The organism is Phytobacter sp. V91 (genome assembly GCF_965644225.1).
Taxonomy (GTDB): domain Bacteria; phylum Pseudomonadota; class Gammaproteobacteria; order Enterobacterales; family Enterobacteriaceae; genus CBFFRJ01.
Genome location: NZ_CBFFRJ010000004.1, coordinates 1 through 54907, shown reverse-complemented (window position 1 = coordinate 54907; position 54907 = coordinate 1). Strand labels below are relative to the sequence as shown.

Sequence of the window (54907 nt, the reverse complement as noted above, 5' to 3'; positions counted from 1 at the left end):
AAACGCAGCGTCATCCCCGGCTGAACCTCAGCCAGCGGGACGCTTTTCTCCCCGTCTTCCGTTACCACGCGCGCGGTGGGGGGCGTTAAGTCGAGCAATTTTTCCAGCGCTTTTGAGGAGCGCTGGCGGGCGCGGGCTTCGAGCATATGGCCGAGGTTAATCAGACCGATGATCATGGCGCTGGCTTCGTAATAGAGATGACGGGCTTCCATTGGAAACCACTGCGGCCAGACGTTGACGCTCATCGAATAGAGCCAGGCCGCTCCGGTGCCCAGGGCCACCAGCGTATCCATGGTTGCGGTGCCGTTGGTCAGGCTTTTCCAGGCGCTGCGGTAGAAATGGCCGCCGGCCACAATCATGACGCCAAGGGTCAGCACGCCAATTATCAGCCACAGGCTGCGGTTATCAGCGGTGACCATCATATTGTCGCCCAGCATCCCCCACACCATTACCGGCACCCCGAGCAGCAGCGCAACGATGGCCTGCCAGCGAAAACGTGTCATGGTGGCAAGGGCGCTTTCCTGCTGACGCGCGCGGCGTTTTAGATCATCTTCAATCGCTTCCGCGCCGTAACCTGCATTCTCGACGGCGAGGACTAAATCAGCGGCGGAGGCGCTGCCCATAATCAGCGCAGAGCGCTCCGCGAGGTTAACCCGTGCCTGGGTGACGCCCGGTACCGCCTGTAAGGCTTTCTGCACCCGGGAGACGCAGCTGGCGCAGCTCATACCGTTGATTAAAAGCTGTTGGCTGTCATCAAGGTCATCGGCCACCGGAAGCTCAGGGGAGGCCGCTGTCAGTGCTTCCGACGGGATTGATGACTCTGTCAGCGGTTTAGTCTTTGGGTGGCTGACGCTCGCATCATACCCGGCTTGTTTGATGGTTTCTATCAGCGCTGCGGCATCGGCGCTGCCGGTGATCTGCGCATGAGTAATAGTGACTTCAGCCTGTTCGACATCGGCACGCTGCTCGAGACTCTCTTTAACCCGTTTGACGCAGTGCCCGCAGGAGAGCCCGTCGAGCTCCAGTTCTGTAATGTGAGACATAATTTATTTCCTGTATGATTGGTCGTATGAAGATTGACCTGATTAATCACCTGTGTTGACTGTGGAACAGGTTAAACCTTCCATCAAGGGGAAGGTCAAGGGGGGAAATGTGAATATCAGTATCGTGGCGCAAAAAACCGGGCTGACCACTAAAGCCATTCGCTTTTATGAAGATAAGGGGCTGGTGACTCCTCCGCTGCGCGGGGACAACGGCTATCGCAGCTACACGCAACAGCACATTTTTGAATTAACGTTATTACGCCAGGCGCGGCAGGTGGGATTCAATCTCGAAGAGTGTGGCGAGCTGGTGAACCTGTTTAACGATCCGGCGCGTCACAGTGCGGATGTCAAAGCGCGTACCCTGCAAAAAGTGGCAGAGATCGAGCGGCATATTGTTGAACTGGAGTCGATGCGCAAGCAACTGCTCTCGCTGGCGGACGCCTGCCCTGGCGATGACGGCGCAGATTGTCCGATCATTGAGAATCTCTCCGGTTGTTGTCACCAGAAAGCGAATGCCTGAGTGAATTAAGCATAATAGCGCGCGGCGAGCAGGAGCCACGCGCTTATCCATGACTATTGGACAGCAACGTAAAGCTTGATACGAAGCGTAATGCCTTCAACGGCAATGACTTCAACTTTAGATCCTGATGGAAAATCCTCATCAGCACTCACCGGCCAGGAGCTGTCGCCGACGCGGATATGTCCCCGTCCGTTGATCAGCGTTTCCTCAAGCGTGAAGCGGCGACCTACCAGCTGTTGTCCGCGCTGATTGAGGGCTGCATCGGCCGGTTTTTGCTGCCGCACCCGTTTTGACAGCCATAACCACCAGAGCCAGGCGGCGATAATCGTCAAAACGGCAAAGAGTACGCCCTGCCACTCCCAGCCAAAAGGAACGGCCCAGACCAGCAGGCCGGTGAGCACCGAGGCAATGCCGCTCCACAGCAGATAGCCATTGCCGCCGAGCATCTCGGCGGCCAGTAACAGACCTCCAAGACTCAGCCAGAAGATCCAGGCATGCTCAAAGAGCTGAGCAATCATGATTTTTTCCGTTCACTGGTGCTGTCTTTCACCAGCTCGGCAATCCCGGCGATCGAGCCCATCAGGCTGCTGGCATCCAGTGGCATCATCACCACTTTGCTGTTATTGGCTGAGCCAATCTGTTGCAGCGCTTCGGTGTATTTCTGCGCCACAAAGTAGTTAATCGCCTGAATATCCCCGGCGGCAATCGCCTGAGAAACCATTTGCGTCGCGCGAGCTTCGGCTTCTGCCGAACGTTCACGGGCTTCCGCTTCAAGGAAGGCGGACTGGCGCTCACCCTCGGCCTTGAGGATTTTTGACTGTTTTTCCCCTTCCGCTTTAACAATCTCCGCCTGACGGATCCCTTCGGCTTCCAGAATATAGGCGCGCTTGGTTCGCTCCGCTTTCATCTGGGCGTTCATGGCATCAATCAGCTCAGCCGGTGGGCGGACATCGCGGATTTCGATACGGGTTATCTTGATACCCCAGGGATTGGTTGCTTCATCGACGATATGCAACAGACGGGTGTTGATGTTGTCACGCTGGGAGAGCATTTCATCAAGCTCCATTGAGCCGAGCACCGTACGGATGTTGGTCATGGTCAGGTTAATGATCGCCTGTTCCAGGTTACTCACCTCATAGGCGGCTTTGGGCGCGTCAATTACCTGAATAAAGCAGACCGCATCAATGGAGACGTTGGCGTTATCTTTGGAGATAATTTCCTGAGAGGGGATGTCGAGAACCTGCTCCATCATATTGATCTTACGACCAATCCTGTCCATAAAGGGCACAACAAGGCTCAGGCCAGGCTGAAGTGAGCGGGTATAACGGCCAAAACGTTCAACCGTCCACTGATATCCTTGCGGGACGATTTTGACTCCCGCGCCGACAATCACCAGCGCCACAAAGATAAAAATAGGGATAACAATAAGCATCAAATAAACCTCCTGTTTAATTTGTACTCATTCTAAACAAATTTGGGGATCATAACAGCGCGATCCCCAAATTTAGCGGGCGGGATTAATAAAGCAGGGAGTAGAGCTGGCGACGATACTTAGCGGCCAGGGCATCACCGGTACCGAGAGCGGCAAGAATTTCCTGCAACATTTTGCGCGCCTGACCTTCTGCCGCCGTCAAATCTTTGCGCAGATGGCTGAATAACAGCTCCAGCGCTTCTTCATTACGCCCGACCTGATGCAGCTGCAAGGCCAGCTGCGTTGCCAGCTGTGCATCCGCCGGATTTTGCTCAACCTGCTGCTGTAACAGCTGAATTTCCGGGGTATCCGCGGCCTGTTTCAGTAGCTCGATTTGCGCGACCAGGCCCTGATAACGGGTGTCCTGATCCTGCAGCGGAATGGTTTTCAGCACCGCTTCCGCCTCGTCTGAGCGGTTGAGAGCAATCTGCGTCTCTGCCAGCAGCAGACCGTACTCGCTGTTTTGATTCGACAACTGCCAGGCATCTTTCAGCAGCGGCAGGGCATCGGCATGATTGCCTGCCTCAATCAGCTGCATAGCCTGCTGGGCTTTCAGCTCTTCTTCACGCGGAAGAACCTTATCCAGCAGCGCACGAATGGCTTCTTCCGGCTGCGGCCCCTGGAAACCATCGACCGGCTGGCCGTTCTGGAACAGGTAGACCGTTGGGATCGCCCGCAGACCAAACTGGGAGGCGAGCATCTGCTCGGCATCGCAGTCCACCCTCGCCAGAATAAACTGCCCGTTATAATGCGCGGCCAGGCTTTCAAGTATCGGGGTCAGTTGCAGACAGTGCTGGCTGCGCTCGGACCAGAAATAGAACAGCACCGGAATAGTGGCGGACTGCTCAAGCGTTGGGTGCAGGTTTGCTTCGTTAATGTTGACGATGTTCTGTACAGACATGGGGCATTCTCTGTTAAGTGTTTACGCATAGATGGGGACAGGCGGCGCGCCTTCAACTCACCCGTGTAAAATTTTATCCATTACGCGCGCGGGCAGCAGGCGTTTTAGCAGGCTGACGGCGTGGGTCACCAGGGTCACCGGGTAACGTAATTTCGGGTTCGGACTTTCAAAAGCATGGCGCACTTTGGCGACAACTGCCTCCGGCCCGAGGGTAAAACGTGCGGCAATGCCGGGGTTTTCCACCGCTTTGTCGCTGGTCTGGTTCACATTCTCGGTAAAGCGGGTGCGAATGGGGCCGGGTTCAATCAGGCTGACTTTGATACCGGAATGGCGCAGTTCCATGCGCAGTGCATCGGACCAGGCCTCCAGCGCATATTTACTGGCGGCATAGGCGCCGCGTCCAGGCGTGGAGATCAATCCCATCACCGAAGAGGTCATCACAATACGCCCTTCTCCGTGCGGGATCATCGCAGGCAGCAGGCGCATGGTCAGCTGATGCGCGCCAAAGAAGTTGGCGGAAAACTGCTGTTCCATCTGCTCGCGGCTGATGGTGGTCAGCGGACCATAGACGCCGAAGCCCGCGTTGTTAAAGATACCGTACAGCCGGTTTTCGCTCAGGGCGATCACTTCGTCGGCGGCATGCTCCACACTCTCTGGCGAGTCGAGATCCAGTAACACGCCGGTAAATCCCAGCTGATTCATCCGCGCCACATCGTCGCTTTTACGGCAGGCGGCCAGCACACGGAAGCCCTGACGCTTAAGCTCAAGCGCGCTTTCCAGACCAATTCCGCTGGAACATCCTGTAATTAAGACCGTTTTTTGCATAACTTTACCTGAAAGCATCCCTGATAAATCAGGAGTCGTGATTAACTAATGGAGCCAACCGGGTTGCCATCCAGTCAGCAATAAAGGGCTGGGCATCGCGATTGGGGTGAATACCGTCATCCTGCATCCATTGTGGTTTCAGATAGACCTCTTCCATAAAAAACGGTAACAAAGGAATATCAAACTCTTTGGCAAGTTTAGGATAAAGGGCGCTGAACGACTCAGTATAACGGCGACCGTAGTTGGCGGGCAGCCGTATTTGCATCAGCAAAGGCTGGGCATTTGCCGCTTTGACCGCCTGCAAAATGGTGCGCAGCGTCGCCTCCGTTTGTTGGGGGGCAAAGCCGCGCAAACCATCGTTACCGCCAAGCTCCACCAGCACCCAACGCGGCTGATGTTTTTTGAGCAGCGCGGGCAGACGTGCCAACCCTTGCTGCGAAGTGTCGCCGCTGATACTGGCGTTAATGACCGCCGGCTTCTGCTGCCATTTGTCATTGAGTAACGCCGGCCAGGCGGTACTGGCAGCCATACGATAGCCTGCGCTCAGGCTGTCTCCCAGAACCAGTAACGTGTCCGCTGCGACGGCGCGCACGCTGAATAAAAGTAGAAAAAGGAAGGCCAAATGCCAGCGGAAAACATTGTTGAAGTTCATCATCTTAAGAAGTCCGTCGGTCAGGGGGATCATGAACTTTCCATCCTTACCGGAGTTGAGCTTGTTGTCAAACGGGCGCAGACCATCGCGCTTATCGGGGAGTCTGGCTCCGGTAAGTCCACGTTGCTTGCGATCCTCGCCGGGCTTGACGACGGCAGCAGCGGTGAAGTCACGCTGCTCGGTCAGCCCCTGCACGCGATGGATGAAGAGGCTCGCGCAAGGCTCAGAGCGGAGAACGTGGGCTTTGTTTTCCAGTCCTTTATGTTAATTCCTACCCTCAATGCACTGGAAAACGTCGAGCTTCCGGCCCTTCTGCGTGGTGAAAACAGCGCGCAAAGCCGGGCCAGCGCCAAAGCGTTGCTCGAAGAGCTGGGGCTGGGTAAGCGTCTTGACCACCTTCCCGCGCAGCTTTCCGGCGGTGAACAGCAGCGCGTGGCGCTGGCCCGCGCCTTTAACGGCCAGCCAGCGCTGCTTTTTGCCGATGAACCTACGGGTAACCTTGACCGACAAACCGGTGACAGAATCGCCGATCTCCTCTTCTCCATGAACCAGCAATATGGCACCACCTTAATTCTGGTCACCCACGATCCTCAGCTTGCCGCCCGCTGCGACCGTCGTTTGCGGCTGGTGAACGGTGAACTGCGGGAGGAAGCATGATTGCGCGTTGGTTCTGGCGCGAGTGGCGATCGCCCTCGCTGCTGATTGTCTGGCTGGCACTGAGCCTGGCGGTGGCCTGTGTGCTGGCGCTCGGCAATATCAGCGATCGCATGGAAAAAGGCTTAAGCCAGCAGAGCCGGGAGTTTTTAGCTGGCGATCGGGCGTTACGTAGTTCCCGTGAAATCCCAGCCGCCTGGCTGGAGGAAGCCCGTAAAACCGGGCTTAAAGTCAGCGAGCAGATTTCGTTTTCCACCATGACCTTTGCGGGAGATACGCCGCAACTGGCTAACGTCAAAGCCGTTGACGATCTCTACCCGCTATACGGTGAGCTGCAAACCACGCCGCCGCAGGTGAAGCCTGAAGCCGGAACGGTACTGCTGGCCCCACGGCTGATGGCGCTTCTCAATCTGAAAACCGGTGACAACATTGAGGTGGGTGATGCCAGCTTACGTATCGCCGGAGAGGTGATTCAGGAGCCGGACTCCGGGTTTAATCCCTTTGAGATGGCTCCCCGTTTACTGATGAACACGGCGGATGTCGCTAAAACAGGGGCGGTGCAGCCGGGCAGTCGGGTGAGCTGGCGGATAAAGTTTGCCGGTACGCCAGCACAACTGGAAGCCTACGAAAAATGGCTGCTGCCGCAGCTGAAACCCGAACATCGCTGGTACGGACTGGAGCAGGACGAAGGGGCGCTCGGCAAATCTTTGCAGCGCTCGCAGCAGTTCCTGTTGCTTTCAGCCCTGCTGACCATGCTGCTGGCGGTTGCCGCAGTGGCGGTGGCGATGGGCCATTACTGCCGTAGCCGCTACGACCTGGTCGCGGTGCTTAAAACCCTGGGCGCGGGCAGGGCGCAACTGCGCAAGCTGATTGTCGGCCAGTGGTTGATGGTGCTGGCGCTGTCGGCGCTGACCGGCGGCGTGATTGGCCTCGGTTTTGAACGTGTGCTGATGCTGTTGCTCAAACCGGTGCTACCGGTGGCGCTGCCGGCGGCCAGCGGCTGGCCATGGCTGTGGTCGATTGGCGCGATGTGTATTATCTCGCTGCTGGTCGGGCTGCGTCCCTATCGCCTGTTGCTGGCAACGCAACCGCTGCGGGTGCTGCGTCGCGATGCGGTGGCCGACGTCTGGCCGCTCAAGTTTTACCTGCCCGTTATTTGTAGCGTGGCGGTGTTGCTCCTTGCCTGGTTGATGGGCGCAAGTATGCTGCTGTGGTCAGTACTGGCGGGTGCCGTGGTGCTGGCGCTGGTTTGCGGCGTGGTGGGCTGGCTGCTGCTGCGCGTCATGAAAAAGCTGACGCTCAGGGCACTGCCGTTACGCCTGGCGGTTAACCGGTTACTGCGTCAGCCGTGGTCGACGCTGAGCCAGCTGTCGGCCTTTTCCCTCTCTTTTATGCTGCTGGCGATGCTGCTGGTGCTGCGCGGGGATCTGCTGGACAGATGGCAGCAGCAGTTGCCAGAGGAAAGCCCGAACTATTTTCTGATCAACATTGCCCCGGAACAGGTAGTGCCGGTTAAAGCGTTTCTCTCTGAACACCATGTGATCCCGCAGGCGTTCTGGCCGATTGTCCGTGCCCGGTTGACGCAAATTAACCGCCAGGACACTGACGAGAAGAGCGATGAGTCCCTTAGCCGTGAGCTGAATCTGACATGGCAGAGCAAAGACGTCGAGAATGCTGGCGTAACCGCAGGGACCTGGCCGCCAGAACAGGGAGAGGTTTCGATTGAGCAGGAGCTGGCGAAGCGGCTTAAACTGAAGCTCGGAGACAGCCTGACCTTTACCGGCGACACCGAGCAGTTTACGGCCAAAGTGACCAGCCTGCGTAAAGTGGACTGGGAAAGTCTGCGCCCTAACTTCTTCTTTATTTTCCCGCAGGGCGCACTGGACGGGCAGCCGCAAAGCTGGCTGACCAGCTTCCGCTGGCAAAATGGCAATAGCATGCTCACCCAGCTTAACCGTGAGTTTCCGACCATCAGCCTGCTGGACATTGGCGCAATTTTGAAACAGGTCGGTCAGGTGCTGGATCAGGTCAGCCGCGCGCTGGAGGTGATGGTGGTGCTGGTCACCGCCTGCGGCATTTTGCTGCTGCTGGCGCAGGTGCAGGTGGGAATGCGTCAGCGTCATCAGGAGCTGGTGGTCTACCGCACGCTCGGAGCGGGCAAGCGACTGCTGCGTACCACGCTATGGTGTGAGTTCGCGCTGCTTGGGTTTGTCTCCGGGCTGGTGGCGGCGATTGGCGCGGAAACGGCGCTGGCAGCGCTGCAAACCTGGGTCTTTGACTTCCCCTGGGAGCCGGACTGGCGCTTGTGGGCCATCCTGCCGTTATCCGGCGCACTGTTGCTGTCGGTGTGTGGCGGCTGGCTGGGGACGCGTTTGCTTAAAGGAAAAGCGCTGTTCCGCCAGTTCAGCCAGGCATAATACCTCAATCTGATAACACGCCGGTTAAAACATCGGCGTGTTATTTTTTTAAGTGCACAAAATGCTAACTCTATGATTTTATAGAGCACAAACCACCAAAAACCCAACAACACGGCATGCTTAATCGGCGTTAATATTCGGCGGGCAACTATTTGGCTGCTTAATAAAACCAGGAAAAAGCATGGCACATAAAATAAAAGCGCTGGCGGTGACGATCGGCGCAGCACTGGCGCTGACTTCATTTGCATCGAATGCAGAAATCACCCTGCTGAAACAGGATCCGCAGGCGGGCAACCCGTTAAGCCGCCTGAACCTCACCGTGGGCGGCAGTATCCGACCACAATTCAACATGATGACCGGCGACGGTGATAAGGGCTCTTACAAACGTAACGGCTTTGACGGCGGCACCCGTTTCCGCTTTGCCAGTGATTATTATCTGTTTGATGATATTAGCTGGATCAACTACTACGAGCTGGGCGTCAATATTCCGGCGGTCTTCGACTGGGATAATCACTATGCCAAAGGTGCTAATAACACCTCGCGTCGTATGCTTTACACTGGTCTGAAAAGTAAAACCTGGGGCACATTAACCTACGGTCAGCAGAACAGTGTTTACTACGATGTGGTGGGCGCGAAAACCGATATCTGGGACTACGATATGGTCGGCCAGGCATCGGGTAACGGGATTAACGGCGACTATGATGGCTCTTATCGTTCCCGCAATATGCTGAAATATAAGAACAGCTTCGGCGATGCCGATGTGTATGCCTCTTACCTGTTCGAAGACGGTGAATACCTGCCGGGCAACGGCCTGCGTTATAAACGTAAAGGCGGCGGTTCACTGGGTCTGGATTACCATCTGACCACCGACCTGAGCCTGGGGGCGGCATGGAACTATACCCGCGCCGAAATGCGTAACCCGGGCAACAGCGACAGCAAAACTTACGACCAGAACATTCTGGGTACTGCGTTGAGCTGGACGCCGGATAACTGGACCTTCTCCGCAGGCGGCGGCTGGTACCAGAACTTTATGACCAGCAAAAAAGTTTCTGTTAACAACTACTTTGCCGGTGATGCCTGGGGTATTGAGTATTTCGCGGGCTATAAAATCCCGGTTGGACAATATGCGTTGAAATCCGTCCAGCCGTATTTCATGGGTGACCGTATTGAGACCATGAATGGCCGTAACTACCAGCGTATCGACAACGGTGTTGGTATCAGCTTCCAACTGGACTACGGTTTCCGCGTGGATTACGAGCACGTGTTTACCTCCAGCACCGACGACCTGGGCGATATGAACCTGGTGCGTCTGCGCTACGACTTCTAAAATTCCGGGCATTTGGCTATCTAACTTGCCCGTTTGTCCCGGTGGCGTTCTGCCCTGGGACTACACCGCCCTTAGCAAATATCTGACTTTGCTTAGCTAAAAAAAGCATAAAGAGAGGCGAGATACTTTCGCTTTTCTTTATGCTTCATCGCCTTACATTCTTAAAATTTCCCAGCATTCAGTGACATACTTCACACGAACATGAATTTTTTTCAATTACCGCTGGGCCTCGTTTATGCCATCTTATCCATTGAATGAATATGGAGCGTGCCGCGTGGTACGGCGCGCCACACAGCAGACACACTTCAAGGGAGAATTTATGGGACGTCGTCTCGGTTTAAGCGCTACTTTTGGCGCACTGCTTCTGGTCTGCGGCCTGAACGCCGCGCTGGCAAACAGCGATCCGCACACCATTGTTTTTGGCGTAGCTCCTGGGCCATACGGTGATATGGTGAAACAGGCCATCGAACCTTCGTTAAAAGAGAAGGGCTACAAGGTGGTGGTGCGTGAATTCAGCGACTACGTCCAGCCGAACATGGCGCTGTCGAACGGCAGCATCGATGCTAACCTTTTCCAGCACTCGCTCTATTTTGATAAATTCACCGCGGATAAAGGGCTGAAACTGACCAACCTGATCACCGTTCCGACCGCCGGTATGGGCTTCTATTCCCACAAAATTAAAAGTCTCGATGAGCTGAAAAAAGGCGATATCGTGACCCTGTCTAACGACCCGACGAACCTGGCGCGCGGTCTGCGCTTCCTGGCGTCTTTGGATCTGATTACCATTAAAGACAATATCGATCCGACGAAAGCCTCTGAGCGTGACATTGCCAGCAACCCGAAAGGGCTGGTCTTCAAACCGCTGGAAGCTGCACAGCTGCCGCGCACTCTCGACAGTGCTACCGCCGCCCTGGTCAATGGTAACTTTGCCATTGCCGCAGGTCTGGATCTGAACTCGGCGATTAAACAAGAGCATCTGGCCGAGAATCTCAAAAACATCATTGCAGTACGCAGCGAAGATGCGGACAAACCTTTCGCCAAAGATATTGTTGAAGTGGTGAAATCTCCGGCCTACCGTGCTGCGATCGACAATCCCAGCTATGTCTACACCGCTTTCCAGAAGCCGGAGTGGATGACCAGCGCTGACAAAAAGTAAGCGTCTGGACTGAGTTAACGGGCAGGCTGCGGCCTGCCTTTTGCCGTTTGAGGAAAACATGATTGAGATAGACAAGGTCTGCGTGGACTTTCCCGCTGTACGTGGGGCAACGCCCACGCGAGCGGTGGATAACGTCAGTCTGCGTATTGCGCCGGGAGAGATTTTTGGCATTGTCGGCACCAGCGGCGCCGGAAAAAGCACCCTGCTGCGGACATTGAATGCGCTACAACGTCCGAGTGAGGGCGTGGTGAAAATAAACGGTGTGGCCATTTCACAAATGGAAGGCCCGACCCTGCGCAAAGCCCGCCAGCGTATCGGGATGATTTTTCAGCACTTCAACCTGATGCATACCCGTACGGTGGCGCAAAACGTCGCCTTTAGCCTGAAAGCCGCTGGCTGGGAACGCGAGAAAATAGCTCCCCGGGTAGCAGAAATTCTTGAGCTGGTGGGGCTGGCTGATAAAGCTAACCGCTATCCGGTGCAGCTGAGCGGCGGGCAGAAACAGCGCGTAGGTATCGCCCGTGCGATTGCCAATCATCCGGACGTGTTGCTGTGTGATGAACCCACGTCGGCGCTGGATCTGGAAACCTCAGCCACCATTCTGGAATTGCTCAAACAGATCAATGCCCAACTGGGGATAACCATTGTGCTGATCACCCACGAGATGAACGTGATCAAGTCGATCTGCGATCGTGTGGCCGTGATGTCCGGGGGGAAAGTGGTGGAGAGTGGCGAGGTGTTTGATATTTTTGCTCATCCGCAGCATGCGTTTACCCAACAACTGGTCTCCCGCACCCTCAACCTGACTCTGCCGGACAGACTGCGTGAACACCTGCCTGGTCAGTTGCTGAAAATCCTGTTTATTGGCGATTCTGCTGAGCAACCCGTGCTCTCCGATGCCGCGATTAACTTTGGCGTCGCGGTCAATATTCTGCACGGCAAAATCGAGTATCTCGGTGAGCGGGCGCTGGGCATTCTGGTCGTGCAGCTAACCGCTGAGGATCCGGCGGTGGTGACACAGGCGGTGGACTATATTCGTAATCGTACCGCCCAGGTGGAGGTGATTCGTGGATGATTTAGTGGCTGATCTCAGCCTCGCCTTTGGCGAAACCTTCCAGATGCTGAGTATTTCAACGGTACTGGCAATTCTCGGCGGCCTGCCGCTGGGCTTTTTAATCTTCGTCACTGACAGGCATCTGTTCTGGCAAAACCGCGCGGTTTATCTGTTCAGCTCGGTGCTGGTCAACATTATTCGCTCAGTGCCTTTTGTGATCCTGCTGGTGCTGCTGCTGCCGTTAACCCAGTTCTTGCTGGGGAACACCATTGGCCCGATTGCGGCCTCGGTTCCATTATCCGTGGCGGCGATTGCTTTTTACGCCCGTCTGGTCGATGGCGCACTGCGTGAAGTGGATAAAGGCATTATTGAAGCGGCAGAGGCTTTTGGCGCCAGCCCGATGCGTATTATCTGCACGGTACTGTTACCGGAAGCCAGCGCGGGGCTTCTGCGCGGGTTGACCATTACGCTGGTGAGCCTGATCGGCTACTCGGCGATGGCCGGGATTGTCGGCGGCGGCGGTGTTGGCGATCTGGCGATCCGCTATGGCTACTACCGTTACGAAACCCAGGTGATGGTTGTCACCGTGGTGGCGCTGATTGTGCTGGTTCAGGTGGTGCAGATGCTCGGTGACTGGCTGGCGCAGCGCGCCGATAAACGCGACAGGCATTGAGATAAAAACGCCGGGCTTAGCCCGGCGTTCTGTTAGTTCAGCTTTGCCTGTGCCCAGACAATACCGCTCGCATATTCCGGCGGCAGCAGCGGCACCAGTGCTTCCAGCGTGGCGCTCAGACGACCGGTGTCGTCATCGTTCAGGTTCAGGTGACCCACCTTGCGACCCGGACGCACCTCTTTGTCGTACCAGTGCAGATTGACCAGCGGCAGCTTCAGCCAGTCGTAGTTTAAATCACTGCCAATCAGGTTGATCATCACTGAAGGGCTGTTGACCACCGGCTGCGGTAGCGGCAAATCCACCACGGCGCGCAGGTGCAGCTCAAACTGACTGATGGAGGCGCCGTTTTGCGTCCAGTGACCGCTGTTATGCACCCTTGGCGCCAGTTCGTTGATCAGCAGGCCCGCCGGGGTGATGAAACACTCCATCGCCATCACGCCGACATAATTCAGCTCGTTCATGATGGCAGTCAGCATACTTTCTGCCTGCTTTTGTTGCTCAGTGTCCGGTTTCGGGAAGGCCACGCTGGTGCGCAGAATACCGTCCTGATGCAGGTTATGGGTCAGCGGATAAAACACGGTGCTGCCATCATGGGCGCGTGCGCCGACCAGCGAGACTTCACCGGAGAAGTTAATCCCCTGCTCGACAATGCACTCGCCGTAGCAGTCATCCGGTAACTGCCCGGTTTCGTCAGCGCGCAAACGCCACTGCCCGCGACCGTCGTAGCCGCCGACGCGGCGCTTCACAATCGCCAGTTCGCCGAGCGTGTTGAATACCGCCGGCCATTCGCTTTTGGAGGCCAGCAGCTGCCAGGGGGCGGTGGCAAGACTGAGTTTGTCGAACAGCTGTTTTTGGGTCAGGCGATCGGCAATGATCGGAAACACATCGCGGTTAACAAAGGCCGGGTGGCGCGCCAGCTCACGGGTCAGCGCAGTCTCCGGCCAGCGTTCGATTTCGGCGGTGATAACACTCTGGGCAAAAGGTACGGCCTGCGGATCGGCGTCCAGACCGACCGGCCAGACAGCGATGCTTAGCGGCTCGCCAGCCTGACGCAACATGCGGCCTAACTGACCGTTACCTAAGATGCAAACCTGTTTCATGCGCCACCCCGTGGGTCCGGGTTTTCCAGCACTTCATCGGTCTGGGCGCGGCGGAACTCCGCCAGCCGTTGATGCAGGGCGGTGTCATGCTGGGCGAGAATTTGCGCTGCCAGCAGGGCCGCATTAGCGGCACCGGCTTTACCAATGGCCAGGGTGCCCACCGGAATGCCACGCGGCATCTGAACAATAGAGTAGAGGCTGTCCACACCGCTTAAGGCGGCGCTTTGTACTGGCACACCCAACACCGGCACCAGAGTTTTCGCGGCAATCATGCCCGGCAGATGCGCTGCGCCACCGGCCCCGGCGATAATCACCTGAAAACCGTTTTCTTCAGCGCTTTCGGCAAAGCTGAACAGTTTATCGGGAGTGCGGTGTGCGGAGACGACTTCAACATGGTGCGGGACATTCAGGATATCGAGGATTTCGGTGGCGAACTGCATGGTCGCCCAATCGCTTTTCGAACCCATGACAATGGCGATACGCGCCGGTTGGTTAGCGGAAGACATGCGTTAAGAAAACTCCTGTGGAGGGTGACTACGAACAGCTTTGAGGGCACAAAGAATAGCACGGAAAATCGGCGAGGAAAACGGTTGCGTGGTGATGAATGCTGCAATCCTCCGCAACGAAAAAGAGGAGAAGGGCGCGGCATATAGCGCCGCGCCTGTTGTGGGTCTGGCCTGTCAGAAGAGATCGATTTTAACGTCAATACCGGCGGTCAGTCCCTGGTTAATCTGTACCCAGTTCTGGCCCGGCGCGCCAACCATGCCGTAGGTGCTGTAGCGTTTATCAAAGAGGTTATCCACCCAGGTCGCCAGCTGAACGTTGCGGGTTGCCTGCCAGCCAAGACGCAGATTGGTGGTGGCATAGGTGCCCTGCTCAACCGCATTATCCCCATCGAAGTAGTGCTTGCCGACCACATTAATGGCCACGCGCGGCATCAGGTCGCCGATTGGGGTATCAATGATGCCGTTAATGCTGGCACCTGCGTTGTACAGCGGCACAAACGGCAGACGTTTATCCGGGTACGGACTGTCTTCTCCGTCAAAGGTCGAGTTCACGTAGCCGCCGTTGATCTGCGCACGCCAGCCAGGCGTAAAGGCCCAGCTTGCATCAAGTTCAACGCCGGTTGCCCGGGCTTTACCGGCATTGTTCAGCGATTGCATGCCGGTAGGGCCGCTGTAGAGCTGAACATCTTTGGTGCGGGTGTGGAAAAGCGTACTCTGCAACGCCACTTCGCCATTGTCATAGCGCGCGCCGAGCTCGTAGTTAATTGATTTCTCGGCGTCATAAGATTCAGCCGTACCCGCAGAAGGGGCGATGCTGTAGCCAGCCGGTTTGTAGCCCTGCGCTGCGCGGGTCCAGACGCGGAATTCAGGCGTGAACTGATACCCGGCGGAGAGCTGGCCCAGCCACTGGCTATCACTGGTGCTGCCGGTATAGGTTTGCGGCAGCGAGCTGAACTGGTAGCGGGTTTTCGCTTTGTCATGAGAGAAACGCACGCCGCCGCCAAGATCCAGCTTATCCGTCAGATGCCAGGTCAGATCGCTGTAGGCTGCCAGCGTTTCGGCATCATTCCAGGCCTGGGTATCGGAAACCGTCATACCGGCGTACTGCATCCGCTGATTGTAAGTGCCACGGGTATCCTGGCGGTACAACCCGAAGACGGCGTCCAGTGGATTATCATCACCACGGGTTGCCGCCCGCAGCTCCTGGACGTTCATATTCCAGTCCTGCGGCATATGTACCGCGTAGGCGCTGTAGGGGAAATCGCGCTCATAATGCTGCTGTTGCCACCCTGCGGTCAGGCTGACCAGCCACGCATCGGTGGTGTATTGCGATGCCAGGGTCTGGCTACGGGTGCAACGGTTGATTTTCGGATCTTTACCCCCCGCTGAGACCAGCAGCTCACGATTGTGCAGATCGTTGCCATCAAGGTAAGTATCCTGGCTTGCGCGGGTGCACTCTGAATTCAGCATTACGCTTGCCTCCCACGGGCTTGCCGACGGGGCAAAGCGCAGGTTGAGGTTGCCATTATTGGCTTTGGTGCCGCCTAAATCATCGCTGCCCGTTGCCGGGTTGGTGAAGGGGCCATTCTCAACCTGGCGCTGTACGGAGGCGCTGGCGTAGAGCATATCTTCCACCAGGGTGCCGGAGGCATTGAGCCTGCCGTGATAGCCGTTGCGGGTCGCGTAACCGCCCTCAATGGAGGCGCGGGTTTCGCCATCCGGTTTGCGGGTCACAATGTTAATCACCCCGCCCTGAGCGCTTTTACCATACAGGGTTCCCTGCGGGCCGCGCAGCATCTCCACGCTCTCAATATCGCCGCTTAACAGCTGCGAAGAGAAGGTAGAAAGCTGGGGCACGCCGTCAACGTAAATACTGACGGCCGGGTTGAAGAAATCCTGCGCTGACGAAATACCGCGTAGCGAAATAGAGGGAAACAACAGGCTGCCGCTGTGGGTAATATTCAGGCCCGGTAAGACATCGCCCAGTTGATCGGTACGGCTGACGTGCGCGTCGGTCAGTTCACTACCGCTCACCCGGGTGGATGAGACGTTTTGCGCCGAGGCGGAATTTGGCGACTGCTTGGCTGAAACGAAGACCGTGTCTTCATCGGTTTTGCTGTTTTCGTCGGCGAACGCACTGCCATTAAGCAGCAATGTGGCGATAACCAGTGGGTTAATCACTCCGGCTTTCATCATTATTTCCCTCTTATTAGACCTGAGGGGGAGTCTATCTTTGCCGTTTCGCTAATGAGTTGCACGATAAGGATTGCTATTGCATGATTTGTTTGAATAATAATCATTATCACTTTTGTGGCGAAAGGATTGCTGATGAATCAACGTACAATGCCCGGCATGCGATGCAGAACGCTGACGCCGCGGATCCGACTGACTTCCATCTGCGGCACGCTGAGCGATGACAAAATCGTGCGTGGCCAGTTTCCGGCGCATTTTTCGCTGGTGTTAATGCGCGAAGGTGCAGGAACCTTCCAGCTTAACCAGCAGAAAATCCAGCACTATGGCCAAAATACGTTGCTGATTTCCTGTTCCGCTGAGTCGTGCCATGGGTTCGATATTTTTCCGCGTAACCACTTCTACGATCTGCTGATTGTAGACTTCGAGCCTGCGCTGATTGCCACGCTTTATGAAGTGGCGCTGCCCTTACCGGAGGACGGCGGGCGGGTGTTTCATGCCGCGCTCAGCGAGCCGTTGCAGGAACAGATGCGCCTGATGCTTGAAGCCTGGCAGGACAGCAGCGCCCTTGGCACATTGCGTCTTGAAAGCCTGGCGTTGGGGGCATTATGGCAGGCGTTGCGAGGTCTTGAAGTGGCTGCAGACAGCGCAGGCCAGTCGGGGCGGGAGTTGCAAAGTCGGGACCGTAAGCGGCTGATTGACGCCCGGGATTATGTGCGGGAGCAGGCGACCCATGTACGCTCGATGAGCGAAGTTGCCCAGATGTGCGGCCTGAGCCTGGTGGCGCTGAAACGCGGATTTCCGGCCATGTTCGGCGTAACGCTCTGGAACTATGTCATCCAGCGTCGGCTTGAACATGCCAAAGCGTTGCTGGGGGACGGGCTGTCGTTACAGGACATTGCCAGCCAGAGCGGTTTTAGCCACGCCAGCCACCTGAGCCGTTTCTTTCGCCAGCACTTTGGGGTGACGCCGGGCAGTTACCGCAAAACCCAAAGCCGACCGCCGGAATAAGCGTCACTGCATCGCGCTTTCTTTCAGTCAGTTACAGGAACCGCAGATGCTAAACGTTATTGATTCGTCACACTGGCCCCTGGTCTACTACGTGATACCCGAGCGGGTGGAGGATGACGTGGCCGGGGAGCACATCGCCGCGCTTAATGAGATCCTTACGCGCCAGCAACCCTTCGTGCTGATCTTTTGCGGCGTGGAGCAACCAAAAGACTCCAAAGAGTTTATGCGTTTGATGCGGGCATGGTCGGTTGACACCCGCGCGCAGCAGCAGCGCTGGTGTAAAGGCGCAGTGCGTGTTGAGCCGGATGAAGCCAAACGTCGCTCTTTATGGCGCAAAGCCCTGCGCTATGTGCAGTCGCGGGCGGCGCCCTATCCTTATAAAGTGGTCGCCAGCAATGAAGAAGCCGGGCAGGTGGCGCAAGCCTTGCTTGCGGGAGGCGATGGTCAATGAATCCCTCTACGCCGTTTCGCTGCCTGCTGGCGATGATTGCCGGGCAGCGCGGGCTGGTCGCCTGTGCGATGGCGCTGGCCGCGCTGTCGGTCATTAGCGAACTGATCCCCTGGTATCTGCTCTGGCAGGCGGCCCGGTACCCGGACAATCTGCTGCAACTTGCCGGCTGGCTGGCGGTGGCATTGCTCATCAAATATCTGCTGCTGGCGACCGCAGGCTGGTTCAGCCACCGGGCGGCCTTTCGTGTGTTATATGACGTGCGTATGTCGGTGGCCCGCGGGCTGACCCGGCTACCCCTTAGCCGCCTGTCGGCATACTCCTCCGGCAGTCTGCGTAATATCGTGATTAACGATGTTGAGCGTATGGAAGGCTTTATTGCCCACCACAGCGTGGACTTTACTGCCGCGCTGGTCAGCCCGCTGGTTGCCGCTGGCTTTCTGCTGTGGGTCGACTGGCAGATGGCGCTGGCCTCGCTGGTGACGGTGCCGCTGGCGATTATCGCCCAGAAGGTAGCGATGCGTGGGATGGGCGAGCGGGTGGTGGAGATGAACGCCGCCAGCGCCCGACTCAATGCGGCTATTGTCGAGTATGTGCGCGGCATTCCGGTGATGAAGGCCTTTTGCCAGAGCAGTCGCACCTTTCGCCTGCTGGATGACAGCCTGGAGCAGTATCGCGCGCTGGTGGTGCGTTTTACCCGCCAGGCGGTGCCGGGCTGGTCCATTTTTATGGTGCTGCTGAATGCCACTATTTTTGTGCTCCTGCCGCTTGGGATCTGGCGTGTCAGCCAGGGGACGCTCAGTGTTCCCCAGCTGATCCTTGTTCTGCTGCTTGGCAGCGGCCTGATCCAGCCATTGCTACGGGTGACCTTTATGGGCTCTCTGGTGCGTGAGATGCTGGCAGGCGTGGCGCGTATCGCCGCATTGCAGGTACCTGCGCCGATCAACGCCGATCCGGTTCCCGCCAGCCTGTCACTCACTACCCATAATCTTCATTTTGCTTACGATGGCGCACCGGTGCTGCGCGGGGTGTCAGTAGCGTTTCAGGCCGGGGGTTTTTATGCGCTGGTGGGGCCATCCGGTGCCGGAAAGTCAACCCTTGCCTGGCTGCTTGCCGGGCTGTTACCGCCGTCAGGCGGGGAGATCCTGCTGGGCGACACGGCGGTGAGTCATCTCTCGGATGCCCGCAGGGCAAGGCTTCTGGGGATGGTCAGCCAGGATGTCTTTATCTTTCGCGGGACGCTGGCGGAAAACCTGCGGCTGGTCGCTCCAAACGCCAGTGACGAGCAGTTATGGCAGGCGCTGGAGATTGCCCAGGCCGGTCCGTTTGTGGCCGCGCTTCCCCAGGGGTTGGGGACTGTCGTTGGCGAGCGGGGTGTGAGCCTTTCCGGCGGCGAACGCCAGCGGATTGCCATTGCCCGTGCGCTGCTTGCCGACACACCGATTTTGATCCTCGATGAAGCCACGGCTTTTGCCGACGCCCTGACCGAAGCGGCGTTTTATCAGGCATTGCGTGCAGCGCGCCCGCAGATGACGGTCATCAGTATCGCTCACCGCTTGTTTGCCGTGCAGCATGCGGATCGCATCCTGGTGATGGAAAAGGGAATGCTGGTGGCCGACGGCGGCCATGCCCAGCTTTTGCAATACAGCTCGCTGTACCGGGAGCTCTGGCATAGCCAGTTCCGCTTACAATACTGGCATATTCGGGATGAGAAGATGGAGGCTGCAGATGTCGGGGCTTAATGGGTTGTTGCGCTACAGCGCTGCCGGGCGTCGTCAGTTTTTGCGGGGCATCGTGCTGCGCACTCTGGCGCAGTTGTTCGCGGTGGTGCCTTTCTTTATTGCCTGGCTGGCGCTCAGCGACGTGCAGTGGGCAAGCGGCGCATGGCAGCACTGGGGCGCGCTATGGGCTGCCCTTGGCATCTGCCTGCTGGCGCAACTGGTCTTTTCTCACTTTGGACAACTGGATTGCTTCCTCGGCAGCTATGCGCTGATGGGTAAATACCGCCAGGCGCTGGCAGAGCACCTGCGTCGTCTGCCGCTCGGCTGGTTTGCCCGGCATCGCATTGGCAGCACCTCGGCACTGATGACCGACCAGGTGCGGCGGGTGGAAGATATTTTCTCCCATATGCTGCCGGAAGTGGTGCTCGGGCTGGCAACACCGCTGCTGTTTGCGTTGCTGCTTCTCTTTGTTGATCCGCTGTTGACGCTGGCGCTGTTTGCCACTCTGCTGCCTGGTTTGCTGCTGCTGTGGGTCACTATCCATTTCCTGCTGCGCGGTGTGCGTGAGCAGGGGCAACGTTTTGCCCTGGCTTCAGGTTTGCTGGTGGAGTTTGTCAGTGGCATCAGAACCCTGCGCCTGTTTAACCGCCAGGAGGTGATGTTAAAGCGGCTGGATGAGACGTTTGGCGAAATCCGCCGGGCCAGTATGGGAATCGAAGGCTGGGGCGGCGGCGGTGTGCTGCTGTTTCGCCTGCTGGCCGAAGGGGGATTAGTGGTGATGTTTATCACCGCCGGGCTGCTATGGCGCGACGGGCAGCTTGACCCGGCAACCTGGCTGCTGTTTGTGCTGGTGGGCTATAAGGTTATCAACCCCCTTCTTGACGCTGCCGCCTGGTTTACTCTGCTGCGGGTCATGAGTCAGTCAGCCGCCCGACTGGAAGCATTACTGGGTGAACCCACTCAGGCAGAAGAGGGCGACGGTTCGCAGCCGGTGGATGATGAGATCCGTTTCGACCATGTCAGCTTCGGCTACGATCAGCGTCGGGTGGTGGAAGATATCAGCTTTCGTGTGCCGCAGGGCAGCGTGACTGCGCTGGTAGGGACTTCGGGCAGCGGAAAGAGCACCTTGCTGAACCTGTTGGGGGGCTTCTGGTCTCCGGATAGCGGCACGATTTCCCTTGGCGGCGTGCCGCTGGAGAAGCTCGGCGCCCGGGCGCTGTACCAGCGTCTTGGCTATGTGATGCAGGAGGTGCAGCTGTTTGATGGCTCGGTGCTCGACAATGTGCGCATCGGCAATCCGCAGGCCAGCGATGAGCAGGTGATGGCCGCCTGCCGGGAGGCCTGTTGCGACGAGTTTGTGCATCTGTTGCCTGAGGGCTACCACACCCGGCTGGGTGAGGGTGGGCAGCGGCTTTCTGGCGGTGAGCGCCAGCGTCTCTCTATTGCGCGGATGATGCTCAAGGCGTCGTCAGTTATTCTGCTGGATGAAGCCACCGCGCTGCTCGACCCGCTTTCACAGGCGCAGGTGCAACAGGCGCTAACCCGGCTGGCGCGGGACAAAACCGTGCTGATGATTGCCCACCGGCTACGTACCGTCGAGTATGCGTCACAGATACTGGTGCTGGACGGCGGGCGGATTGTTGAGCGGGGCACACACCAGCAACTGCTGGAAAAAGAAGGGCTTTACCATCGGTTATGGCAGGTCCAGGAACAGGACCGCCTGTTTTCAGAAGGGAAAATGGCTGAGTTCGATGTCATCAGCAGTGACCTTCACCATTGAGCCCTGGGTATGCCAGGCGCCGAGCACCACGCGAATAGCAGGCGTCTGGTTTATGCTCAGTTCGTGAACGTCGGGGCGGTGGGTATGACCGTGGATCAGACACTGTACCTGGTGTTTTTCCATCACGTTCACCACCGCATCCGGGTTCACATCCATAATGGTCAGCGATTTATGGCTGTTGGCGGCTTTGCTGCCTGCGCGCATTTTCACGGCAATACGCTGGCGAATAAACAGCGGCAGGGCAAGGAACAGCTTCTGCAGCCAGGGTTTGTGCACTTTGGCGCGAAACGCCAGATAGCCGGCATCGTCAGTGCATAAGGTGTCGCCGTGCATGATCAGCACTCTGCGGCCATAGAGTTCGAGCACTTTCTCTTCCGGCAATAACTGCATGCCGCTTTCACGGGCAAAGCGTTTGCCAAGCAGGAAATCACGGTTGCCGTGGATGAAGTAGCAGGGGACGCCGCTCTCCACCAGGGCTTTAATGGCACTGGCAATCTCACGGTGCAGCGGCGTCGGGTCGTCGTCGCCAATCCAGGCTTCAAACAGATCGCCCAGAATGTAGAGCGCATCCGCCTTACGGGCGACGCCGTGCAAAAAATGCAGAAAACCGGCGGTGATCGCCGGTTCTTCTGTTTGCAGATGAAGGTCTGCAATAAAGAGTGTCGCCACGAATTACTCGCTAACGGTCACGCTTTCAATCACAACGTCTTCTTTCGGCACGTCCTGATGCATGCCGCTGCGGCCAGTTGCCACCGCTTTGATTTTGTCTACCACGTCCATACCTTCAACCACTTCTGCAAATACGCAGTAGCCCCAACCCTGCATGCTTTCGCCGGAGAAGTTAAGGAAGTCGTTGTCTGCCACGTTGATGAAGAACTGCGCAGTTGCGGAGTGTGGCGCCTGAGTACGGGCCATCGCCAGCGTACCACGGGTGTTTTTCAGACCGTTGTTGGCTTCGTTTTTAATGGTGTCCTTGGTCTCTTTCTGATTCATGCCCGGCTCAAAGCCGCCGCCCTGGATCATAAAACCATTGATAACACGGTGGAAAATGGTGTTGTTGTAAAAGCCTTCACTGCAATAGTCCAGGAAGTTTTTAACTGTTTCAGGCGCTTTGTCATCAAAAGTTTTGATTACGATATCGCCGTGATTAGTGTGGAAAGTAACCATTTTTGCATCCTGTTCTGATAGTGTGGTGCGCGAACCCGATTATGGGTCAGAGATAGTCGCTTGTTATAGCATAACCGGCTGGTTGGATCACCTTGCAATCGGTGCTGCTTCGGGAGTGAATTACGGGTAATATATGCGTTTTTCCGTTCCACACACGCCCATATGGAATCTTCGATGTTAAAAATCTTTAATACACTGACGCGCCAGAAAGAGGAATTCAAACCTATCCATGCCGGGGAAGTCGGCATGTACGTGTGTGGTATTACGGTTTACGATCTCTGTCATATCGGCCATGGCCGTACTTTCGTTGCTTTTGATGTGGTCGCACGTTACCTGCGTTTTATTGGCTACAAGCTGAAGTACGTGCGTAATATTACCGATATCGACGACAAAATCATTAAACGTGCCAATGAGAACGGCGAAAACTTTGTCGCCCTGGTGGACAGGATGATCGCCGAGATGCACAACGATTTTGATGCGTTGAATATTCTGCGCCCGGATCTGGAACCGCGCGCGACCCACCATATTCACGAAATCATTGAAATCACTGAGCAGCTGATCGCCCGTGGCCACGCTTATGTTGCCGATAACGGCGATGTGATGTTCTCCGTGCCGACGGATCCGAACTACGGCCAGCTGTCACGCCAGGATCTGGATCAGCTACAGGCCGGTGCGCGCGTTGATGTGGTTGATGTAAAACGTAACCCGATGGACTTTGTGCTGTGGAAGATGTCCAAAGCCGGTGAGCCTAGCTGGCCGTCACCGTGGGGCGAAGGCCGCCCTGGCTGGCACATTGAGTGTTCAGCGATGAACTGCAAACAGCTTGGCAACCATTTCGATATTCACGGCGGCGGCTCGGATCTGATGTTCCCGCACCATGAAAACGAAATCGCCCAGTCCACCTGCGCGCACGACGGCGAGTACGTCAACTACTGGATGCACTCCGGGATGGTGATGATCGATCGTGAGAAAATGTCTAAATCGCTGGGCAACTTCTTCACCGTGCGCGATGTGCTCAAGTATTACGATGCCGAGACGATCCGCTACTTCCTGATGTCCGGTCACTACCGCAGTCAGTTGAACTACAGCGAAGAGAACCTTAAGCAGGCGCGCAGCGCGCTGGAGCGTCTGTACACCGCACTGCGCGGAACCGACAGCTCAGTGGCTGCCGCAGGCGGCGAGGCTTTTGAAGCGCGTTTCATCGAAGCGATGGACGATGATTTCAACACCCCGGAAGCCTACTCGGTGCTGTTTGATATGGCGCGTGAAGTGAACCGCCTGAAAACGGAAGATGCGCAGGCGGCGAACGCGATGGCCTCTCATCTGCGTAAACTCTCCGGCGTGCTTGGCCTGCTGGAGCAGGAGCCGGATCTGTTCCTGCAAAGCGGCGCGCAGGCGGATGATGGCGAGGTGGCGGAAATTGAAGCCCTGATCCAACAGCGTCTGGATGCGCGTAAAGCGAAAGACTGGGCGGCGGCAGATGCAGCGCGCGATCGTCTTAACGAGATGGGCATTGTGCTGGAAGACGGCGCGCAGGGCACCACCTGGCGTCGTAAGTAGTTTATCCATTTGCCTGAAAAGCCGGGTCGCCATCGCCACCCGGCTTTTTTACGCCTCAGTTCTGCGTTTCGCTGAGCAGGCGTTGATTGATGTAAGCGATCGCCTGTTCAGGCGTCATCATCCGGTTAACCACGTTTGTCACCCCCTGGCCGATGATTATCTCCGCATGACGAAGATTGAATAATTGTCCCTGAGGGCCACGGGATTCGCGGATGCCGCTGCCAGGATTATCCCGCAAAATATTCAGCCACGGATACAGATGCATAATGCGCTGATTCTGGCAGATGCTGCGATGGGCGCTGTTGCCGCCGAGCAGCACCAGCTGTTCGGTGATTTCCGTTGAATAGAGCCAGTGGAAAAATTGCGCAACCTGCGTTTTCTTCTCGCTAAAGCGCGACATACCTAAGGAGCCACCGCCAATTTGCGGAATGTTCCCTGGCACCGGGGCATAGCCTATAACTGGCGATAGCGGGTTGTGGGCAACATCATTGAACATATTCATATACACGATCAGCATCGCCAGTTGCCCCTGCTCAAACTGATCCACCGAGGCATTCCACCATTCGCTGTTCAGATTCGTGGTGATGGTCAGCTGTTGCAGGTATTCCATCAGGGCGGCGATAGCGCGTTCAGGCTCCAGTTGAACCGGCTTATTTTTATGGATTAGTCGCCCACCCAGCGCGTAGTAACGCAGCAAATATTCACTGGCAATCAGCCCCGAGCTGCCCAGCGTGGTCGATGATCCCATCGGACGACGTGGATTACCTGACTGATGTATCGCGGTAAAAAATGCGGTAATGGCGTCAAACTCGGCAAAACTACGCGGTATGTTCAGCTCCTTGCCGGTTTGCTCATAAAACATGCGCCTGGTGGTGGGATCTTCAAACAGATCGCGACGGTAGAACAAAAGCTGTGTACTGGCATCAAAGGGCAATGCCCAGGATTTATCGCCAAGCAGGCTGAAGTGATGATGAATCTCAGACGGGAAGTTTTCCAGTAATGGAGGTAACTGTGGGTCTATCTCTGCCAGGGGGATCAGCGCTTTTTCGGCAAACCACGGGAAGCAGGCCATATCGATGCGCAGCAGATCGTAATAGGGGTGCAGATGCAGGCTGGAGAGGATCTCAAAGACCTCATCATAGGGGTAAATAGCGAGGTTAACCTTGATACCAGTCTGACGATAAAAATGGGGCAGCAGTTTTTTTAGCGCATCCGTCGTCGGGCTCGGCAGAATTAACATATTCAGCGTATCACCTGCCGCCTTGGCGCCGGGTTCAGCCAGCCTGTTAAGCGCGAATCCGCGGTTGCCGATCAGCCTTTCACCCGCGTCGGGAGAGGGGGCTTTGAGATAGCGGGCGATTTCCAGACCTAAGCGGGCATAGTCCATCTGATAGCTATGTTGTCCGGCGACAATCGCCGGTTCGTCATCGCTCAGATACCAGACTGTCGGACAGGGGCTGGTGCTGCCCAGCCAGGCTGCTCGGGTCAGAGAACGGCATTTTTCGCTGTCTTGCGCCACCAGAACCTGCGGCGTCTGGGCTGCAAAAAAGGCAAAAGCCGCGGTGTGGCATTCGCTGGACGGTGCGGCGATGGTCGTCACCTGGCTTGATGGACTGAGCTTCGCCAGCGCGCTCGTAAAGTTTTCGACAAAAATCCGACTGTGGCTGTGGCTGAGCGGTTCGCAAAGGATGCCAACCTGCTTTGGCTGGTCGCGGGCAATCCCGGTCGCCAGTTCCTGGGCCGCCTGCATAAAATCGAGGCTGAATGTGGCCTGCGCACGCTCTGGATGGCGGTAAACAAACAGAATATTCCCCGCAGGTATGCGCAGTGTCTGGTAATAACGTTCACAGTCGTCAAGGCAGGAGACGGTGACCACGCTTTGATAGGATTTGGCCGCCAGCGTGCGCAGGATCTCCACTTCGACAGTGGGATGATCGTTCGTTATATAGAGATCCAGATTTTCAGCCGGGGATGGACGTAATGACTGCTGAAGCCCGCGATAGAGCTGGTAATACTGCTCCGAATTGATATCGGGCAGGATCAGCGCGATACCGCTATTTTTGCTGGCGCGTAACGATTGCGCCTGCGCATTGATCTGATATCCCATCTGCCGGGCGGCATGTTTGACCGCTTCAATTTTTTCCACACTGACGTTGCCGCGTCCGTTCAGAACGTTAGAAACCGTGCCGTGTGAAACCCCTGCAAGCTTTGCTATATCCTTGATAGTTGCCATTTTTATCATCACGCCGCCCCACATTTTTTTATGCTAACACCGGGATAGCTGTATCGCTATGCTGATTTTTCAGGAGGGTTAGTTATTGGATCGTTCCATTATGTAATGGTTGTTTAATATACTTTTAATTAAGTTTTCTGGCTGTTAAGGATAATCTCTTTGCGGTGTTTTTTTATATGGAGTTTTATTTATGTTTTTGAAAAATAGCAATTAAAATTAAGTTTTATGAAGTGGATCACCAATTAACGCTTTCCTTGTTGTCTGATTTTTAACCTTGTCATTATTATTGACACGTTCCAATACCGCTTTGCAGTGTTGCGTTTTAGCAGAGTAGTCAGGGACGAAATGAATAATTCATTGAATAAAAAGGATTTAAAATGAAGATACACTTTCTGGGATCCGCTGCCTCTGAAGGTATCCCTAATCCGTTTTGTCGTTGTGAGCATTGCCAACAGGCCCGCAGCCTGAAAGGCAAAGATCTACGTACTCACTCTTCCGCGATCGTTGATGACGTCTTGCTGATTGATGTGGCTCCGGAGTTTAGCCAGCAATTGCTGCGTGATGGGCTGGACGCTACCGGCTTGACCGATCTGCTGTTTACCCATACCCATCCGGATCATTTTAACGTTGGCGAGTTGTTCAGTCGGATGGAGGGCTATGGATTTAATATCGACCATCCACTGGAGATCTTTGGCAACGATCGGGCTATCAACGGCTGCGCCGCCGTGCTACCGGGTTACAGCAAAGAACGTTTTGCTTTTCACTGCCTGGTGCCTTTCGTTACCGTCGAGAGCCATGGCTATCGGATAACGCCGCTGCTGGCTAACCACGCCAGTTGGGAACTCTGCTATGTATACGTTATTGAAAAGGAAGGGAAAACAATTTTCTATGGTCATGACTCCGGCTGGTTCCCGGAGCTTACCTGGCAGTGGTTGCAGGGCAAGCGGCTGGATCTGGTGGTACTGGAATGTACTTACGGATTTAACGGCAACGCCCGCAGCGATAACCATATGAGTCTGGAGACGGTGTTTGCCGCCCAGCAGAAACTGGCTTCGATGGCGTGTCTGCATCCCGCTAGCCAGATTGTGGTCTCCCATATCTCCCATAGCGGCAAATTACTGCATGAGGAGTTAGTAGCTGCCTGTCGTGATAAAAACATTACCGTCGCATGGGACGGTCTGACTGTTGACGTCAAATAAGGAGGGAACGCTTATGGACTTTAACAAAACACCGCGCCTGCTGATTATGATGTTTGTGCAATATTTTATGCAGGGCGCATGGAATATGACCATGGGCCTGGTGCTGAGCACCTGGGGCATGGCGACGATTATCGGCACTTCGTATGCTTTACTGGGGCTGGCGACTATTCTGTCTCCGTTATTTATCGGCATGGTGGCCGACCGTTTCTTTGCGTCGCAAAAAGTGATGGGGATCCTGCACCTGATTAACGCCGGGGTAATCCTTTGCGTGCCGCAGTTTATTGAAGCACAAAATAGCACCATGACGCTGATGATGATCTTTCTCGTCGGGCTGCTGTTTTATCCTACCACTGCGCTGGCTAACAGTATCAGCTTCAGCCATATCAACGGGGTGAAGTATTTTCCGGTCATTCGCGTGTTTGGCACCTTCGGTTTTATGGCCATTGGTTTCATTATCGGGCAGATGGGATACTCCGGGGATACCATGACCTGGTATATCGCCTCCGCCAGTGGTGTGGCTTTGGGGCTGTACTGTTTCTCGTTACCGAATACGCCGCCGAAGGCTAAAGGACGTGCATTTTCGCTGCGCGATTTATTGTGCCTTGACGCGTTGTCGCTGTTCAGGGATCGCAATTTCTCTATTTTGATGTTGAGCATCTTTGTATTGATGATCCCCAAAACGGCCTATTCCGCCTATATTCCGGTATTCCTCAAGGCGCTGGGTTTTGATAATGCCGCCACCATGATGCAGATAGGCATCGCCTGCGAAGTCGTCTTTATGTTCATGTTGTCCTGGTTCCTGTTAAAAGCGGGTTTTAAAATTACGTTGCTTATCGGCGCGGTGTGCTGGGTTATCCGCTCGATATTCTTCTCTCAGGCGGCGATTGACGCCAATATGATGTTTGTACTGATTGGGCTGATGCTACAGGGATTCTGCTGGGACTTTTTCTTCACCGTCGGCGACATTTATGTTGATCGCAAAGCACGGCCAGAGATCAGAGCCCAGGCCCAAAGTCTGCGTTTTATCGTTTCCAATGGTGTTGGTTTGCTGTTTGCTTCAACCATTTGCGGGAAGATTTTTAACAATACGGTGACGGAGCAGGGGCCGCAGGCACTGCCGCAATGGGAAAACTTCTGGATTATTCCGGCAGTGATTGCCGCCATCGTTTCACTTCTGTTCATCATTTTCTTTAAGGACGATTTGTCCAGACCGAAAGAATTGACTGAACCTGAACCGGTCAGTTCTGAGCGCTGAGATAATAAATGTACGCCCACAAGGAGGTGGGGATATGGATATCATATTACAACTGCTGAACGGGATGGGGCCGCTCCATCTGGCAACGGTTTGTAAGATAACCGCTGCGTTTGTTCTGGGCGGTATTATTGGCCTGGAGCGGGAATCCAAAGGTAAACCTGTTGGTGTTAAAACCTGCGTTATTATTGCCGTCGCCAGCAGCGTATTAACAGTGGTATCTATTCAGTCTGCAGAATATTACGCCGGGATTTCTGACAATATTCGCAGCGATCCTATCCGGCTGGCCGCCCAGATTATTAGTGGGGTAGGTTTTTTAGGCGCCGGGGTTATTTTACATCGTCGTGACGATGCGATTTCCGGTCTGACAACTGCCGCAATAGTCTGGGCATCGGCGGGAGTGGGGATTGCCTGTGGCGCCAGTTTCTATCTGCATGCGTTACTGGCGACGGCATTATTTATGCTGGTAATCAAGCTGAGTCCACATATCGCTCTGTTGCAGGCAAGGCGTCAGCAGCTGGGAAGAGTCAAAGTCCGCTTAATTCTTGATGAAAAGGAGGGGCTATCGTCACTGATGAACAGACTTCATGAGCGCAAAAATCTGATTGACGCCATGACCATCCGCGATATCAAGAAAAATAAAATAGAGGTGAATTTTAAGCTGACGGTGAAGAACCGCACTACTTTATATGAGCTGTATAGCATGCTGCGTACGATTGACCATGTCTGTTCGGTCGCTCTGGAGCATTAAGCGCGCCCGTTTTTCGCAAGCGGGAGCAGCCTGATTTTCTCCCTCTCCCCGTGGGAGAGGGCCGGGGTGAGGGCATCAGGCCGCACTATTCGCAATCTCAGCGTCGGCGTAAGTGCCACATCACTCCCATAAAAATAATCCCCGGCACCCACACCCAAAGAAGCTCGGAAATTATCACCTGATGCCCGTAAGGCGTGTTGTATTTTGATAGCGCAAAAGGCGCGACCTTAATCACCTGCCAGGGGGCGAAAAAGCGTTCATCTGACCAGGGCCACAGCCAGCCCACTCCTTTACCTCCGGTGGTCACCGAATCCAGCAGGCTGTGTGACAGCAATGACAGCGTCAGAAACGTCCAGCAGCACAGTGCGCTTGCTTTAAACCATCGTCTCCCGAGCCATGTCAGCAGTAATGGAACCACAAAGGCAAACAGCAGCGAATGGGTAAAGCCGCGATGACCAAAAATATTGCCGTAGGCAATACCCAATTTAAATGAGAGCACGTCGGCATCGGGCAACATAGCCAGCCCAATACCCGCCAGCAGTAAACCCCGGGGGATCACTTTGTTTCCGAGTCCGAGCCCCAGACAAAGGGGGACAGCGGCGTGAGTAATGATTGTCGGCATCGTTCTTTCCTGAACAAAAGAGGAAAGTATACCCAGGGGACCCGATTTGCTCAGTGCGTGTTTTCTGAAACTTACCGGGTAATTAAAAACTCGGTTTTGTGATGCAGCACGATAATTAAACCGACAAATTGTAAATATTTGGGTGACTGCATAAATATGGCGACGGTGATTCGGGGTAATGACAAATGCACTTCACAGCAGAACAGCGTAATTTGCAGGAAAGTCGCAGTAAACATCACATTATTCAGGGGATAACATGAGCAAAGTAGCGCTGGTAACGGGTGGCAGCAAAGGGATTGGGTATGCGGCAGCCAAAGCGATGTATGACATGGGCTATACCGTGATTGTGGCCGCCCGTAATGAACAAAAACTGAAAGCCTGTGCCGAAGGCTTTGATCCGGAAAGGTTTGTGCCCGTTTCGGCGGATGTGTCTTCGCCAGAAGGCGTTGAGGCGCTGTTCAGCCGGATTAAAAACGACTTCGGCAGACTGGACGTGTTGTTCAATAACGCAGGCAATAACAGCCCGGCAAAATCCATCGAAGAGATCCCATATGAAGAGTGGCTGCGCGTGTTTAACGTTAACGTGCACGCCAGTTTCCTGTGCGCGCAGGCAGCCATCAAAATAATGAAAGCCCAGCAGCCGATGGGTGGGCGGATTATTAACAACGCCTCTATTTCGGCTATCACGCCGCGTCTGTATACCGCGCCTTATACCGCGTCAAAACATGCCATTACCGGCCTGACGAAATCTATCTCACTCGACTGCCGTAAATTTAATATTGCCTGCGGGCAGATTAATATCGGTAACGCTGAAACCGAAATGTCCGGAAGGATGCGCAAAGGGGTGTATCAGGCCGATGGCACCATCGCTCCTGAAGAGATGATGGATGTTGCGGATGTGGCGGCGGCGATCGCCATGATAACCACCATGCCGGTCACCACCAATGTGCTGGAGATGACGATTATGGCAAATGCTATGCCGTTCGTCGGCCGCGGATAACATACGCTTTATCCTTCACGCTGCCTCTTTGTTGGCTACGTCTGCTCACCCCGGTCACTTACTGATGTAAGCTCCCGGGGACTCTCAGCCTTGCCGCCGCAATGCAACGCGAATGATTTTGCGTATGTACGAAAGTAAAGAGGATGACAGCGGTGTGAATCAGGCTGATTCCTGGGTAATCAGCTGTCCGGAAAGGGTGATGCGCTGGGTCTGTAATTCCGGCTCTTTTAATTTGCGCATCATCAACTCTGCCGCCTGCCGCCCGGTCTCTTCGCTGGCCGAGGAAACATAGGTGAAAGAGGGGGAGGTGAGGTTCACATGCAGCATATCTTCAAAGCCAATTAGCGCCACCTGCTGGGTCAGGAACACGTCCTTACCTATGGTGCGTCCAACCTGATGAATACCGCTGATCGAGCCAATAATGGAATTCGGCGAGTGGCAAAGCAGCGCGGTAATGGTGTTATTTTTTTCCAGCAAATGGCGGGTCGCCAGGCTCACTGAATCGGTACTTTCAAAACAGGGCGGGGTGAACTCATCACGCAGCGCCATCCCGTGCTGTTTCAGCGCGCTGTGCATCCCCAGCAAACGCTGGTGACGTACCCGGTCGTTCTCCATGCCGCCAACGTAGGCGATAGCACGATGCCCGCGCTCAATCAGATAGCGGGTTGCAAGGCTGGCAGCCTGGCGATTATCACGCATGACCAGATTGCAGGGCTCATCAAGTAGCGACTGCGATACCACCACCAGCGGCAGTGGGCACTGGCTTATCTTTTCCGGCACACGGGCGGATGTTGGGTCACTGGCAAGATAAATGACCCCGGCAACGCCTTGCTGTTTGAAGGAGAGCAGACAGCGCTCAAGATGGTCGTTGTCATCCTGCGGTTGGCCGAGGAAAACCATATAGCCTTTACGCTCCAGAGCCTGCACGATGCTTGCCATCACCTTGATGGAGAAGCTGTCGCTAAAATCCCGCAGGATCAGGCCAATCAGGTTTGAGGTGTTTGCCCGAAGATTAGCTGCTGCCACATTGTGTACGTAGCCCAGTTCATTGATGGCCGAATGGACTCGCTCAATCGTCGCCTCAGAGATCTTCCCTTTCTGGCGTAACACCAGTGACACGGTTGAGACGGAAACGCCCGCCAGTTTAGCGACATCAATGATGCTGACCTTTTTCAAACGAGCTCCCTGAAAGTACCGAATATCTGCCTGAAATAGTAAAGCCTCCTGTAGTAATACAGGAGACTTATTTACCTTATCAGTACGAGGTTATTTGCCAAGCGTTGTTGCCATCGACTGGGCAATAAATTGCGCTCGTGCGCCAAAAATAACCTGCACGCCTTTATCACCGACAAAGACCACGCCACGCGCACCGACGCCGTTCAGGCCTTCTTTATCCACGTTATCGCCATTCAGCACTTCGATGCGCAGACGGGTGATACAGGAGCCGACGGAATCAATTTTTTTCGCTCCGCCAAGCAGGCCAATGATTTCGGTCACCAGTTCGTCATCGGTCTTATCACTGGCATCCGCAGAGACATCGGTACGGCCCGGTGTTTTCACATCGAAACGACGGATCACGAAACGGAAGGTGAAGTAGTAAATCAGCGCCATCGGTATGCCAATGATCACTACATTGAGGAAGTTAGTCTGATAGCCATTAAACGATGGCAGGATCCCAAAGGAGATGTAGTCGATAAGCCCGGCAGAGAAGGACTTCGCAATATGAGCATGCATCAGATACATACTCATATAAGCCAGTCCCGCCATAATCGCGTTAAACACGTATAACACCGGGGCAACGAAGATAAAGGTGAACTCGACCGGTTCAGTAATCCCCGTCAGGAAACAGGTCAGGGCAGCGGAGAAGAGAATACCGGCGGCGATTTTTTTGTTACGGGTGTGCGCTTCGTGGTACATCGCAAGGCAGGCCGCAGGCAGAGCGAACAGCATCAGCGGGAATTCGCCCTGCATAAACTTACCGGCATTCTGGTAGGTGTCGCTACTGAAGGATTTGGTGCCTTCTTCCAGCATTTTGAACCAGATTGTCTGGTCGCCATGGATAACCTGGCCGGCCTGAGTGGTGTAATCGCCAAAGGAGTACCAGAACGACGGATACCAGATGTGGTGCAGGCCGAGCGGGATCAGCGCGCGTTCCGTCAGGCCAAAGATAAAGGTCGAGGCGGCCTGATTATCCCCATTAACAATCACCGAAAGCGCATCAATGCCCGCCTGGATATGTTGCCAGACGTAGGGCAGCAGCAGGCCGAGAATAAACGACATAAACGCCGTGGCGATGGCCACAAAACGCTTACCCGAGAAGAAGCCAAGGAATTCCGGCAGCTGTAGGGTATGGAAGCGGTTATAACACCAGGCGGCGAGGATGCCGCAGATAAGGCCGCCAAAGACCCCCATTTGCAGGGTTGGAATACCCACCACCATCGCATATTTACCGCCCTGGGAGGCCATTTCCGGCGTAATGGACAGTACGGTGCCGATGGTGATGTTAGTGATAAAGACCGAAACCGCAGCGGAGAGGGCAGCGATACCCGATTCCGACGCCAGGCCGACGGCAGAGCCGATGGCGAACAGCAGCGGTAAATTATCGAAGATGACGCCACCGGCGTTCATCATCAGCGGTAAGTGGAACTTATCACCGAACGCCAGCAACAAACCTGCCGCCGGCAACAGAGAAATTGGCAGCATAAGCGCGCGGCCAATCATTGACAGCTTTGATAACGATTTTATAAACCCTGATAACAGTCGCATCCTGATTTCCCCCGAGTCTGACCATTATTCGCCGCACATTTTAGTGCACTATTATTGTGAGTAGAACGTTTTAGTAGAACGTTCTACTTATCGTGCGAGATGAGAATGATCTCTGCAACTGAAATCGTCAGTTCAGACATAAGAATTTATGATTATTTGAAGACGATCGGTATGCGACCACAGGAACTGAGAGGGGATTAAGATCGGATGCAGACCCGGCAAACGGGCCTGCATACAGCCAGGATCAGGCAGTAACGGTAACGCTTTGTCCCAGGAAAACAACGGTCTGGCCAGCAATGATTTTGCAGCGCTTGCGCGTTTCAACTTTGCCGTCCACCTTCACCAGACCTTCGTCGATGGCGATTTTGGCTTGCGCGCCGCTTTCGCTCCAGCCTTCGAGTTTCAGCAAGTCGCACAGTTCGACGTGCGGGTGCTTACCTAATGAAAATGTTGCCATCTTATGCTTTCTCCACTTCGTGATACTCTTCGCATGCCTGCAGGGTGTTCTGAATCAGCGTTGCAACGGTCATCGGGCCTACGCCGCCCGGCACCGGGGTGATGTAAGACGCGCGGGCTGCGGCGGCTTCATAAGCCACATCGCCGACCACTTTGCCGCTTTCCAGACGGTTGATGCCGACGTCAATCACGATCGCGCCTTCTTTGATCCACTCGCCGGGGATAAAGCCCGGTTTACCCACCGCCACAACCAGCAGGTCGGCATTTTCAACGTGCTGACGCAGGTTTTTGGTAAAGCGGTGGGTGACGGTGGTGGTGCAGCCTGCTAACAGCAGCTCCATGCTCATCGGGCGGCCGACGATATTGGATGCGCCAATCACGACAGCATTCAGACCGTAGGTATCGATGTTGTAACGCTCAAGCAGGGTCACAATACCGCGCGGGGTGCACGGGCGCAGGCGCGGTGCGCGCTGGCACAGGCGACCGACGTTGTAAGGGTGGAAACCATCAACGTCTTTGTCCGGAGAGATGTGCTCCAGCACCTTCACATAATCAATGCCCGCCGGCAGCGGTAACTGTACCAGGATGCCATCAATGGCATCATCTGCGTTGAGCTTATCGATAAGCTCCAGCAGCTCGGCTTCGGTGGTGGTTTCCGGCAGATCATAAGAGCGGGAGAGGAAGCCAACTTCTTCACAGGCTTTACGTTTGCTGCCGACATAAATTTGCGAAGCCGGGTTGCTGCCAACCAGTACAACGGCCAGGCCAGGGGCGCGTAATCCAGCCGCTAATCGGGCTTGCACCTTTTCAGCAACTTCAGAGCGCACCTGCTGCGCAATCGTTTTACCATCAATAATCTTTGCTGCCATCAGAGAGAAGATTCCATCTGTAACTGAACGATGAGGGGGATGCGCATATTTTGTCAGAAGTGGGCGGCGCTGTCAGTCACCGTTTGAGATCTTACTGAAAAGAGGGGCATCAGTCAGGCGGAAGTCGCGTGTCCTGCGAGCATTTTGGCTGGCTAAAACAAATTAGCATTGTTATTTGTATGGTTAATGGGTTTACAGACCGGCATTTTATTTTATCGGCTTTGATTATTCCCCCGGATCTTTGCGGTTTATTATCACTGCAATTAGCTGATGACAGTATCATGAATAAATGATGAAAAAAAACTCAACAAAGACCGTCATTAGCACTAAAGCTAAATACCGCAAGTGTTGGCATAATAAAAACTGAATCAAAATCATCTGGCGCAAAGTCAAAAAAAAGCAGATAATATTTTTTTTCTTTAGCGTTGTTAATGTTTATTGGGATTTATGCCGATTGAAATTAATATCGGGCTCCTCATGATGGATCATAACTAAAGAGTTCTTCTTATGCTTATTCGCATAGTATCAGCGGTGGCGGGTGCCATTCTGTTAACTTTATCACCCTTTGTGCATGCCGCGAGTGCCATTCCGGCACCTGCCGAAGCTGACTGGGTCGCCAAAGAATTCACCTTTAATAGCGGTGAAAAACTGAAAGATCTGCGTATTCACTACTACACCCTTGGCGATCGTAGTAAACCCGCTGTCTTATTACTACACGGCACTAACCAACCGATTAAAGCGTTATTAGCCGATGGATTTGCCGGTGAATTATTTGGCCCGGGCCAGGCGCTGGATAGCAGCAAATATTTCATTATTATGCCGGAGAGCATTGGTTCCGGAAAATCCTCGAAACCTTCAGATGGTTTGCGGATGACGTTTCCGCAATACGATTATGACGATATGGTTACCGCCCAATACCGGCTGCTAAAAGAAGGGCTGGGCATTTCCCATCTGCGTTTAGTCATGGGCTATTCGATGGGTGGAATGCAGACCTGGCTGTGGGGTGAAAAATATCCGTCAATGATGGATGCGCTGGTGCCGATGGCGTCGCAGCCCAATGAGCTTTCGGGTCGTAACTGGATGATGCGTCGCATGTTAATTGAAACTGTCAAAGCCGATCCGGCCTGGGCGCAGGGCAATTATCAGCAGCAACCTCCGGCACTGAAGACCGCCAATATTATGTTCAGTATTGCAACCACCGGCGGCACGCTGGCATATCAGCAGAAAGCGCCAACGCGTGCCCAGGCCGATAAACTGGTTGATGAACGCCTGGCTGCACCGGTCACTGCGGATGCCAACGACTTTATTTATATCTGGGGCTCTTCGGCTAATTACAATGCACTGCCTGGGTTAAACCGTATTACCGCGCCAGTGCTGATCATTAATTCAGCAGATGACGAACGTAATCCTGTCGAAACCGGTATTCTGGCGGGTGAATTAAATAAAATTAAGCAGGCAGAATTGTTCCTGATCCCGGCAAGTGCGCAGACCAGTGGTCATGGCACAATGATGTCGGCGAAATTTTATAAAGAAAAGCTACAGTCATTTTTAGCCGGTATCGACGGCAGCCAGCATAATAAGTAATCATCATCGCATACCGGAAGTGGCTTAACCTGCTTCCGGTTTTTTGTCTTCATTTTGTCATCAGTCTCTTCATTTTATGATTAACCAGTAACAGGGAATAAGACACTATGTTTCGTAGAATAAAGATCCGTACTGCACTCAGCATGATGATTTTTTCGCTGACGGCATTATTACTTTTCGTCGGCATTTTGGGTCTGGTGGCGGTGCAGTCAGGGAATAAATCTTTTGCCCGTGTGGATACTGAAGTATTACCGGGTCTGGTCGCGCTGAATGAAAGTTCTGAATTATTATTGCGTGCTCGCCTGGATTTACGTTTGTATGAATCCCTGGTGGGTAATGGCGATACGGAAAAAGCCAAAGTGGCCCTCGAACGTGCCAAAGGTAAGATTGAGGGTGCCAGTGCCAAATGGCAGGATTACCTGAAATATCCTCAGTCAGCAGAAGAGCTGGTGATTTCCAAAGAGATGGCCAGCAGCCGCGACACCCTGATGGAAGATTTTATCAATCCGGCGCTTGCAGCCCTTGAAGCGGGTAAGCTGGATGAGTATCGCCAGCGCGCCGGGAAATCGACGACCCTGTACGCCGCGTTCGATAAAGCCTCGAAAACGCTGGTTGCTTATAAAATCAAAAGTATCGATATCGCCTACGAAGACTCCAACACGCGTGTCACCCGTATGGAGTTTGTGCTCTATTTCTCCATCGCCTGTGCGCTGGTGCTGGCCGCGCTGGCCTGGTCGGTGATGACCAATCTTATCGTCAAACCGCTGAACAATGTGATTCGGGTCTTTGACCGTATTGCCGAAGGCGATCTGCGGGCGCGCATTGATATCGCCGGGAAAAACGAGATTGCTCAGCTGTTTGCCGCAGTGCAACGTATGCGTGATGGGCTGGAGAATATGGTGCTGGTGGTGCGCCACGGTACGGATGCTATTGGCTCCGGCGTGGAAGAGATTGCCTCCGGTAATATCGATCTCTCCAGCCGTACCGAGCAGCAGGCTGCCTCTCTGGATGAAACCGCATCCAGCATGGAGCAGATCATGGCGACGGTAAAAAACAACGAAGACAACACGCGTAAGGCCAATGAGCTGTCGCTGAAGGCATCCGACTCTGCTTCCCGCGGCGCTACCGTGGTCTCTGAAGTTGTCTCTACGATGGCGTCGATTGAGAAGAGCTCCGCCAAAATTGGCGATATCGTCGGTGTGATTGACGGTATTGCGTTCCAGACCAATCTGCTGGCGCTGAATGCCGCCGTTGAGGCTGCTCGTGCAGGCGAAGCCGGTCGCGGATTTGCAGTGGTGGCTTCTGAAGTTCGGGTTCTCGCGCAACGCAGCGCAACAGCCGCGAAAGAGATAGGCACCATGATCAGTGATTCATTGAGCCGTATCGAGCAGGGCTCCGGATTGGTGAAAGAAGCCGGCGTCACCATGAATGAAGTGATGGTCGATGTGAAAGAAGTGGTCGAGATCATGGATGAAGTGATGCTCGCTTCCGGCGAGCAGACCCGTGGTATTTCGCAGATTAATATCGCCATTCACCAAATGGACGGCGTGACTCAGCAGAATGCCTCGCTGGTGGCTGAAGTGGCGACCGCGGCCAGTTCCCTGCAACAGCAGGTGGTTCAGTTACAGCAGTCGGTAACGCGTTTCCAGATTGCCAGAGATAACGCCGAATCCGGTGATGATCTCTACAATGGGCCGCAGGAACTGATGCTGGCAAATCAGCACTAAACGCTGAACAGTCGCCCCTGATGCTGGTTGGGGCGGCTCATCACCTCACCGATTTTCTTGAGGGTAAGTTGAGGAATTTGCTGCGGGATGCTCACTTCGCAAGCATCTGACCCCTAAAGGCATTGACTCGACAGGTGTTGACCGTATAATCCCTGTCCGCAACTCTCCCGAAAGGGACACCGTGCGCCCTTAGCTCAGCTGGATAGAGCAACGGCCTTCTAAGCCGTAGGTCACAGGTTCGAACCCTGTAGGGCGTACCATTTATTTCAATGAGTTAGCCTTTAAAATAAGAAACCCGCAACGACTCAAGGTCAGTTAACGGGTCAGGTAGTGAATTTAAAAAGTTTGGTTTTTATCGCTGTTTACCCAGTCTTCATATACCTTCTCAGTCCACCCCAGAAACGTCCCACTAGCTGTTCTCTCAGGCTTTGGAAACTCACCGCGCTTGGCGTACATTCTCCACAAAGTGGGCTTACTTTTCCCGGTTAACTCGCACATGCTTTTCATGTTGATATATCTTGTCGGCATACTTTCTCCACTACCGGCTGCACCCGGTTATCGAATAGTGTAGGCGCAAGCGGAGCAGCCGCCCCGCGCACCGTCATTACATTTGAGACAGAGCGCATGCTCTACACGCAGCGCCTTCATACCCTCAACTACTGCTGGTGGTACCATCATCGGCATAGCGACAACGATCACCTTCTTTTTCAGCTCTGCGATCTCGTTGGCCTGCTCCATGACACGGGCGTGAAGGTCTTGAGCCTCCTCTCGCCACCACCACACATCAGCCTTGAGGCGGCGCAAGCGCCGCTGTTTGAGTTTGCTGGGCATCAGTCGTCATCCTCGTCTTGCTCAGGCTCCTCCAAGGCATCACGGAAAGCCACTGCAACAACCTTGCCGCCAAACGCTTCCATGTGTGCTCGGACTGGTGGTGCCTTACCGTCTTCAAACTCAATGACGAAGGTAATTCTTTCCACATCACACCTCCTTCGGCGCTGCGGTGAGCATATACCTCCACACCAGGCGACGTGTCTCGCGCATAGGGCAATCGGGGTCATCCCATGCGTGGTGCTGGCAGCCAGACTTATGGAGCATCATTTCTTCTGTCGGCTCAACAGGAACCAGCGCATACCCACCAGGCAATGAGGCATGTTCAGCCTTCTGCTTCATAGACAAGACGGTGACAGTGAGCAGGTCAACGTCAGTTACAGAGCCATGCATAATCTCGGCGATACGTTCGACAATGGCGAGGTAATCTCTGCCAGCAGGTTCAGACTGGGGCTTGGCAGCACGGCAGGCGGCAATGGCTGATTTAGCACGGTTCCACGCATCATGGTCGCGGTCAGATATGCGAAGCACTTCCTCCATAGACGACAGCAACTCATCCGGCACCGCTGCCGGGATTGGCGCGTGGTGAGGGTACAGAGGAATGCTATGGCTACCAGTCTCATGGTCATGTATTGATTCAATCTCACCAGTAGGCGTCGGCTCCGGACCCGTCCACCACGCCACCGGCTCTTGCTCATGCGCCGCCAGGAGTGCGCGGGCCATTGCTTCGGCTTCTTCGGCTGGCAACATCACGTTGTGTCCAGCGCCATACGTTTCACGCCATGACGCTATTTTCTCCAGGCGCTCTTTGCTCGGTAATTGTGTTGTCACTTTTCACCTCCAATGGGGTTAACCGCAACACCGTTATCGCAGTCAGGGCATCGCCCGATGTCTTGACCTTCATCGTTGTAAAGCCGGGAATGCCCCCAGCATTTACGGCACTGTAGGGCTTTGGCCTTTTCGGTGGCGCGAATACTCCAGGTGTAGATTTCAGAAGGGAGCACTTTCTCCAGATAGCCTTTTGCAACAAGAGCCTCAGCGAGAGGGCCGACTTTAACCGGGGTCAATACATCACCTTGCCAAAGCGGCGTCTTGCGGGTTGGCGATATCTCAATTTCCCACCCGTACACTATTGCCGGTTGCAGGTATGCTCGCTCGCGCGCATTAAGCGGTTTATCGCTCATCGTCACTCCCCTCCCACTTTCAGGGTGATGCCAGCGGCGGCGCAGGCTTCGCGGATTTTCAGAATTGCCCAGTCATTAGCTGAGCACCAGCCTTCTGAATACTGACGGTCCATCTGGCTAATAATCATCACCTCGTTGACTAAGTGCTTGCGAAGGTCAACGGTGAGCGTGCGGGCTTCCACTGCGCAGAGGCGTTTGCCCAATCCGTGATTCGTCTTCTCCAGCGACTCAATCAGGTCGGCCTGCTGATTGATGTGGTCGTCCTGCGCTGCGTTAGCTGTCTGTAATTTCGCAATCAGCGCCTTATCATCGTCACGCTCTGACAGAAGGGAGCGAATGACATCGGCGGCAGACTGGCATTGCTCGACAATACTTACATTGCAGCCGGTATCGAAGCCGTCTTCCGTTTCGAAGCGAAGCTCAACATCATCGCCATCAATATCACCAGGCTCATACCCGGCTATATTTTCCAGAATGCCAATCTGGCTTTCAGCAGCCGCTTTGAGTGCCTGAATATGTTCGTTGTTAATCATTCCAGGCCTCCAGTTCGTTCTGAATTTCTTCGTCAATTTCGTCGTTGGTGGCCTCTTCATTGAGGTGTTCCAGCGCCTCTTTGCGGTATTGCTCGCGGCGTTCGTTATACCAGGCTGCAAATTCAGGAGACCATCCATAGGCGTGTCCGCAGAAGTCTACGCGGGCATTGCCCTCGGCCATCCGTTCAACCATGCAATCAGCCGTAGTTAACGCGCAGTCGCGGATATAGCCACGGAGATGACGCTTGCGCCACCACGGGTTTAATTTGGAGTCGCATACGCTTTTGAATTCAACTTCCCAACGACGAATGCAACGTGCTTTAAGTGATTTACTCATGACCGTGCTCCTTTGCTGGTGATCCTCTGATCTGCAATAGCCTTATGCTCATCAACGATCGCTAACACTTCAGCCAGCGCCAGACCCTCCAGAGTGACTACACCGTTATCGTCGATGCCTGCTTTGCTGATGAGTTCTACGAGGCGGCGGGCGCTTTTAACGCTGACTTCTGGGGCGATCTGCTTTTTGGTGATTTTGCTTTTGCCAGCTGCCGCGGCCACTGCCCGATCCTGCTGCAGGACTTTCCCGGCGTTCTCGCCGTGCTCACGAACACGGTCAACGGCAACCCCGACAGAGACCGCACCGTCACGAACGATTTGCTGCACGTCGTGGTTGGCGGTAGCGAGGGTGAGTAGCTTCTCAACCGTCGGCACGCTCTTATGAACCAGCTTCGCTATTTCCGGCATGGTCAAATTGAACGTGGTAGCCAGCTCTTTAACCACCTGCGCCTGTTCAAGCGATGTTAGGGGGAGCTGGTTGTTACTGGTCATGACCCTAGCAAGACGCTCAACGTCATTGCCAACGAACGGCATGATGTGAATGCGGTCGACTGGCTTGCCAGCATCGCGGCAGCGCTCATAGCAGCGGCGACGGCGATGACCCTCAACAACCCACACACCTCCTTCATCGCGTGGGGTGACTTCCAGCGGGGGAACGGTGCCACTATTCATGAGGTAGTTGAAAAGGTCGTCATCAGCCTGGCGGGTACGCTCGTCATCGTCGCGTTTGTTGAAGCCCTCTTTGACGAAGATGTTATCCAGGCTGATAAACATCCCGGTATCGGTGCGTTTAATCACACCGCCCTTCGTGGTCATCTGTTTGAATGAGTTAGCCATTGCTGGTGGCCTCCTTAATCAGTCCCCATTCTTTCAGTGCCTTTTCTGCGTATTCACCTGACAACCCATCGGCTGGCGGAACAGGATTGTTTGCTAAGCCATTCTTGGCATCCAGTATCATGCGAACCACGTCGCTAACCTCTGCCATTGGCTTGTCAACGAAACCGTGGTTGTAAGCTGCAGCGAGACGTGAAGCAGCGAAGTTAATACCTTCGTCACGGAATGCCATAACCCCAGCCGCGCTTACTGGGATGCGCTTATTCAATTCGGCAAGCGCTTCTTCACGGGTCAGAAAACCTGTCTTGCCACCCTCGCTTCGCATGTAACTGTCGTACCATAACTGCAAACCATCCGGCGTCATGTCGTCGGGCATTTCAGCCACGGCTTCATCAGTCGTACCTTCCAGCCAGTCGCGAGCAGCTTTGATGTCACCCTGAGACAGGCAGAGCACCGCCGCCTGCATACCGAGCATGGCGCGAGTGTGCAGCCAGGAGGTATTGAGTTCACGCGCGGCCAGACCCAGCAGGAAATTGTTATCTACCACCAGAGCCTTACGTTGTTCCATCGACTCACTTAACGCCACACTGGTAACGTCAAGACGGTTAGCCAGTTCGTTCATGAGGTCGGCAGATGCTGCCGGGAGGTATTTAGCCGCTTTACGCGCGGCATCGAGCAACTGCTCTTTATTCAGGCGCATTTGCGGATCTCCATCAGTTCGTTGAACCGGTTCATGAATGCGCCGTAAGCCTGACCAGGACGCAGCGGGGCGATCTGAATGATGTCGGAGCATGGGATACCCTGGAGACAAGCCCACTCGGTACCGTCGTCGATTTCCAGATCGCGGCGTTCGGTTGCCAGCATGATCAGGTCTGCGTATTTCACGACTGAGGACATATCAGCAGGGAGGGCGAACTTAACGCGGATCAGATCATCCACCATTGTTTCAATGCGCTGGTAGTCAGGCAGCAGGCGCTTAAGCGGAGAGGGGATATCCTGCACATACGCCTCAGCGGCATCGTGCATCAGCGCTTCAAATGCGTACTCAGGTTGAACGATTTGGCTGCAAAGCACGGAGTGCTGAGCAACGCTGTAGAACTCCGGCAGGTGCCCTGCGAAGCGGCAGATATTAGAGAGAGCATTGGCGATATCTTCGATATCAATATCGTCAACGGTCGAGTGAATGTAGTCGAACTTTTTCCCGCTTAGGGTCTGAATAAAAGACATTGCGTAGTTCTCCATTACGCGCTGCACCGCGCTGTTTTTAGAGTGCAGCAACCCAACCCATTCGCATGGGGTAATTGCTGCTTGGTGTTTATCGCTTGGCTTCGCCGCCGAGAGAGGTTGTTAGCCCGGTGATAAGGGAGTTAAGTTCGCCGGTCATCAGAATAAAATCGGCATCAAAGCGCTGGGCCACATCTTCACGGTCGATATCGCTGTTTTGCTCTGTCAGCTCATCTGCAAACTTAAGGCGCTTGATACTGCCGTCATCGCAAAGAACGAACTGAATGCGCTCTTGCCAGTCGAGTGACAGCTTGGTTACGACCTTGCCAGCTTCCAGATGCATGTGAATTTCGTCGCTAACCAGAGCCTGTTTTTTAAATCGACCGATCCCGCCATCTTCAAGAAGCGCTTTCAGCTCAGCTTCTTCACCCAGGGCAAAGCCAGCTGGCGCACTGCCGGAGCGAACCCATTCGGTCATGGTCAGTTCGATCGGCGCTTCCATCGTGAGTGGAACAACTGGAAGTGAGCCGAGAGTTTTACGAAGCAGTGCCAGAGAGTCTTCAGCACGTTTGGCGCTGGCGGCATCAACCATGATCAGACCGTCGGTGATGTTGATCCACAAACGGACAGTCGAATTTTTGGTGAACGCGCGAGGGAGCAGGGAGTGCAGCACCTCATCACGGATGGAATCTTTCTCAGTCTTCTTGAGGCGGCGACCCTGATCCGATTCGAGGCGAGTTACACGCTGATTCAGTTCATCAGCAATGACTGGTTTCGGAAGTATTTTTTCTTCCCGGCGAATAACCAGCAGCACCTGATTGTTAACGGAGTGATGCAAGCGATCCGATGCCTGGCCTAATGGTGAAACCCAACCTGTTTTAGCCATATCCTGACTACCACATGGAGTGAAGCGAAGCAGTTCAAGTTTCTGCTCAAGCTCTTCCAGGTTGATGGTGAAGTCGCGGCTAAAGCGATACACCAACATATTTTTGAAAAACGGATTATTCATTTTCGGTTCCTCAGCGCCTCTGCACTGGCGCTAAACATTGGTTTCTCCACACAACACAAAAGAGCACCTGCGTTCGGTTGCGGGTTGAGAATTCCCGCTTCTTAGCGCCCAGGTGGATTGGGTTATGAGCCCGTCGCCTGGTGATGCTCTTGTGTGTTGTGTAAAAAGAGGGCGGTAACATAGGACAAAACGGGAAAACATTGTTACCGCCCAAAGGACTACACACAGTTATCGCGCTCCAGCGATTGGGTTGTGGTGGCCGGTGCTGAGATATTCCGGCATAGGTCTGTCACGGCCAGGTTCAACTGACTGGCGACAGCGCATTTTGATAGCGCATCAGCCTGCGCATTCACCACAACGGAGAGAGCACTGCATTCTTTTCAATCTTGGCGTTGCGACAGACTCAACAATCACAGCCAACATACAAATGCTCTTTCCTGTTGTGTGCCGGGATTCCACCGGCTCCCATCTGTTTTTTAAGCCACTCAGATATCGTCTGGGCCTGCTACTTCACATCTTTTCTTTGATCTGCCTGTCTTTTAGCCACATCAGGCTCGGTGGTATCTTGGAGTTCTCATACAACCAAGAGGGACTTCTTATGTCTGTAATTAACGTGGATTATTTCCAGGTAATACAAAACAAGATTGCTGAGCATCATGGAGTAAAGATGCAGGGATATATCGAACCCCCTTACTACCAAGTGCAAAACCGAGCCGTTTTAATATTCTCTTTAGAGACAATCCTCGAAGAACATCGAGCAAAATTTGGGACACTCACTAGCCCTTTAAAAGGAAAATTAGCTCTTGAGCATCTTCTCCTTCGCAAATACAAATGGCCGCTATCTGAAATTCGTTCCTTGTCTCTTCAAGACGCTCTCTTTGCATTACAAGAAGAATTAGCGTTAGAACATCTTCCTGAAAAAGCCCAGGAGGTGATTAAGATGTTTAATGCCCATCGAGCGCGCACGACTTTTGATCAGATTGTCGATGCAGAGTGGGACCCGGAAATGTACTTAACCATTCCAAAGCCGCAGAACTGGTAAGCTCAGAAATACGCTGTTCTAAATCTTTAAGCGCTTGTTGCAATTCAGCCTTTTCAGCGAGCGCTCCCTGAAGTTGACGCCCCGCACTAACCTTGACTGCCATCCACTGATGAATTTCTTCACTGGTCAAACCGTCAGCAAAAATCTTTGGTTCTTTAGTTTCCATAAATCCCCCTGATCGTTGTGTTGCGAATCATCCCCATCTTCATACGCCTGGGGCGGCTACTTCGTGGGCGTCCTGCCTGTTCGCTGTTGATGGATACATAATTAACCATTAGATAATTTTTGTAAATAACCAATGGTTAATTTTAGGATTAAAAATCACCAATCAATTGATTATCTTTAGAATTTATTTTAATTGAGTGACTTGTTAAGTGATGGGTAATTCGAACGAAACGGTCGGGGCGCAAGATGAAAGCAGACTATCGGAGGGATAGCCTGTCAAAAGAAAGGTTTACTTTACTTTTTATCTTGTGGGGGCGGCAAGGGAGTAGAGGTAGTCGCTGCAGGATGAGAAGATGGTTGTTCTGCAGGCTTTAAATAAGATTGCACCTGAGGAATGGCGAGCATGACAGCAAGAAGAGCGAGTATTGCTCCAACCATCCATTGAAGCGTCGATGATGTAGTCTTCAGTCCGTCAATTTGCCCTTTTAAGCCAGTGACCTCACCATTTACCCCTGAAATTTGCGCTTTAATTTCAGAGATTGCAGTATTCATAGTGGAGAATTGCTGTGCTTGAAATGTGCGAAACTCTGCCATCTCGCGCCGCATTTCAGCTGCAATGACATCATTTTCAGATTTGTTTTTGGCTAATTTAGCATCAAGCTCTTCTCTGCTAATCATGTCCGCTTCTTCTTTGGTGTAAGACAGGCTAGTAAAGCCATCTTGATTGCCAGGCGATGAATAATCAAGCTTAGCATCAAAGCCAGAGCCCTTAACAACTCTCAATCTGGGCCTTGAGTTGCCAGTGCTGTCAGTGCTATTTGTTAAATTCTTATTGTCACTCATAATTCTTCAGCGGTGAAAAATGATTGATTTTTGTGAAGCTCTGTTTTCTGCTCGTCGCCGGTCTGCAGAATTCCTATAACACTATAAAGACCCTTGGCTGGCAATCGAGCCTCACTAAAGGTGACGATAATTTGGCCATTAACACCTGTCTCAACATTGCCTTCTTGCGTGTCAATATAAACAGATATGGATTCAAACTCACCATCTGGCCATTGTATTTGCTCACCTTTTTTAATTCCCAGGTGAGCCGGAATAATCATAAGCCCCAAATGGTACTTGGTGCTGGGCTTTAATCCAACAACACCAACTCGAAAATTGATTGCTAACTTACTTGGAAATTTCGAACACTCAAAATTGAGCTCTGGCTCATCAGTCGCACCTTTACCATCAAAGGGCACGATAAAAGAAATCCTCTCAAGGTTATCCATGGTTTTTATCCTTTCATTGGCGCCATTTCACAAATAATTACCAACGGATCACGGTGTTAGAGTTTGCTGTAAAGAATTGACTCTTGCAGAAGAGCCTTACCCATCACGTAGAACTGGTCTGCCGTATCTTCTTCTACATACCATTTCTCGAGGTTTGGGTTATCCGAAAGAACAGCTAATCTCAAACCCTGCATCTGCAGACGCTTAACGTGAAATGTTTTTCCATAAACAAACGCATAAACGCCGTCAGTTTTAAACTCTCTGACCGATACGTCAAAGAACAGCCTGTCGCCTGATTTAATCGTTGGATACATGCTGTCACCATCAACGGTCATAACCTTCACATCACGCGCAGATCTGCTTCCAAAGAGGGATTTTGCGTGTTCGGTAGTGAACTCGATCGCCGTCAGCACCTCAACGAACTCTGAGAGCATGTAGGTGCCTGGGCCAGCACTAACGGTGAGATCGAGAACATCCACCCGAAAAACTTCAGGGTCAAGATGCGCCACCATGCTCTTTACTTCCCCGTTTTCAGTAGGTTCGCCTACGCCATACTCCAGCCATTCGGCTCGGACCCCAAGCACTCGGCTTAGGGCGACGATATTTTCCGTATCAGGAACAGACTGAGCGTTAAACCACTTCCAAACTCCAGGCGTCGAAACCTTAACCCCGATCCTTTTAAGAAGATCAGCGAGTTGTTTATTTTTCCCATGACCAGAAAGCCCAGCAAGTTGGCAAGCCTGAAGCAATCTGTTCGTAAAAGAATCTTTAGAATTATCTCTTTTAACCATTGGTTAAATATCCGAGAACTTGACTTAGCTGTCAGTTAATATTTAATATTAACTTGTGGTTAATTTTAACTAAAGGAGAGCACATGAACCCTGTCGAATTGGCAGTCGAAGCCGTTGGCGGGCAGGCTGCAGCGGCAAAAATTTGCGGTAAATCAGCGGTAGCGATTCATAAGTGGGTCAAAAACGCCTGCCTTCCGCGTACTGAATACACCAAAAAAACGAACTATGCAGAAATGCTCGCTAATGCTTCAGGCGGGAAATTTACAGCAGCATGGCTTTTAGGCGAGGCAAACCCTGACCGACCCAAAAATACTAACGAAACAGCTGCTTAATAGTAACCACAGAATCAAGAGGTTAACCGTGGGTAATGAACACTGGAAAGTAGAAAAACAGCCAGCCTGGCTGGTGGCCGCAGTTCGCAAGACTATTGCAGCTTTACCGGGTGGATATGCCGAAGCCGCCGAAATACTGGACGTAACGCAGGACGCACTGTTTAACCGTCTCCGCGACGGTGGCGATCAGATCTTCCCGATGGGGTGGGCAATGGTCCTGCAGCAGGCCAGCGGCAAAAAGTGCCTCGCTGACGCTGTATCCCGGCAGTCGAATAGCGTCAATGTTCCGCTGGTGGCGATCGAGGAAATCGAGAATGCCGACATCAACGAACGCCTGATGGAAACCATAGAGTGGATCAGTGAGCACTCTCAGTACGTGCGGGTAGCAACAGCTGATGGCGTTATTGACGCCAGTGAGCGCGAGCGGATTGAAGAGAACAGCTACCAGGTGATGACTAAGTGGCAGGAGCATTTAACGCTGCTGTATCGGGTTTTTTGTGCGCCAGAAAAAGTTGACGCCAGCGAGTGTGCAGCTCCTGGCGTCGTGGCGCTTCGCAATCAAGTGGAGAACTAACGCATGAACATATTAACAACACCATACTGCCGCTCGCAACTGATTGCGTTGCCTATGCCTGGTGGCAAAGCGCCGGTTGAGTATTGCTATGCGGTAAATGTACCCGGAGATCGTGAGGTTGTAACCCACGACTTCGCCGTATGGGCTGTGGGTGACTGGCGTCAGCAGGTGGAGTCTGAGCTATGCGTATCGTTGACCGATGATTCAAAGACCACCGTGGCATCCCTGTCCACGTCATCCGATGGGAATCAGAAACCCAGCGGGTTATCTACCTGCGCACCGGTTATGAGCATGGCGAATGCTTTAGCCCACGCTGGAAATTCAAGAGAGATTTCACTGAGATAGAGGCTAAGGATGAGCACTAAATTAACTGGTTATGTTTGGGACGCCTGCGCATCGTCGGGCATGAAGTTATCCAGCGTGGCGATAATGGCGCGCCTGGCTGATTTCAGCAGTGACGAGGGCGTTTGCTGGCCGTCCATAGCGACTATCGCGCGCCAGATTGGGGCAGGTGAGAGCACTGTAAGAACAGCTATCACTGCGCTTGAGAAAGAGGGCTGGCTCACCCGCCAGGCTCGCCGCCAGGGCAACCGTAACGCCTCCAATGTTTACCGCCTGAACGTCAAGAAGCTGGCTGCGGCTGCGTTTTCTCACCTGTCAGAATCTGACACATCAAATCCTGACGCATCAAAATCTGACCCGTCAAAATCTGATGCATCAAAATCCGACCCATCAAAATTTGAGGCGTCGGATTCCAGCAAAAAGGGCGGTTTTGACCCGTCAGAATCTGGTGGGGATCCGTCAGTAAGATCAACTACTGATCCATCAGATAAAAACCCTTCTTGTCCGGTTGCGGGGCAACCCGACGACTCAGCCGATGATCCTGCCGTTTTGGTTCTTGAGCATTTCAACCTGGTCACCAACTCGACCTATGGCCGTGGTGGTCGCACCAAAACAACGCTGGGTTATATCCGTGGGCGTCTGGCAGAGAACTACAGCGCCGAAGATCTGATGCTGGTCGTCGATTACATGACGGCTAAATGGGCTGACGATTCGAAGATGAGCGAATTTCTGCGCCCCCGCACACTCTTTGCTCCCGAAAACTGCGTTGAGTATTTCGAGAAAGCCAGCAAATGGCGCGCTAGTGGCAGACCAAAATGCGTTAAGGGGCGTTGGGTAAAAAACGACGACGCATTCAAATCCAGTTACAGCAGTGTTGATTATTCCGCGCCGACTAACTCGGGGTTTCGCACATGAAAAAACCATGCGTGCAATCTCTCATCAAGAAAGCCCAGGCCTTACAGGAAGTTGGTTTATATCAACGCGCTGGCCGCGTGTGGCTTGAGGTTTTCGATACATCGGAAATTACGAGCGAGCGTGAGCACTGCCTCAAGCAGCGTAAAAAATGCCTTCAGCATTCCCCATGCACCCGTTACACCGAGCGCATGTGGGACATGGCTGGCCGATTCAATGGTGACGTATGAGATACGGATCAGTTTGCAGTGGCATTGAAGCCGCATCAGTGGCGTGGGAACCACTGGGATGGAAGCCTGTCTGGTTTTCTGAAATCGAAAAATTCCCATCTGCTGTTCTGGCGCAGCGCTGGCCTGACGTAGCCAACCTGGGCGACATGACCAAAATTGCGGCCGCAATTTGTGCCGGTTCGATTGAAGCACCGGATGTTCTGGTCGGCGGCACCCCGTGCCAGGCATTCAGCATTGCCGGTTTACGTAATGGGCTAGCTGACGCACGCGGGCAATTAACCCTTTCATATGTGGAGCTGGCAGATGCCATCGACGACAAACGCCGTGACAGCGGTGAAGAAGAAGCGATCATCGTTTGGGAAAACGTCCCCGGCGTCCTCTCGTCAAAAGACAACGCCTTCGGCTGCTTTATTGGCGCGCTTGCCGGGGAAGACTGTGAATTGCAGCCAGCAGGGGGAAAATGGTCGAACGCTGGTTGTGTGTATGGACCATCGCGCATTGTCGCCTGGCGAGTGCTCGACGCTCAATTTTTCGGCGTGGCACAACGACGCAAGCGTGTGTTCGTTGTCGCAAGTGCTCGAAGTGGATTCGATCCCGCAGCGGTACTTTTTGAGTTCGACGGCGTGCGCCGGAATACTCCGCCGTGCCGAGAACCGCAATCGGCAGTTGCCGCAGATGCTGGAAAGCGCACTGAAATCGGTAGTCACTGAGACAACCCAGTAAATCCGCACCCTACACTGAACCAGTCGAACAATGAAGGCGGCATCGGGCAGAGCAACCAGGAGATATTTGCGCAGCGCGGTGCAGGGCTTGTATCGGAGGCATACTCAGATATTTCCCGCACACTTCCTGGCAAACACAATGACAGCACCGCCGAAGATTTAGAGACCTACGTTCTGAGCTTTGGCGGCGGTAATACTGCTGGAAGCATCGATGTTGCTACTGCCTGTACGGCGCATGGCGTACGTATGGACTTCGATACTGAAACTTTCTGCGTACATGGCACTCAGAACCCAGATTGCAACCATGAGTTAGCCCACACGTTAGGTCGCAATAACGGGCAAGAGAATGCCTGTATCGCTTTCAGCTATAAAGACCACGGCGCTGATGCAACCGTAGATATGGCGCCCACGCTACGCGCTGGGAACCACGATACCAGCCACGCCAATAGCGGTCAGCCTCCAGCCATCGCTTATGCATTCAAAGCAGGACAAGGCGCCAAGGCTGGCGGGATTGGCTATGCAGAAGAGCTGGCACCAACCCTTACCAGTGCGAGCAGCGGAACAAATCTAAGCCCCACAGTAATGCAGAGCATGGCTGTTCGTCGCCTAACGCCCACTGAATGCGAGCGTCTGCAGGGCTTCCCAGATAACCACACCCTCATTAACTGGCGAGGCAAAGACGCTGCAGATTGCCCTGATGGCCCACGCTATAAAGCGATCGGCAATTCAATGGCTGTACCGATCATGCGCTGGATTGGTGAACGTATCGCTGCTGCTATGCCTGCTGAGGAAGCTGAACCACGCACCTGGCAACGCCCGTTCCTGAAATGGGCTGGTGGTAAATACTCGCTGCTGCCTGAACTTGACCGCCTTATCCCTGCTGGCCAGCGCCTGATTGAACCGTTTGTAGGTGGCGGCTCGGTGTTCATGAACTCGGTCAAGCACGCCAGTTTCCTGCTGGCAGACGTCAACGCCGACCTGATCAACCTCTACCAGATGCTGGCGGTGGCTCCAGACCAGGTTGTAACGCATGCCCGCCGCATGTTCTCCCTGCTGAACAACGCAGAGAGTTACAGCAAGCTGCGCGATGAGTTCAACAGCCAGTTAATGGCTGGCCCTGAACGTGCTGCTGCGCTGCTGTTTTTCAACCGTCACTGCTATAACGGCCTGATCCGTTACAACCTCGATCACCAGTTCAACGTCGGCTTTGGTAAATACCGCGCCCCATATTTCCCTGAGAAAGAGATTCAGGCATTTACCGGGATGGCTCACAACTGCGTGTTCCTGAATGCCGGCTACCGCAGAACGTTGGCTCTGGCAGGCGAGGGTGATGTTGTTTACTGCGATCCACCGTATGAGCCAATGCCGGGAACCAGCGGATTCACTGGCTATGCTGCTGGTGGCTTCAAATGGGATGATCAGATCGCTCTGGCAGAATGCTGCGTTGCTGCTCACCAGCGAGGGGCAACAGTAGTGATTAGCAACTCCACCGCGCCACGCATCATCGAACTTTATGAACAGCACGGTTTTGAACTGCATCACGTCAGTGCGCGCCGTGCGATATCCAGCAAGGGCAGTACGCGTCAAACCGCATCAGATATTGTCGCCACCCTCAGAGGGTCCGCGCTATGAAGCTGAAATTACCGTTCCCGCCCAGCGTGAACACCTACTGGCGAGCCCCGAACAAAGGCAAGCTGAAAGGTAGGCATCTGATTAGTGAAGCCGGAAGGCGTTTCCAGAGTGAAGCATGCATTGCAATCATTGACCAACTTCGTCGCCTGCCGAAACCATCCAGCACATTGTGTGCGGTGGAAATCATGCTGTACCCACCTGACAACCGTATCAGGGATATCGACAACTACACGAAAGGGCTATTCGACGCCTTAACGCATGCTGGTGTGTGGGAGGATGACCGCCAGGTAAAACGCATGCTGGTGGAGTGGGGACCAGTGACTACACGCGGCAAGGTCGAGATTGACATCAGCATCTACAAACCGAAAGCAGGGGGCGAGAATTGAGAGCGTTACTTAAGCCGATCCTCATCCCTGAACTTGGCATTGTGGCATTCAAGCCTGGTTCCCAGCTTTACCCGTATTTCCATCGTGGGCGCATGCTGCTGGAGAACGAGCCAGAGCGTATGGCCGGTTATCCCAGCGGTGCAATCCCGGCTGCGAGACAGCCTCTGGCAGAAGACCCGGCATTGCAGGCAGTGTTTGCCGATCCCCGCGTAATTCAACGTGCTGGCGGTATCAACGGCCTGGAGTCATGGCTTAAGCGTGAATCCGGTTGCCAGTGGACCCATAGTGAGTATCACGCAGAGAGCATGACCACACTGCGCCACGAATCCGGCGTAATCAGGTTGTGCTGGCACTGCGATAACGAGCTGCGAGACCACACAACGGAGGCACTGGCGGCAATAGCCATGGCGAACTGCGCCCAGTACGTCATTCAGGCAGCGCGTACCACGCTGGGTTTTGATGATACCCACGCACTGACGTTGCCCGAGCTGTGCTGGTGGCTGGCATACAACGGACTGGGTGATGCAATTCCTGAAAGTGCAGCACGGCAGCTTCTTCGTATGCCTCCGGTAGTAGTCAGGTCGGTTACACGTGAGAGCGAAACAGCGCCAACACGCGGACCCTCTGAGATTGTGCAGGAAACGGCGAAGAAGGTTCTGGCTCTCAGGATTGACCCGGAGACGCCAGAGAGCTACATGCTGCGCCCAAAGCGCCGCCGCTGGGAAAACGAGAAGTACACCCGCTGGGTTAAAGCTCAAACATGCGCCTGCTGTAACCAACCGGCAGACGACCCTCACCACATCATTGGACATGGACAAGGAGGGATGGGAACCAAAGCCCATGACTTATTCGTGATACCGCTGTGCAGAGCACATCACGACGAACTTCATCGGGACCCCGTGGCTTTCGAGGCCAAATATGGCAGTCAGCTGACGCTGCTGTTTCGTTTTATAGACCACGCATTAGCAATTGGCGTGCTGGCGTAGGTAAGTGGAGATAAGAGCATGATTAATCCGTCTGAGGTTGGAAAAGCTGGTGAAATGGTTCGGTTACGTACCCTTGAGAGCATCTGGATTCAGGGAAAACTAAGGATGTGGGGCCGCTGGTCTTATATCGGTGGCGGTTCTGGTGGCAACATGTTTAACCAGTTACTGGCATCCGGGAAAATCACCAAGACCGCTATCAATGATGCTCTGCGCCGAATGAAGAAATCAGGCATAACCAAACCTGAGTTAGAGGAGTATTTGATAGAGATCCTCGGCAGTAAAAATAAAAGCGGTCTCGCGTTCTGCTCTGATGATGAGGCCCTGAAAATTGATGGCGTTATTGCATCTGTGCTTATGAAAGATGAATACCGCTCTCTGTATGGTGTGATCGTCGACCGCCATCGTCTTCGCAAGAGCAAACTGCAAATGGCAAATGAACTCCAGGCTAAACACCCTGACTGGACGCTGATTACTTGCCGTCGCCGCATTGATACTTGGGTAAGTCTGGCAGAATCGATGCTGTACGCACCAGTTTGTGACGCGTTCGGCACAAATAGCGACAAATTTAAGTTGCAAAGTGAGCAAGAAAGTGCTTGAATTGTGTTAGGCTCGGGGCGTTAAAGCGAACTGAGCAGCAGACAAAACAGAAACCCGCCACCAGTGCGGGTTTTTCTATTTCTAAGGTCGGCTGATATGCAAAAGAAAAATGAATTTGAGAAACAGCTTGGAAAAACTGAGCAGGGGCCAGACGTCAACACGCTGGCCGCCATAAGAAAGTCAACGTTTACTGCAAAAAGTAAGGCGTGCTGTCAAAAACATCCGGTGTCGCCTGAGAAATGATGTCCTGATAGATACCTTTAATTGTACTAGCTCAGACCTGATCTGACAGTTACCGGTTATTTATACAGGTGTCTGTCAGATTAAATCTGGTTCAGATTT

The 54907-nt window shown here is 53.9% G+C and carries 60 protein-coding genes, 1 tRNA gene and 1 pseudogene (1 of these 62 cut by a window edge); 31 read left to right on the top strand and 31 right to left on the bottom strand.

Annotated features, from left to right (window positions below):
- Positions 1 to 1043, bottom strand: the 5' end (the start) of a protein-coding gene (gene copA / locus ACSZO4_RS01605; RefSeq protein WP_437887081.1) for a copper-exporting P-type ATPase CopA. Its footprint begins 1459 nt before the window's first position; 1043 of the gene's 2502 nt are visible here — the first part of the coding sequence; its start codon is at positions 1041 to 1043; the stop codon falls past the left edge of the window.
- A 109-nt stretch (positions 1044 to 1152) separates the two neighbouring features.
- Between copA and cueR the strand changes: the two genes are divergently transcribed.
- A complete protein-coding gene (cueR, locus tag ACSZO4_RS01600) occupies positions 1153 to 1563 on the top strand; it encodes a Cu(I)-responsive transcriptional regulator (RefSeq protein WP_437887080.1) in 411 nt (136 codons plus the stop codon).
- A 53-nt stretch (positions 1564 to 1616) separates the two neighbouring features.
- On the opposite strand, the gene ACSZO4_RS01595 is transcribed toward cueR, so the two are convergent.
- From ACSZO4_RS01595 to tesA, 5 genes are all read right to left on the bottom strand, one after another.
- Complete coding sequence (locus ACSZO4_RS01595) at positions 1617 to 2081, bottom strand: NfeD family protein (RefSeq protein WP_437887079.1); 465 nt, start codon at positions 2079 to 2081, stop codon at positions 1617 to 1619.
- The gene (locus tag ACSZO4_RS01590) at positions 2078 to 2995 is read right to left on the bottom strand and encodes an SPFH domain-containing protein (protein ID WP_437887078.1); all 918 of its coding nucleotides are present in this window, start codon (positions 2993 to 2995) and stop codon (positions 2078 to 2080) included. The genes ACSZO4_RS01595 and ACSZO4_RS01590 overlap by 4 nt, the downstream gene beginning before the upstream one ends.
- A gap of 85 nt (positions 2996 to 3080) precedes the next feature.
- Complete coding sequence (locus ACSZO4_RS01585) at positions 3081 to 3935, bottom strand: co-chaperone YbbN (RefSeq protein ID WP_437887077.1); 855 nt, start codon at positions 3933 to 3935, stop codon at positions 3081 to 3083.
- A gap of 57 nt (positions 3936 to 3992) precedes the next feature.
- A complete protein-coding gene (locus tag ACSZO4_RS01580) occupies positions 3993 to 4760 on the bottom strand; it encodes an SDR family oxidoreductase (RefSeq protein WP_437887076.1) in 768 nt (255 codons plus the stop codon).
- 28 nt (positions 4761 to 4788) lie between these two features.
- Entirely contained in the window at positions 4789 to 5415 is a 627-nt protein-coding gene (gene tesA / locus ACSZO4_RS01575) for a multifunctional acyl-CoA thioesterase I/protease I/lysophospholipase L1 (RefSeq protein WP_437887075.1), read from the bottom strand.
- Here tesA and ybbA point away from each other — a divergent pair.
- From ybbA to ACSZO4_RS01545, 6 genes are all read left to right on the top strand, one after another.
- Positions 5383 to 6069: a putative ABC transporter ATP-binding protein YbbA gene (gene ybbA / locus ACSZO4_RS01570; RefSeq protein ID WP_437887074.1), complete on the top strand. Its 687-nt coding sequence runs from the start codon at positions 5383 to 5385 to the stop codon at positions 6067 to 6069. The genes tesA and ybbA overlap by 33 nt on opposite strands.
- Positions 6066 to 8483, top strand: coding sequence for a putative ABC transporter permease subunit YbbP (ybbP, locus tag ACSZO4_RS01565; protein WP_437887073.1), 2418 nt, complete (start codon positions 6066 to 6068; stop codon positions 8481 to 8483). The genes ybbA and ybbP overlap by 4 nt, the downstream gene beginning before the upstream one ends.
- 181 nt (positions 8484 to 8664) lie before the next feature.
- Positions 8665 to 9810 carry a porin gene (locus ACSZO4_RS01560; protein WP_437887072.1) on the top strand — a complete coding sequence of 382 codons (1146 nt, stop codon included), beginning with the start codon at positions 8665 to 8667 and terminating at the stop codon, positions 9808 to 9810.
- Between the two features lie 319 nt (positions 9811 to 10129).
- A complete protein-coding gene (locus ACSZO4_RS01555) occupies positions 10130 to 10966 on the top strand; it encodes a MetQ/NlpA family ABC transporter substrate-binding protein (protein ID WP_437887071.1) in 837 nt (278 codons plus the stop codon).
- Between the two features lie 58 nt (positions 10967 to 11024).
- A complete protein-coding gene (gene sfbB / locus ACSZO4_RS01550) occupies positions 11025 to 12041 on the top strand; it encodes a virulence-associated ABC transporter ATP-binding protein SfbB (protein ID WP_437887070.1) in 1017 nt (338 codons plus the stop codon).
- Complete coding sequence (locus ACSZO4_RS01545; protein ID WP_437887069.1) at positions 12034 to 12693, top strand: methionine ABC transporter permease; 660 nt, start codon at positions 12034 to 12036, stop codon at positions 12691 to 12693. Before sfbB ends, ACSZO4_RS01545 begins: the two co-directional genes overlap by 8 nt.
- 32 nt (positions 12694 to 12725) lie before the next feature.
- Here ACSZO4_RS01545 and purK read toward each other — a convergent pair whose 3' ends face one another.
- The 3 genes from purK to ACSZO4_RS01530 form a co-directional block, all read right to left on the bottom strand.
- On the bottom strand, positions 12726 to 13793 hold the full coding sequence (gene purK, locus ACSZO4_RS01540) for a 5-(carboxyamino)imidazole ribonucleotide synthase (RefSeq protein WP_437887068.1): 1068 nt from the start codon (positions 13791 to 13793) through the stop codon (positions 12726 to 12728).
- Positions 13790 to 14299, bottom strand: a complete 510-nt coding sequence (gene purE, locus ACSZO4_RS01535) for a 5-(carboxyamino)imidazole ribonucleotide mutase (RefSeq protein ID WP_437887067.1) — start codon at positions 14297 to 14299, stop codon at positions 13790 to 13792. The genes purK and purE overlap by 4 nt, the downstream gene beginning before the upstream one ends.
- Before the next feature lie 174 nt (positions 14300 to 14473).
- The gene (locus ACSZO4_RS01530) at positions 14474 to 16492 is read right to left on the bottom strand and encodes a TonB-dependent receptor (RefSeq protein ID WP_437887102.1); all 2019 of its coding nucleotides are present in this window, start codon (positions 16490 to 16492) and stop codon (positions 14474 to 14476) included.
- Between the two features lie 135 nt (positions 16493 to 16627).
- Between ACSZO4_RS01530 and ACSZO4_RS01525 the strand changes: the two genes are divergently transcribed.
- The 4 genes from ACSZO4_RS01525 to ACSZO4_RS01510 are packed head-to-tail and all read left to right on the top strand — an operon-like array spanning position 16628 to position 21449.
- A complete protein-coding gene (locus tag ACSZO4_RS01525) occupies positions 16628 to 17500 on the top strand; it encodes a helix-turn-helix domain-containing protein (RefSeq protein WP_437887066.1) in 873 nt (290 codons plus the stop codon).
- Positions 17501 to 17546: 46 nt separating this feature from the next.
- The gene (locus ACSZO4_RS01520; protein WP_437887065.1) at positions 17547 to 17951 is read left to right on the top strand and encodes a hypothetical protein; all 405 of its coding nucleotides are present in this window, start codon (positions 17547 to 17549) and stop codon (positions 17949 to 17951) included.
- The gene (locus ACSZO4_RS01515; protein WP_437887064.1) at positions 17948 to 19690 is read left to right on the top strand and encodes an ABC transporter ATP-binding protein; all 1743 of its coding nucleotides are present in this window, start codon (positions 17948 to 17950) and stop codon (positions 19688 to 19690) included. Before ACSZO4_RS01520 ends, ACSZO4_RS01515 begins: the two co-directional genes overlap by 4 nt.
- Positions 19677 to 21449 carry an ABC transporter ATP-binding protein gene (locus ACSZO4_RS01510; RefSeq protein ID WP_437887063.1) on the top strand — a complete coding sequence of 591 codons (1773 nt, stop codon included), beginning with the start codon at positions 19677 to 19679 and terminating at the stop codon, positions 21447 to 21449. Before ACSZO4_RS01515 ends, ACSZO4_RS01510 begins: the two co-directional genes overlap by 14 nt.
- On the opposite strand, the gene lpxH is transcribed toward ACSZO4_RS01510, so the two are convergent.
- Both lpxH and ppiB read right to left on the bottom strand, forming a co-directional pair.
- Positions 21396 to 22118, bottom strand: a complete 723-nt coding sequence (gene lpxH, locus ACSZO4_RS01505; RefSeq protein WP_437887062.1) for a UDP-2,3-diacylglucosamine diphosphatase — start codon at positions 22116 to 22118, stop codon at positions 21396 to 21398. The genes ACSZO4_RS01510 and lpxH overlap by 54 nt on opposite strands.
- Positions 22119 to 22121: 3 nt before the next feature.
- The gene (ppiB, locus tag ACSZO4_RS01500; protein ID WP_437887061.1) at positions 22122 to 22616 is read right to left on the bottom strand and encodes a peptidylprolyl isomerase B; all 495 of its coding nucleotides are present in this window, start codon (positions 22614 to 22616) and stop codon (positions 22122 to 22124) included.
- Between the two features lie 174 nt (positions 22617 to 22790).
- On the opposite strand from ppiB, the gene cysS reads away from it, so the two are divergent.
- Entirely contained in the window at positions 22791 to 24176 is a 1386-nt protein-coding gene (gene cysS / locus ACSZO4_RS01495; protein WP_437887060.1) for a cysteine--tRNA ligase, read from the top strand.
- Between the two features lie 55 nt (positions 24177 to 24231).
- Here the strand turns inward: cysS and ACSZO4_RS01490 are convergent, their stop codons facing one another.
- Entirely contained in the window at positions 24232 to 26409 is a 2178-nt protein-coding gene (locus ACSZO4_RS01490) for an extracellular solute-binding protein (protein WP_437887059.1), read from the bottom strand.
- Positions 26410 to 26786: 377 nt separating this feature from the next.
- Between ACSZO4_RS01490 and ACSZO4_RS01485 the strand changes: the two genes are divergently transcribed.
- From ACSZO4_RS01485 to ACSZO4_RS01475, 3 genes are read left to right on the top strand one after another with little or no spacing between them, the layout of a single operon-like run.
- Positions 26787 to 27608, top strand: coding sequence for an MBL fold metallo-hydrolase (locus ACSZO4_RS01485; RefSeq protein ID WP_437887058.1), 822 nt, complete (start codon positions 26787 to 26789; stop codon positions 27606 to 27608).
- Between the two features lie 13 nt (positions 27609 to 27621).
- Positions 27622 to 28863, top strand: a complete 1242-nt coding sequence (locus ACSZO4_RS01480; RefSeq protein ID WP_437887057.1) for an MFS transporter — start codon at positions 27622 to 27624, stop codon at positions 28861 to 28863.
- 34 nt (positions 28864 to 28897) lie between these two features.
- Entirely contained in the window at positions 28898 to 29611 is a 714-nt protein-coding gene (locus ACSZO4_RS01475; RefSeq protein WP_437887056.1) for an MgtC/SapB family protein, read from the top strand.
- A 97-nt stretch (positions 29612 to 29708) separates the two neighbouring features.
- Here ACSZO4_RS01475 and ACSZO4_RS01470 read toward each other — a convergent pair whose 3' ends face one another.
- The gene (locus tag ACSZO4_RS01470; RefSeq protein ID WP_437887055.1) at positions 29709 to 30233 is read right to left on the bottom strand and encodes a metal-dependent hydrolase; all 525 of its coding nucleotides are present in this window, start codon (positions 30231 to 30233) and stop codon (positions 29709 to 29711) included.
- 256 nt (positions 30234 to 30489) lie between these two features.
- Here ACSZO4_RS01470 and ACSZO4_RS01465 point away from each other — a divergent pair, with 256 nt between their 5' ends.
- On the top strand, positions 30490 to 31233 hold the full coding sequence (locus ACSZO4_RS01465) for an SDR family oxidoreductase (protein WP_437887054.1): 744 nt from the start codon (positions 30490 to 30492) through the stop codon (positions 31231 to 31233).
- A gap of 159 nt (positions 31234 to 31392) precedes the next feature.
- Here ACSZO4_RS01465 and malI read toward each other — a convergent pair whose 3' ends face one another.
- The 4 genes from malI to folD form a co-directional block, all read right to left on the bottom strand.
- The gene (gene malI, locus ACSZO4_RS01460; RefSeq protein WP_437887053.1) at positions 31393 to 32409 is read right to left on the bottom strand and encodes a Mal regulon transcriptional regulator MalI; all 1017 of its coding nucleotides are present in this window, start codon (positions 32407 to 32409) and stop codon (positions 31393 to 31395) included.
- 90 nt (positions 32410 to 32499) lie between these two features.
- A complete protein-coding gene (locus ACSZO4_RS01455) occupies positions 32500 to 33999 on the bottom strand; it encodes a PTS transporter subunit EIIC (RefSeq protein WP_437887052.1) in 1500 nt (499 codons plus the stop codon).
- A gap of 244 nt (positions 34000 to 34243) precedes the next feature.
- On the bottom strand, positions 34244 to 34456 hold the full coding sequence (gene ybcJ, locus ACSZO4_RS01450) for a ribosome-associated protein YbcJ (RefSeq protein WP_437887051.1): 213 nt from the start codon (positions 34454 to 34456) through the stop codon (positions 34244 to 34246).
- 1 nt (position 34457) lies between these two features.
- Positions 34458 to 35324, bottom strand: coding sequence for a bifunctional methylenetetrahydrofolate dehydrogenase/methenyltetrahydrofolate cyclohydrolase FolD (gene folD / locus ACSZO4_RS01445; RefSeq protein WP_437887050.1), 867 nt, complete (start codon positions 35322 to 35324; stop codon positions 34458 to 34460).
- A 507-nt stretch (positions 35325 to 35831) separates the two neighbouring features.
- On the opposite strand from folD, the gene ACSZO4_RS01440 reads away from it, so the two are divergent.
- The 3 genes from ACSZO4_RS01440 to ACSZO4_RS01430 all read left to right on the top strand — a co-directional run bounded on the left by ACSZO4_RS01440 (position 35832) and on the right by ACSZO4_RS01430 (position 38895).
- Entirely contained in the window at positions 35832 to 36908 is a 1077-nt protein-coding gene (locus ACSZO4_RS01440; RefSeq protein WP_437887049.1) for an alpha/beta fold hydrolase, read from the top strand.
- A gap of 107 nt (positions 36909 to 37015) precedes the next feature.
- A complete protein-coding gene (locus ACSZO4_RS01435) occupies positions 37016 to 38635 on the top strand; it encodes a methyl-accepting chemotaxis protein (RefSeq protein WP_437887048.1) in 1620 nt (539 codons plus the stop codon).
- Between the two features lie 183 nt (positions 38636 to 38818).
- Positions 38819 to 38895: transfer RNA gene (locus ACSZO4_RS01430), tRNA-Arg, on the top strand.
- Between the two features lie 76 nt (positions 38896 to 38971).
- Here the strand turns inward: ACSZO4_RS01430 and ACSZO4_RS01425 are convergent.
- From ACSZO4_RS01425 to rdgC, 11 genes are all read right to left on the bottom strand, one after another.
- On the bottom strand, positions 38972 to 39163 hold the full coding sequence (locus ACSZO4_RS01425; RefSeq protein ID WP_437887047.1) for a helix-turn-helix transcriptional regulator: 192 nt from the start codon (positions 39161 to 39163) through the stop codon (positions 38972 to 38974).
- 27 nt (positions 39164 to 39190) lie between these two features.
- Positions 39191 to 39466: a hypothetical protein gene (locus ACSZO4_RS01420; RefSeq protein WP_437887046.1), complete on the bottom strand. Its 276-nt coding sequence runs from the start codon at positions 39464 to 39466 to the stop codon at positions 39191 to 39193.
- Complete coding sequence (locus ACSZO4_RS01415) at positions 39466 to 39612, bottom strand: hypothetical protein (RefSeq protein ID WP_437887045.1); 147 nt, start codon at positions 39610 to 39612, stop codon at positions 39466 to 39468. Before ACSZO4_RS01415 ends, ACSZO4_RS01420 begins: the two co-directional genes overlap by 1 nt.
- Before the next feature lies 1 nt (position 39613).
- Positions 39614 to 40294 (bottom strand): hypothetical protein, encoded by a 681-nt coding sequence (locus ACSZO4_RS01410; RefSeq protein WP_437887044.1) that lies wholly within the window; start codon positions 40292 to 40294, stop codon positions 39614 to 39616.
- A complete protein-coding gene (locus tag ACSZO4_RS01405; protein WP_437887043.1) occupies positions 40291 to 40647 on the bottom strand; it encodes a hypothetical protein in 357 nt (118 codons plus the stop codon). The genes ACSZO4_RS01410 and ACSZO4_RS01405 overlap by 4 nt, the downstream gene beginning before the upstream one ends.
- Before the next feature lie 2 nt (positions 40648 to 40649).
- Positions 40650 to 41180: a hypothetical protein gene (locus ACSZO4_RS01400; RefSeq protein ID WP_437887042.1), complete on the bottom strand. Its 531-nt coding sequence runs from the start codon at positions 41178 to 41180 to the stop codon at positions 40650 to 40652.
- A complete protein-coding gene (locus ACSZO4_RS01395) occupies positions 41173 to 41517 on the bottom strand; it encodes a hypothetical protein (protein ID WP_437887041.1) in 345 nt (114 codons plus the stop codon). The genes ACSZO4_RS01400 and ACSZO4_RS01395 overlap by 8 nt, the downstream gene beginning before the upstream one ends.
- Positions 41514 to 42353: a chromosome partitioning protein ParB gene (locus ACSZO4_RS01390; protein WP_437887040.1), complete on the bottom strand. Its 840-nt coding sequence runs from the start codon at positions 42351 to 42353 to the stop codon at positions 41514 to 41516. Before ACSZO4_RS01390 ends, ACSZO4_RS01395 begins: the two co-directional genes overlap by 4 nt.
- Positions 42346 to 43050, bottom strand: a complete 705-nt coding sequence (locus ACSZO4_RS01385) for a hypothetical protein (protein WP_437887039.1) — start codon at positions 43048 to 43050, stop codon at positions 42346 to 42348. Before ACSZO4_RS01385 ends, ACSZO4_RS01390 begins: the two co-directional genes overlap by 8 nt.
- Entirely contained in the window at positions 43041 to 43577 is a 537-nt protein-coding gene (locus ACSZO4_RS01380) for an HD family hydrolase (RefSeq protein WP_437887038.1), read from the bottom strand. The genes ACSZO4_RS01385 and ACSZO4_RS01380 overlap by 10 nt, the downstream gene beginning before the upstream one ends.
- 88 nt (positions 43578 to 43665) lie before the next feature.
- Entirely contained in the window at positions 43666 to 44583 is a 918-nt protein-coding gene (rdgC, locus tag ACSZO4_RS01375) for a recombination-associated protein RdgC (RefSeq protein WP_437887037.1), read from the bottom strand.
- 598 nt (positions 44584 to 45181) lie between these two features.
- On the opposite strand from rdgC, the gene ACSZO4_RS01370 reads away from it, so the two are divergent.
- Positions 45182 to 45625, top strand: coding sequence for an ECs1072 family phage-associated protein (locus ACSZO4_RS01370; RefSeq protein ID WP_437887036.1), 444 nt, complete (start codon positions 45182 to 45184; stop codon positions 45623 to 45625).
- Positions 45626 to 46084: 459 nt separating this feature from the next.
- Here the strand turns inward: ACSZO4_RS01370 and ACSZO4_RS01365 are convergent, their stop codons facing one another.
- The 3 genes from ACSZO4_RS01365 to ACSZO4_RS01355 are packed head-to-tail and all read right to left on the bottom strand — an operon-like array spanning position 46085 to position 47852.
- A complete protein-coding gene (locus ACSZO4_RS01365; protein ID WP_437887035.1) occupies positions 46085 to 46633 on the bottom strand; it encodes a hypothetical protein in 549 nt (182 codons plus the stop codon).
- Positions 46630 to 47061, bottom strand: a complete 432-nt coding sequence (locus tag ACSZO4_RS01360) for a hypothetical protein (RefSeq protein WP_437887034.1) — start codon at positions 47059 to 47061, stop codon at positions 46630 to 46632. The genes ACSZO4_RS01365 and ACSZO4_RS01360 overlap by 4 nt, the downstream gene beginning before the upstream one ends.
- 56 nt (positions 47062 to 47117) lie before the next feature.
- Complete coding sequence (locus ACSZO4_RS01355; protein WP_437887033.1) at positions 47118 to 47852, bottom strand: LexA family transcriptional regulator; 735 nt, start codon at positions 47850 to 47852, stop codon at positions 47118 to 47120.
- Positions 47853 to 47935: 83 nt separating this feature from the next.
- On the opposite strand from ACSZO4_RS01355, the gene ACSZO4_RS01350 reads away from it, so the two are divergent.
- The 11 genes and pseudogenes from ACSZO4_RS01350 (at position 47936) to ACSZO4_RS01300 (ending at position 54808) form a co-directional block, all read left to right on the top strand.
- Entirely contained in the window at positions 47936 to 48184 is a 249-nt protein-coding gene (locus ACSZO4_RS01350) for a hypothetical protein (RefSeq protein WP_437887032.1), read from the top strand.
- A gap of 28 nt (positions 48185 to 48212) precedes the next feature.
- Entirely contained in the window at positions 48213 to 48758 is a 546-nt protein-coding gene (locus tag ACSZO4_RS01345; RefSeq protein ID WP_437887031.1) for a YmfL family putative regulatory protein, read from the top strand.
- A 221-nt stretch (positions 48759 to 48979) separates the two neighbouring features.
- Positions 48980 to 49123 carry a DUF4222 domain-containing protein gene (locus ACSZO4_RS01340; RefSeq protein WP_437887101.1) on the top strand — a complete coding sequence of 48 codons (144 nt, stop codon included), beginning with the start codon at positions 48980 to 48982 and terminating at the stop codon, positions 49121 to 49123.
- Positions 49113 to 50015 carry a conserved phage C-terminal domain-containing protein gene (locus tag ACSZO4_RS01335; protein WP_437887030.1) on the top strand — a complete coding sequence of 301 codons (903 nt, stop codon included), beginning with the start codon at positions 49113 to 49115 and terminating at the stop codon, positions 50013 to 50015. Before ACSZO4_RS01340 ends, ACSZO4_RS01335 begins: the two co-directional genes overlap by 11 nt.
- Positions 50012 to 50242 carry a PerC family transcriptional regulator gene (locus ACSZO4_RS01330; protein WP_437887100.1) on the top strand — a complete coding sequence of 77 codons (231 nt, stop codon included), beginning with the start codon at positions 50012 to 50014 and terminating at the stop codon, positions 50240 to 50242. The genes ACSZO4_RS01335 and ACSZO4_RS01330 overlap by 4 nt, the downstream gene beginning before the upstream one ends.
- Positions 50239 to 51322 (top strand): annotated as a pseudogene (locus ACSZO4_RS01325) (DNA cytosine methyltransferase); the annotation flags it as partial. The gene ACSZO4_RS01330 and the pseudogene ACSZO4_RS01325, both read left to right, overlap by 4 nt.
- A 41-nt stretch (positions 51323 to 51363) precedes the next feature.
- Positions 51364 to 52596: a Dam family site-specific DNA-(adenine-N6)-methyltransferase gene (locus ACSZO4_RS01320; RefSeq protein WP_437887099.1), complete on the top strand. Its 1233-nt coding sequence runs from the start codon at positions 51364 to 51366 to the stop codon at positions 52594 to 52596.
- Complete coding sequence (locus tag ACSZO4_RS01315; RefSeq protein WP_437887029.1) at positions 52593 to 52982, top strand: RusA family crossover junction endodeoxyribonuclease; 390 nt, start codon at positions 52593 to 52595, stop codon at positions 52980 to 52982. The genes ACSZO4_RS01320 and ACSZO4_RS01315 overlap by 4 nt, the downstream gene beginning before the upstream one ends.
- Positions 52979 to 53968 (top strand): DUF968 domain-containing protein, encoded by a 990-nt coding sequence (locus ACSZO4_RS01310; protein ID WP_437887028.1) that lies wholly within the window; start codon positions 52979 to 52981, stop codon positions 53966 to 53968. The genes ACSZO4_RS01315 and ACSZO4_RS01310 overlap by 4 nt, the downstream gene beginning before the upstream one ends.
- Before the next feature lie 18 nt (positions 53969 to 53986).
- Positions 53987 to 54565, top strand: a complete 579-nt coding sequence (locus ACSZO4_RS01305; protein WP_437887027.1) for a DUF1133 family protein — start codon at positions 53987 to 53989, stop codon at positions 54563 to 54565.
- Positions 54566 to 54661: 96 nt separating this feature from the next.
- Positions 54662 to 54808: a hypothetical protein gene (locus tag ACSZO4_RS01300; protein WP_437887026.1), complete on the top strand. Its 147-nt coding sequence runs from the start codon at positions 54662 to 54664 to the stop codon at positions 54806 to 54808.
- The last annotated feature ends 99 nt before the right edge of the window (positions 54809 to 54907 follow it).

Excerpts from the sequence above, each read along its gene's own strand:
- ACSZO4_RS01455 (WP_437887052.1), bottom strand. The coding sequence starts at position 33,999 with ATGCGACTGTTATCAGGGTTTATAAAATCGTTATCAAAGCTGTCAATG.
- ACSZO4_RS01555 (WP_437887071.1), top strand. The coding sequence starts at position 10,130 with ATGGGACGTCGTCTCGGTTTAAGCGCTACTTTTGGCGCACTGCTTCTG.
- ACSZO4_RS01405 (WP_437887043.1), bottom strand. The coding sequence starts at position 40,647 with ATGAGCGATAAACCGCTTAATGCGCGCGAGCGAGCATACCTGCAACCG.
- ybbA (WP_437887074.1), top strand. The coding sequence starts at position 5,383 with ATGCCAGCGGAAAACATTGTTGAAGTTCATCATCTTAAGAAGTCCGTC.
- ACSZO4_RS01390 (WP_437887040.1), bottom strand. The coding sequence starts at position 42,353 with ATGGCTAACTCATTCAAACAGATGACCACGAAGGGCGGTGTGATTAAA.
- rdgC (WP_437887037.1), bottom strand. The coding sequence starts at position 44,583 with ATGAATAATCCGTTTTTCAAAAATATGTTGGTGTATCGCTTTAGCCGC.
- ACSZO4_RS01525 (WP_437887066.1), top strand. The coding sequence starts at position 16,628 with ATGAATCAACGTACAATGCCCGGCATGCGATGCAGAACGCTGACGCCG.
- ACSZO4_RS01400 (WP_437887042.1), bottom strand. The coding sequence starts at position 41,180 with ATGATTAACAACGAACATATTCAGGCACTCAAAGCGGCTGCTGAAAGC.
- ACSZO4_RS01440 (WP_437887049.1), top strand. The coding sequence starts at position 35,832 with ATGCTTATTCGCATAGTATCAGCGGTGGCGGGTGCCATTCTGTTAACT.
- ACSZO4_RS01385 (WP_437887039.1), bottom strand. The coding sequence starts at position 43,050 with ATGCGCCTGAATAAAGAGCAGTTGCTCGATGCCGCGCGTAAAGCGGCT.
- ppiB (WP_437887061.1), bottom strand. The coding sequence starts at position 22,616 with ATGGTTACTTTCCACACTAATCACGGCGATATCGTAATCAAAACTTTT.
- ACSZO4_RS01300 (WP_437887026.1), top strand. The coding sequence starts at position 54,662 with ATGCAAAAGAAAAATGAATTTGAGAAACAGCTTGGAAAAACTGAGCAG.
- ACSZO4_RS01520 (WP_437887065.1), top strand. The coding sequence starts at position 17,547 with ATGCTAAACGTTATTGATTCGTCACACTGGCCCCTGGTCTACTACGTG.
- ACSZO4_RS01510 (WP_437887063.1), top strand. The coding sequence starts at position 19,677 with ATGTCGGGGCTTAATGGGTTGTTGCGCTACAGCGCTGCCGGGCGTCGT.
- ACSZO4_RS01515 (WP_437887064.1), top strand. The coding sequence starts at position 17,948 with ATGAATCCCTCTACGCCGTTTCGCTGCCTGCTGGCGATGATTGCCGGG.
- ACSZO4_RS01305 (WP_437887027.1), top strand. The coding sequence starts at position 53,987 with ATGATTAATCCGTCTGAGGTTGGAAAAGCTGGTGAAATGGTTCGGTTA.
- folD (WP_437887050.1), bottom strand. The coding sequence starts at position 35,324 with ATGGCAGCAAAGATTATTGATGGTAAAACGATTGCGCAGCAGGTGCGC.
- ACSZO4_RS01470 (WP_437887055.1), bottom strand. The coding sequence starts at position 30,233 with ATGCCGACAATCATTACTCACGCCGCTGTCCCCCTTTGTCTGGGGCTC.
- ACSZO4_RS01485 (WP_437887058.1), top strand. The coding sequence starts at position 26,787 with ATGAAGATACACTTTCTGGGATCCGCTGCCTCTGAAGGTATCCCTAAT.
- ACSZO4_RS01530 (WP_437887102.1), bottom strand. The coding sequence starts at position 16,492 with ATGAAAGCCGGAGTGATTAACCCACTGGTTATCGCCACATTGCTGCTT.
- ACSZO4_RS01335 (WP_437887030.1), top strand. The coding sequence starts at position 49,113 with ATGAGCACTAAATTAACTGGTTATGTTTGGGACGCCTGCGCATCGTCG.
- purK (WP_437887068.1), bottom strand. The coding sequence starts at position 13,793 with ATGAAACAGGTTTGCATCTTAGGTAACGGTCAGTTAGGCCGCATGTTG.
- ACSZO4_RS01315 (WP_437887029.1), top strand. The coding sequence starts at position 52,593 with ATGAAGCTGAAATTACCGTTCCCGCCCAGCGTGAACACCTACTGGCGA.
- ACSZO4_RS01395 (WP_437887041.1), bottom strand. The coding sequence starts at position 41,517 with ATGAGTAAATCACTTAAAGCACGTTGCATTCGTCGTTGGGAAGTTGAA.
- ACSZO4_RS01435 (WP_437887048.1), top strand. The coding sequence starts at position 37,016 with ATGTTTCGTAGAATAAAGATCCGTACTGCACTCAGCATGATGATTTTT.
- ACSZO4_RS01380 (WP_437887038.1), bottom strand. The coding sequence starts at position 43,577 with ATGTCTTTTATTCAGACCCTAAGCGGGAAAAAGTTCGACTACATTCAC.
- sfbB (WP_437887070.1), top strand. The coding sequence starts at position 11,025 with ATGATTGAGATAGACAAGGTCTGCGTGGACTTTCCCGCTGTACGTGGG.
- ACSZO4_RS01320 (WP_437887099.1), top strand. The coding sequence starts at position 51,364 with ATGGCGCCCACGCTACGCGCTGGGAACCACGATACCAGCCACGCCAAT.
- ACSZO4_RS01330 (WP_437887100.1), top strand. The coding sequence starts at position 50,012 with ATGAAAAAACCATGCGTGCAATCTCTCATCAAGAAAGCCCAGGCCTTA.
- ACSZO4_RS01560 (WP_437887072.1), top strand. The coding sequence starts at position 8,665 with ATGGCACATAAAATAAAAGCGCTGGCGGTGACGATCGGCGCAGCACTG.
- ACSZO4_RS01590 (WP_437887078.1), bottom strand. The coding sequence starts at position 2,995 with ATGCTTATTGTTATCCCTATTTTTATCTTTGTGGCGCTGGTGATTGTC.
- ybcJ (WP_437887051.1), bottom strand. The coding sequence starts at position 34,456 with ATGGCAACATTTTCATTAGGTAAGCACCCGCACGTCGAACTGTGCGAC.
- ACSZO4_RS01465 (WP_437887054.1), top strand. The coding sequence starts at position 30,490 with ATGAGCAAAGTAGCGCTGGTAACGGGTGGCAGCAAAGGGATTGGGTAT.
- purE (WP_437887067.1), bottom strand. The coding sequence starts at position 14,299 with ATGTCTTCCGCTAACCAACCGGCGCGTATCGCCATTGTCATGGGTTCG.
- ACSZO4_RS01370 (WP_437887036.1), top strand. The coding sequence starts at position 45,182 with ATGTCTGTAATTAACGTGGATTATTTCCAGGTAATACAAAACAAGATT.
- ACSZO4_RS01480 (WP_437887057.1), top strand. The coding sequence starts at position 27,622 with ATGGACTTTAACAAAACACCGCGCCTGCTGATTATGATGTTTGTGCAA.
- ACSZO4_RS01360 (WP_437887034.1), bottom strand. The coding sequence starts at position 47,061 with ATGGATAACCTTGAGAGGATTTCTTTTATCGTGCCCTTTGATGGTAAA.
- ACSZO4_RS01355 (WP_437887033.1), bottom strand. The coding sequence starts at position 47,852 with ATGGTTAAAAGAGATAATTCTAAAGATTCTTTTACGAACAGATTGCTT.
- ACSZO4_RS01580 (WP_437887076.1), bottom strand. The coding sequence starts at position 4,760 with ATGCAAAAAACGGTCTTAATTACAGGATGTTCCAGCGGAATTGGTCTG.
- ACSZO4_RS01585 (WP_437887077.1), bottom strand. The coding sequence starts at position 3,935 with ATGTCTGTACAGAACATCGTCAACATTAACGAAGCAAACCTGCACCCA.
- ACSZO4_RS01420 (WP_437887046.1), bottom strand. The coding sequence starts at position 39,466 with ATGCCCAGCAAACTCAAACAGCGGCGCTTGCGCCGCCTCAAGGCTGAT.
- ACSZO4_RS01365 (WP_437887035.1), bottom strand. The coding sequence starts at position 46,633 with ATGAGTGACAATAAGAATTTAACAAATAGCACTGACAGCACTGGCAAC.
- ACSZO4_RS01595 (WP_437887079.1), bottom strand. The coding sequence starts at position 2,081 with ATGATTGCTCAGCTCTTTGAGCATGCCTGGATCTTCTGGCTGAGTCTT.
- ACSZO4_RS01490 (WP_437887059.1), bottom strand. The coding sequence starts at position 26,409 with ATGGCAACTATCAAGGATATAGCAAAGCTTGCAGGGGTTTCACACGGC.
- ACSZO4_RS01425 (WP_437887047.1), bottom strand. The coding sequence starts at position 39,163 with ATGCCGACAAGATATATCAACATGAAAAGCATGTGCGAGTTAACCGGG.
- tesA (WP_437887075.1), bottom strand. The coding sequence starts at position 5,415 with ATGATGAACTTCAACAATGTTTTCCGCTGGCATTTGGCCTTCCTTTTT.
- ACSZO4_RS01475 (WP_437887056.1), top strand. The coding sequence starts at position 28,898 with ATGGATATCATATTACAACTGCTGAACGGGATGGGGCCGCTCCATCTG.
- ACSZO4_RS01350 (WP_437887032.1), top strand. The coding sequence starts at position 47,936 with ATGAACCCTGTCGAATTGGCAGTCGAAGCCGTTGGCGGGCAGGCTGCA.
- cysS (WP_437887060.1), top strand. The coding sequence starts at position 22,791 with ATGTTAAAAATCTTTAATACACTGACGCGCCAGAAAGAGGAATTCAAA.
- ybbP (WP_437887073.1), top strand. The coding sequence starts at position 6,066 with ATGATTGCGCGTTGGTTCTGGCGCGAGTGGCGATCGCCCTCGCTGCTG.